Origin of the sequence: Mycobacterium sp. 1245852.3, from assembly GCF_001669335.1 — a bacterium.
Classification (GTDB): Bacteria; Actinomycetota; Actinomycetes; order Mycobacteriales; family Mycobacteriaceae; genus Mycobacterium; species Mycobacterium europaeum_A.
Genome location: NZ_LZLL01000319.1, coordinates 1 through 56,764, shown reverse-complemented (window position 1 = coordinate 56,764; position 56,764 = coordinate 1). Strand labels below are relative to the sequence as shown.

56 protein-coding genes (1 of these 56 cut by a window edge) are annotated in these 56,764 nt (G+C 66.5%); 25 read left to right on the top strand and 31 right to left on the bottom strand.

Going from position 1 to position 56,764, the window contains the following annotated elements; translation table 11 throughout:
• The 7 genes from A9W96_RS14650 to A9W96_RS14620 form a co-directional block, all read left to right on the top strand.
• Positions 1 to 289, top strand: the 3' portion of a protein-coding gene (locus A9W96_RS14650) for a hypothetical protein (protein WP_067140698.1). The gene continues 29 nt to the left of window position 1, outside the view; the window shows 289 of its 318 coding nt (coding positions 30–318); the start codon falls outside the window, past its left edge; the stop codon is at positions 287 to 289.
• A 122-nt stretch (positions 290 to 411) separates the two neighbouring features.
• The gene (locus A9W96_RS14645) at positions 412 to 2,091 is read left to right on the top strand and encodes an OB-fold domain-containing protein (protein ID WP_067140741.1); all 1,680 of its coding nucleotides are present in this window, start codon (positions 412 to 414) and stop codon (positions 2,089 to 2,091) included.
• A 7-nt stretch (positions 2,092 to 2,098) separates the two neighbouring features.
• Complete coding sequence (locus A9W96_RS14640; RefSeq protein WP_067140696.1) at positions 2,099 to 2,992, top strand: alpha/beta hydrolase; 894 nt, start codon at positions 2,099 to 2,101, stop codon at positions 2,990 to 2,992.
• Entirely contained in the window at positions 2,992 to 3,807 is an 816-nt protein-coding gene (locus A9W96_RS14635; RefSeq protein WP_067140694.1) for an NAD(P)-dependent oxidoreductase, read from the top strand. Before A9W96_RS14640 ends, A9W96_RS14635 begins: the two co-directional genes overlap by 1 nt.
• Positions 3,804 to 4,604 carry an NAD(P)-dependent oxidoreductase gene (locus tag A9W96_RS14630; RefSeq protein ID WP_082972253.1) on the top strand — a complete coding sequence of 267 codons (801 nt, stop codon included), beginning with the start codon at positions 3,804 to 3,806 and terminating at the stop codon, positions 4,602 to 4,604. Before A9W96_RS14635 ends, A9W96_RS14630 begins: the two co-directional genes overlap by 4 nt.
• A gap of 112 nt (positions 4,605 to 4,716) precedes the next feature.
• Positions 4,717 to 5,922 carry a cytochrome P450 gene (locus A9W96_RS14625; protein WP_066880929.1) on the top strand — a complete coding sequence of 402 codons (1,206 nt, stop codon included), beginning with the start codon at positions 4,717 to 4,719 and terminating at the stop codon, positions 5,920 to 5,922.
• A gap of 10 nt (positions 5,923 to 5,932) precedes the next feature.
• Complete coding sequence (locus tag A9W96_RS14620) at positions 5,933 to 6,133, top strand: ferredoxin (protein WP_007777398.1); 201 nt, start codon at positions 5,933 to 5,935, stop codon at positions 6,131 to 6,133.
• Here the strand turns inward: A9W96_RS14620 and A9W96_RS14615 are convergent, their stop codons facing one another.
• From A9W96_RS14615 to A9W96_RS14575, 9 genes are all read right to left on the bottom strand, one after another.
• A complete protein-coding gene (locus A9W96_RS14615; protein WP_066865814.1) occupies positions 6,134 to 6,418 on the bottom strand; it encodes a DUF1330 domain-containing protein in 285 nt (94 codons plus the stop codon).
• A gap of 30 nt (positions 6,419 to 6,448) precedes the next feature.
• Positions 6,449 to 6,637, bottom strand: a complete 189-nt coding sequence (locus tag A9W96_RS14610; RefSeq protein ID WP_066865812.1) for a ferredoxin — start codon at positions 6,635 to 6,637, stop codon at positions 6,449 to 6,451.
• Positions 6,634 to 7,908: a cytochrome P450 gene (locus tag A9W96_RS14605; protein WP_067025426.1), complete on the bottom strand. Its 1,275-nt coding sequence runs from the start codon at positions 7,906 to 7,908 to the stop codon at positions 6,634 to 6,636. The genes A9W96_RS14610 and A9W96_RS14605 overlap by 4 nt, the downstream gene beginning before the upstream one ends.
• 162 nt (positions 7,909 to 8,070) lie before the next feature.
• A complete protein-coding gene (locus tag A9W96_RS14600) occupies positions 8,071 to 8,586 on the bottom strand; it encodes a hypothetical protein (RefSeq protein ID WP_066865807.1) in 516 nt (171 codons plus the stop codon).
• A complete protein-coding gene (locus A9W96_RS14595) occupies positions 8,583 to 9,197 on the bottom strand; it encodes a TetR/AcrR family transcriptional regulator (protein WP_066865804.1) in 615 nt (204 codons plus the stop codon). The genes A9W96_RS14600 and A9W96_RS14595 overlap by 4 nt, the downstream gene beginning before the upstream one ends.
• A gap of 123 nt (positions 9,198 to 9,320) precedes the next feature.
• Positions 9,321 to 10,475 (bottom strand): thiolase family protein, encoded by a 1,155-nt coding sequence (locus A9W96_RS14590; protein WP_066865801.1) that lies wholly within the window; start codon positions 10,473 to 10,475, stop codon positions 9,321 to 9,323.
• Positions 10,476 to 10,479: 4 nt separating this feature from the next.
• A complete protein-coding gene (locus tag A9W96_RS14585; RefSeq protein ID WP_067140689.1) occupies positions 10,480 to 11,313 on the bottom strand; it encodes an enoyl-CoA hydratase/isomerase family protein in 834 nt (277 codons plus the stop codon).
• Positions 11,310 to 12,476 carry an acyl-CoA dehydrogenase family protein gene (locus A9W96_RS14580; protein ID WP_067140686.1) on the bottom strand — a complete coding sequence of 389 codons (1,167 nt, stop codon included), beginning with the start codon at positions 12,474 to 12,476 and terminating at the stop codon, positions 11,310 to 11,312. The genes A9W96_RS14585 and A9W96_RS14580 overlap by 4 nt, the downstream gene beginning before the upstream one ends.
• A 104-nt stretch (positions 12,477 to 12,580) precedes the next feature.
• Positions 12,581 to 13,879, bottom strand: coding sequence for an amidohydrolase family protein (locus tag A9W96_RS14575; protein WP_066865793.1), 1,299 nt, complete (start codon positions 13,877 to 13,879; stop codon positions 12,581 to 12,583).
• Between the two features lie 399 nt (positions 13,880 to 14,278).
• Here A9W96_RS14575 and A9W96_RS14570 point away from each other — a divergent pair, with 399 nt between their 5' ends.
• From A9W96_RS14570 to A9W96_RS14535, 8 genes are all read left to right on the top strand, one after another.
• Positions 14,279 to 14,812: a carboxymuconolactone decarboxylase family protein gene (locus A9W96_RS14570; RefSeq protein WP_066865790.1), complete on the top strand. Its 534-nt coding sequence runs from the start codon at positions 14,279 to 14,281 to the stop codon at positions 14,810 to 14,812.
• A 14-nt stretch (positions 14,813 to 14,826) separates the two neighbouring features.
• Positions 14,827 to 16,104, top strand: a complete 1,278-nt coding sequence (locus A9W96_RS14565; protein WP_067140683.1) for an aromatic ring-hydroxylating dioxygenase subunit alpha — start codon at positions 14,827 to 14,829, stop codon at positions 16,102 to 16,104.
• Positions 16,088 to 16,411 carry a hypothetical protein gene (locus tag A9W96_RS14560; RefSeq protein WP_066865785.1) on the top strand — a complete coding sequence of 108 codons (324 nt, stop codon included), beginning with the start codon at positions 16,088 to 16,090 and terminating at the stop codon, positions 16,409 to 16,411. Before A9W96_RS14565 ends, A9W96_RS14560 begins: the two co-directional genes overlap by 17 nt.
• Positions 16,412 to 16,414: 3 nt before the next feature.
• Complete coding sequence (locus tag A9W96_RS14555; protein ID WP_066865782.1) at positions 16,415 to 17,635, top strand: amidohydrolase family protein; 1,221 nt, start codon at positions 16,415 to 16,417, stop codon at positions 17,633 to 17,635.
• Complete coding sequence (locus A9W96_RS14550; protein WP_066865779.1) at positions 17,613 to 18,083, top strand: nuclear transport factor 2 family protein; 471 nt, start codon at positions 17,613 to 17,615, stop codon at positions 18,081 to 18,083. The genes A9W96_RS14555 and A9W96_RS14550 overlap by 23 nt, the downstream gene beginning before the upstream one ends.
• A 17-nt stretch (positions 18,084 to 18,100) precedes the next feature.
• Positions 18,101 to 19,198 carry an acyl-CoA dehydrogenase family protein gene (locus A9W96_RS14545; RefSeq protein ID WP_067140682.1) on the top strand — a complete coding sequence of 366 codons (1,098 nt, stop codon included), beginning with the start codon at positions 18,101 to 18,103 and terminating at the stop codon, positions 19,196 to 19,198.
• A 74-nt stretch (positions 19,199 to 19,272) separates the two neighbouring features.
• Positions 19,273 to 20,031, top strand: coding sequence for an acyl-CoA dehydrogenase family protein (locus A9W96_RS14540; RefSeq protein WP_231999686.1), 759 nt, complete (start codon positions 19,273 to 19,275; stop codon positions 20,029 to 20,031).
• Between the two features lie 121 nt (positions 20,032 to 20,152).
• Entirely contained in the window at positions 20,153 to 20,422 is a 270-nt protein-coding gene (locus tag A9W96_RS14535; RefSeq protein ID WP_066865763.1) for a DUF4190 domain-containing protein, read from the top strand.
• 8 nt (positions 20,423 to 20,430) lie between these two features.
• Here the strand turns inward: A9W96_RS14535 and A9W96_RS14530 are convergent, their stop codons facing one another.
• Positions 20,431 to 21,618, bottom strand: coding sequence for an acyl-CoA dehydrogenase family protein (locus tag A9W96_RS14530; protein ID WP_067140735.1), 1,188 nt, complete (start codon positions 21,616 to 21,618; stop codon positions 20,431 to 20,433).
• A gap of 242 nt (positions 21,619 to 21,860) precedes the next feature.
• On the opposite strand from A9W96_RS14530, the gene A9W96_RS14525 reads away from it, so the two are divergent.
• Positions 21,861 to 22,511, top strand: coding sequence for a TetR/AcrR family transcriptional regulator (locus tag A9W96_RS14525; protein WP_066865760.1), 651 nt, complete (start codon positions 21,861 to 21,863; stop codon positions 22,509 to 22,511).
• Positions 22,512 to 22,742: 231 nt separating this feature from the next.
• On the top strand, positions 22,743 to 23,591 hold the full coding sequence (locus A9W96_RS14520; RefSeq protein WP_067140680.1) for a mycofactocin-coupled SDR family oxidoreductase: 849 nt from the start codon (positions 22,743 to 22,745) through the stop codon (positions 23,589 to 23,591).
• 3 nt (positions 23,592 to 23,594) lie between these two features.
• On the opposite strand, the gene A9W96_RS14515 is transcribed toward A9W96_RS14520, so the two are convergent.
• A complete protein-coding gene (locus A9W96_RS14515) occupies positions 23,595 to 24,011 on the bottom strand; it encodes a DUF5313 domain-containing protein (protein ID WP_067140679.1) in 417 nt (138 codons plus the stop codon).
• A gap of 20 nt (positions 24,012 to 24,031) precedes the next feature.
• The gene (locus A9W96_RS14510) at positions 24,032 to 24,523 is read right to left on the bottom strand and encodes a MarR family winged helix-turn-helix transcriptional regulator (RefSeq protein WP_067140678.1); all 492 of its coding nucleotides are present in this window, start codon (positions 24,521 to 24,523) and stop codon (positions 24,032 to 24,034) included.
• An 85-nt stretch (positions 24,524 to 24,608) separates the two neighbouring features.
• On the opposite strand from A9W96_RS14510, the gene A9W96_RS14505 reads away from it, so the two are divergent.
• The gene (locus A9W96_RS14505; RefSeq protein WP_067140677.1) at positions 24,609 to 25,439 is read left to right on the top strand and encodes an SDR family NAD(P)-dependent oxidoreductase; all 831 of its coding nucleotides are present in this window, start codon (positions 24,609 to 24,611) and stop codon (positions 25,437 to 25,439) included.
• A 216-nt stretch (positions 25,440 to 25,655) separates the two neighbouring features.
• On the opposite strand, the gene A9W96_RS14500 is transcribed toward A9W96_RS14505, so the two are convergent.
• From A9W96_RS14500 to A9W96_RS14455, 10 genes are all read right to left on the bottom strand, one after another.
• A complete protein-coding gene (locus A9W96_RS14500) occupies positions 25,656 to 26,471 on the bottom strand; it encodes an SDR family NAD(P)-dependent oxidoreductase (protein WP_067140676.1) in 816 nt (271 codons plus the stop codon).
• A 6-nt stretch (positions 26,472 to 26,477) separates the two neighbouring features.
• A complete protein-coding gene (locus tag A9W96_RS14495) occupies positions 26,478 to 28,907 on the bottom strand; it encodes a CaiB/BaiF CoA-transferase family protein (protein WP_067140675.1) in 2,430 nt (809 codons plus the stop codon).
• Complete coding sequence (locus A9W96_RS14490; protein WP_067140673.1) at positions 28,904 to 29,902, bottom strand: enoyl-CoA hydratase/isomerase family protein; 999 nt, start codon at positions 29,900 to 29,902, stop codon at positions 28,904 to 28,906. Before A9W96_RS14490 ends, A9W96_RS14495 begins: the two co-directional genes overlap by 4 nt.
• A gap of 2 nt (positions 29,903 to 29,904) precedes the next feature.
• Positions 29,905 to 31,044: a Xaa-Pro peptidase family protein gene (locus tag A9W96_RS14485; RefSeq protein ID WP_067140671.1), complete on the bottom strand. Its 1,140-nt coding sequence runs from the start codon at positions 31,042 to 31,044 to the stop codon at positions 29,905 to 29,907.
• Complete coding sequence (locus A9W96_RS14480; protein ID WP_067140669.1) at positions 31,034 to 32,278, bottom strand: Xaa-Pro peptidase family protein; 1,245 nt, start codon at positions 32,276 to 32,278, stop codon at positions 31,034 to 31,036. Before A9W96_RS14480 ends, A9W96_RS14485 begins: the two co-directional genes overlap by 11 nt.
• A complete protein-coding gene (locus A9W96_RS14475) occupies positions 32,278 to 33,444 on the bottom strand; it encodes an amidohydrolase family protein (RefSeq protein WP_067021571.1) in 1,167 nt (388 codons plus the stop codon). Before A9W96_RS14475 ends, A9W96_RS14480 begins: the two co-directional genes overlap by 1 nt.
• Before the next feature lie 47 nt (positions 33,445 to 33,491).
• Complete coding sequence (locus tag A9W96_RS14470; protein WP_067140732.1) at positions 33,492 to 34,736, bottom strand: cytochrome P450; 1,245 nt, start codon at positions 34,734 to 34,736, stop codon at positions 33,492 to 33,494.
• A 5-nt stretch (positions 34,737 to 34,741) separates the two neighbouring features.
• The gene (locus tag A9W96_RS14465) at positions 34,742 to 34,936 is read right to left on the bottom strand and encodes a ferredoxin (RefSeq protein WP_066865873.1); all 195 of its coding nucleotides are present in this window, start codon (positions 34,934 to 34,936) and stop codon (positions 34,742 to 34,744) included.
• A gap of 11 nt (positions 34,937 to 34,947) precedes the next feature.
• Complete coding sequence (locus A9W96_RS14460) at positions 34,948 to 35,613, bottom strand: TetR family transcriptional regulator (protein ID WP_066865727.1); 666 nt, start codon at positions 35,611 to 35,613, stop codon at positions 34,948 to 34,950.
• Between the two features lie 92 nt (positions 35,614 to 35,705).
• Positions 35,706 to 36,512, bottom strand: a complete 807-nt coding sequence (locus tag A9W96_RS14455) for an SDR family NAD(P)-dependent oxidoreductase (RefSeq protein WP_067140666.1) — start codon at positions 36,510 to 36,512, stop codon at positions 35,706 to 35,708.
• A gap of 135 nt (positions 36,513 to 36,647) precedes the next feature.
• On the opposite strand from A9W96_RS14455, the gene A9W96_RS14450 reads away from it, so the two are divergent.
• The 4 genes from A9W96_RS14450 to A9W96_RS14435 all read left to right on the top strand — a co-directional run bounded on the left by A9W96_RS14450 (position 36,648) and on the right by A9W96_RS14435 (position 42,860).
• Entirely contained in the window at positions 36,648 to 39,461 is a 2,814-nt protein-coding gene (locus A9W96_RS14450) for an AAA family ATPase (protein ID WP_369830833.1), read from the top strand.
• Positions 39,462 to 39,557: 96 nt separating this feature from the next.
• The gene (locus tag A9W96_RS14445; RefSeq protein WP_067140729.1) at positions 39,558 to 40,325 is read left to right on the top strand and encodes an SDR family oxidoreductase; all 768 of its coding nucleotides are present in this window, start codon (positions 39,558 to 39,560) and stop codon (positions 40,323 to 40,325) included.
• Positions 40,326 to 40,347: 22 nt separating this feature from the next.
• Positions 40,348 to 41,070 (top strand): SDR family NAD(P)-dependent oxidoreductase, encoded by a 723-nt coding sequence (locus A9W96_RS14440; protein WP_066877994.1) that lies wholly within the window; start codon positions 40,348 to 40,350, stop codon positions 41,068 to 41,070.
• A gap of 182 nt (positions 41,071 to 41,252) precedes the next feature.
• The gene (locus A9W96_RS14435; protein ID WP_067019502.1) at positions 41,253 to 42,860 is read left to right on the top strand and encodes a multicopper oxidase family protein; all 1,608 of its coding nucleotides are present in this window, start codon (positions 41,253 to 41,255) and stop codon (positions 42,858 to 42,860) included.
• A 3-nt stretch (positions 42,861 to 42,863) separates the two neighbouring features.
• On the opposite strand, the gene A9W96_RS14430 is transcribed toward A9W96_RS14435, so the two are convergent.
• Genes A9W96_RS14430 through A9W96_RS14395 form a run of 8 tightly spaced genes read right to left on the bottom strand, consistent with a single transcriptional unit; the run spans position 42,864 to position 51,999 of the window.
• The gene (locus A9W96_RS14430; protein WP_067019504.1) at positions 42,864 to 43,679 is read right to left on the bottom strand and encodes an alpha/beta fold hydrolase; all 816 of its coding nucleotides are present in this window, start codon (positions 43,677 to 43,679) and stop codon (positions 42,864 to 42,866) included.
• Positions 43,679 to 44,668, bottom strand: a complete 990-nt coding sequence (locus A9W96_RS14425; protein ID WP_066865712.1) for a cyclase family protein — start codon at positions 44,666 to 44,668, stop codon at positions 43,679 to 43,681. Before A9W96_RS14425 ends, A9W96_RS14430 begins: the two co-directional genes overlap by 1 nt.
• Entirely contained in the window at positions 44,656 to 45,483 is an 828-nt protein-coding gene (locus tag A9W96_RS14420) for a coniferyl-alcohol dehydrogenase (RefSeq protein ID WP_067140660.1), read from the bottom strand. Before A9W96_RS14420 ends, A9W96_RS14425 begins: the two co-directional genes overlap by 13 nt.
• A gap of 23 nt (positions 45,484 to 45,506) precedes the next feature.
• On the bottom strand, positions 45,507 to 46,808 hold the full coding sequence (locus A9W96_RS14415) for an LLM class flavin-dependent oxidoreductase (RefSeq protein ID WP_066878004.1): 1,302 nt from the start codon (positions 46,806 to 46,808) through the stop codon (positions 45,507 to 45,509).
• A 2-nt stretch (positions 46,809 to 46,810) separates the two neighbouring features.
• Positions 46,811 to 48,550 (bottom strand): FAD-binding protein, encoded by a 1,740-nt coding sequence (locus A9W96_RS14410; RefSeq protein ID WP_067140657.1) that lies wholly within the window; start codon positions 48,548 to 48,550, stop codon positions 46,811 to 46,813.
• Positions 48,547 to 49,464, bottom strand: a complete 918-nt coding sequence (locus tag A9W96_RS14405; RefSeq protein ID WP_066878012.1) for a 3-carboxyethylcatechol 2,3-dioxygenase — start codon at positions 49,462 to 49,464, stop codon at positions 48,547 to 48,549. Before A9W96_RS14405 ends, A9W96_RS14410 begins: the two co-directional genes overlap by 4 nt.
• On the bottom strand, positions 49,412 to 51,136 hold the full coding sequence (locus A9W96_RS14400) for a bifunctional 3-(3-hydroxy-phenyl)propionate/3-hydroxycinnamic acid hydroxylase (protein WP_067140655.1): 1,725 nt from the start codon (positions 51,134 to 51,136) through the stop codon (positions 49,412 to 49,414). Before A9W96_RS14400 ends, A9W96_RS14405 begins: the two co-directional genes overlap by 53 nt.
• Positions 51,136 to 51,999 (bottom strand): alpha/beta fold hydrolase, encoded by an 864-nt coding sequence (locus A9W96_RS14395; protein WP_066865693.1) that lies wholly within the window; start codon positions 51,997 to 51,999, stop codon positions 51,136 to 51,138. Before A9W96_RS14395 ends, A9W96_RS14400 begins: the two co-directional genes overlap by 1 nt.
• 126 nt (positions 52,000 to 52,125) lie before the next feature.
• Between A9W96_RS14395 and A9W96_RS14390 the strand changes: the two genes are divergently transcribed.
• The gene (locus A9W96_RS14390; protein WP_066865690.1) at positions 52,126 to 52,803 is read left to right on the top strand and encodes an IclR family transcriptional regulator; all 678 of its coding nucleotides are present in this window, start codon (positions 52,126 to 52,128) and stop codon (positions 52,801 to 52,803) included.
• Positions 52,804 to 52,829: 26 nt separating this feature from the next.
• Positions 52,830 to 54,446: an FAD-dependent oxidoreductase gene (locus A9W96_RS14385; protein WP_067140652.1), complete on the top strand. Its 1,617-nt coding sequence runs from the start codon at positions 52,830 to 52,832 to the stop codon at positions 54,444 to 54,446.
• Between the two features lie 179 nt (positions 54,447 to 54,625).
• Here A9W96_RS14385 and A9W96_RS14380 read toward each other — a convergent pair whose 3' ends face one another.
• On the bottom strand, positions 54,626 to 55,846 hold the full coding sequence (locus tag A9W96_RS14380) for a sensor histidine kinase (protein WP_156765246.1): 1,221 nt from the start codon (positions 55,844 to 55,846) through the stop codon (positions 54,626 to 54,628).
• 113 nt (positions 55,847 to 55,959) lie between these two features.
• On the opposite strand from A9W96_RS14380, the gene A9W96_RS14375 reads away from it, so the two are divergent.
• Positions 55,960 to 56,613 (top strand): response regulator transcription factor, encoded by a 654-nt coding sequence (locus tag A9W96_RS14375; RefSeq protein WP_066865675.1) that lies wholly within the window; start codon positions 55,960 to 55,962, stop codon positions 56,611 to 56,613.
• Positions 56,614 to 56,764: the final 151 nt, after the last annotated feature.

Genomic DNA, 56,764 nt, shown 5'->3' with positions numbered 1-56,764 from the left:
CGTTGTCGCGGTCGCCTTGATGACGATGGTCGTTGCGGTGATCGCGACGCCGGCGATCAGCTCGGCGCAGTGCGATCGCAACCTGTCGTTCAACGTGTCGACGTTCGAATGCAAACCGCGACCGGCTCCGCCGCCGTGGTACGCCGTGCCGCCGGCGTATTCGCCGGAATTCGCATCGGACGTGCCGCCCCCGCCGCCACGGCCGGCGTGGTCGCCGAACGAACCGATGTGGAGCGTCGGCTTTCACCAATGGGGCGCCTATTTCGACGGCGTCTGGGTGCCGTACTGACCGGGGCCCCACCTCACCTGACCCGCAACGCGTCTGGATCGCGTGTGCGCAGAGTGATAACGTAATTCTCCGATTTGCATAATGGCCCTACCAGGCCGGCCGTGCGGACCCCCGGAGGTGACGTGTCAGCAGCACCCGGACGGCCGCTGCCCCTGATCACGCAGGACAACGAATTCTTCTGGACGTCGGGTGCCGACGGGAAGCTGCGCCTGCAGGAATGCCAGAGCTGTGAATCGCTGATCCATCCACCCGCGCCGGTCTGCCGGTACTGCCGGTCCCGCGACATCGGTGTGCGGGCGGTCTCGGGCCGGGCGACGCTCGCCGGATTCACCATCAACGAGCGGTTCAGCCTGCCCGGGCTGGCGGCGCCCTACGTGATCGCGCAGGTGGCTATCGCGGAGGACCCGCGGGTCCGGTTGACCACCAACATCGTCGAAAGCGATGTCGACCGGCTGGAACTCGGACAGCAGGTCGAGGTTGTCTTCGAGCAGGTCGAGGACGTGTGGTTTCCGCTGTTTCGGATCGTGCGGGCGGGAGGGGCCGATGCCGACGAACCCGGTGAGCTGCCGGTCGACGAGATCGCGCCGGAACGTTTCGGCGAGCACGTCCGCCCGATGCTCACGGTGGACAAGTTCGAAGACAAGGTCGCGCTCACCGGGATCGGCGCGTCCCCGATCGGCCGCCGGCTGATGCAGCCGCCGCTGGCGTTGACCGTGCAGGCATGCGAGGCGGCCATCGCCGACGCCGGCCTGACCTACGCCGACATCGACGGCCTGTCCACCTACCCCGGCGCGATCAATGTCGGCGGCTTCGGGGAGGGCGGCACCACCGCCCTCGAGGGCGCGCTCGGCATCCGGCCGACGTGGCACAACGGCGCCATGGAGACGTTCGGGCCGGGCGGCTCGGTGATCGCCGCGATGCTCGCGGTCGCCTGCGGGCTGGCGCGCCACGTGCTGTGCTTCCGCACCCTGTGGGAAGCCACCAACGGCGAGCTGATGAAGCAGGGCAAGATCACCCCGGCCCACGGTTCAGCGGGCCGAATGTCGGGCTGGCAGATGCCATTTGGTGCCACGTCAGCGGCACACACACTGGCGATGAACGCGCAGCGGCACTTTCACCGGTACGGCACCACCAAGGAAACGCTGGGCTGGATCGCGTTGAACCAGCGCGCCAATGCCGAACTCAACCCGACCGCCATCTACCGGTCGCCCATGACGATGGACGACTACCTGGGCGCGCGGCCCATCACCACACCGTTCGGCCTATACGACTGCGACGTGCCGTGCGACGGCGCCATCGCCGTCATCGTCTCGGCCGTCGACGCCGCCCGCGACCTGGCCAAGCCGCCGGTACTGGTGGAAGCGGTGGGAACGCAGATCGTCGAGCGACTCGACTGGGACCAAAGCACCCTCACCCACGAGCCGCAGGTGCTGGGCCAGGCGGCGCACGTATGGACGCGTACCTCGCTGCGACCCGCCGACGTCGACGTGGCAGAGCTGTACGACGGGTTTTCCTTCAACTGTCTGTCCTGGATCGAGGCGCTGGGCTTCTGCGCAATCGGTGAGGCCAAAGACTTTCTGGACGGCGGCAAGAACATCGCGCGCGACGGGCAGTTGCCGCTCAATACGCACGGCGGCCAACTCTCGCACGGCCGCACCCACGGCATGGGTCTGCTGCACGAAGCCATCACTCAGCTGCGCGGCGAGGCCGGTGACCGCCAGGTCGCCGGTGCCCGCGTCGGTGTGGTCAGCAGCGGCGGCCTGACCCCTAGCGGCGTGCTCCTGCTGCGGGCGCCGGAATGAGACGAGCATGAACCCCGCGGCGCCGCGGCCAAGGCTGGTAATCGTCGACGGGGTGCCGATGTCGGCGCTGGTCACCGAAGTCGAAGACCCGCAGGCCGTGATCGTGGCCATCCACGGCGGTGGCACCACCGCGATGTATTTCGACTGCCCAGGCCACCCCTCGTATTCGCTGTTGCGGACCGGCGCGGCGGCCGGGTTCACCGTGGTGGCCCTTGATCGGCCCGGCTATGGCAGCTCGGCGCCCTATCCCGAAGCGATGGTCTCCGGCGAGCAGCGCGTCAACCTGGCTTACGGTGCCGTCGACCGCATTCTCGGCGAACGACCGCGGGGCGCAGGCATATTCGTGTGGGGCCACTCGGGCGGCTGCGAGCTGACGCTGCGGTTGGCCGTCGACGCGCGAGGTGCCGACCTCCTCGGTATCGAGCTGGCCGGCACCGGCCGGCACTACCACCCCGCCGCAAAGGAAATACTGAAAACGGCCACCCGCGAACGCCGCCCGTCGGGCATGCGCGAACTGCTGTGGAGCCCAGAGCAGTCTTACCCACCCGAGGTCCTCAACGGCGCCACGGTGTCGCCGTCCGCCCCGGCCTACGAGGACCAGATGGTGTCGGACTGGGCGCGACAGACTTTCCCGGAGCTCGCGCCCGCCGTGCGCGTCCCGGTGCACTTCAGCATCGCCGAGCACGAAAAGGTCTGGCAGACCGACGATGCGGCGGTGACCGAGGTCGGCGCCCTGTTCACCGGGGCGCCGCGATTCGTCGTGCATCGACAACCGGACGCCGGGCACAACATCAGCCTCAGTCACGCCGCCCCCATCTACCACTCGAAAGTCCTTGAATTCGTGCGGGATTGCGTGGCCGAGCGTTCGGCGAAGACGGAATCCGATCTGGAGGCCGGCTGATGCGCGTCGGATTCATCGGGTTGGGCAGCCAGGGCGGTCCCATGGCGCGCCGGATCGTCGAGGGCGGCTACCCCACCACGTTGTGGGCGCGCAGGCCGGAGGCCCTCGAGGCATTCTCCGACACCTCGGCCGGCATCGCCGGGTCACCCGCCGAACTCGCCGCGGCCAGTGACCTGGTCTGCCTCTGCGTGGTCGCAGACGCCGACATCGACGAACTAGCCTGCGGGACAAACGGATTGCTGTCGGCGATGAAGCCCGGCAGCGTGATCGCCGTGCACAGCACGGTGCATCCGGACACCTGCCGAGACCTCGCGACCAAGGCTGCCGCCCAAAGTGTTTCCGTCATCGATGCGCCGGTGAGCGGCGGGGGCGGCGCGGCGGCCGAGGGCCGGCTGCTGGTGATGGTGGGCGGCGACACCGACGTCGTCGAGCGTTGCCGCCCCGTCTTCCAGACCTATGCCGATCCCGTCGTTCACCTCGGCGAGCTGGGTTCCGGACAGACCACGAAGCTCCTCAACAACCTGTTGTTCACCGCCAACCTGGCCACGGCGGCCAGCGCGCTGTCACTGGCCAGCGCGCTTGGCGTCGAACCGGACCGCCTCACCGAAGTGATCTCCCGCAGCTCTGGCAACAGCTTTGCGCTCAACGCTCTCGGCGGCATCGGCGGACTCGATCGGCTGGCCCGGGTGGCGGGCGGGCTGCTGCAGAAGGATGTTCGGCTGGTCGTCGACCTTGCCGAGAACGCCGGGGCCAACGGCGGCGCGGTGCTCGATGCGGCCGACGCGGCGCTGGCCCTGATGGACCATCCACGGTGAGAGTCGGATTCGTCGGCGCGGGACGGATGGGACGCCCGATGGTCGGTCGTCTGGTGGCAGCCGGTCACGACGTCCAGGCCATGGGCCGAACGGCCGAAAGACGCCGGGACCTCGAGCAACTGGGCGCGCGGACCGTCGGCGAGGCGGCCGAAGCCGGTGCCCGAGCCGACATCGTGGTGCTCTGTGTGTTCAACGACGATCAGGTTCGAGAGGTCTGCCTGGCCGGCGAATTGCTATCCGCAATGCGGCCCGGTTCGGTGCTGGTGGTGCACACCACCGTCAGCCCGGACACCATCGCGGCCATCGGCGAGCGCGCCAATGGTGTTGACGTCGTCGATGCCGCGGTCAGCGGGGGCCCACATGACGTCGCCGCCGGGCGCCTCACGCTGTTCGTCGGCGGTGCCGACCAAGCGGTTGACCGAGTGCGAGCGCTGCTTTGTTGCTACGGCGACCCGGTCCTGCACGTCGGGCCGGCCGGCGCCGGCCAGAAGGTGAAACTCGTCAACAACGCGCTGTTCGCTGCGCAGCTCGGGCTGCTGGCCGAGTCGGTCCGGCTGGGAGAAGGGCTCGGCGTGCCGGAGTCGACGTTGCTGACCGCCCTGGGACACGGCAGCGCGGCTAGCCACGCGCTGAACCTCATCGCGGCCGGCGGTTCCATCGCGTCGTTCATCGAAATGACCGGTGAGTTCGTGGCGAAGGATGTGGCCGCCGCCCGGGCTAGCGCCGAGGCGCTGGGCAGCGGTCTGGGCGCGCTGGATGACGTCATCGCGGCCATCGGCGTCGCGAAGAGGGCATGAAATGCCAGCGTTTTGGTCTTTCCGGTTCGTCACGAAGGTATTACCGTTAGCGTTACAGTCAGTGACTCCGCTGTAAAGGTTTCAGCCCGACCTCGCCGCTGAGGAGGATGCAGTGACAAAACCGAAGGTCGTCTTCGATCCGTACTCCGAGGACTACTTCAACAACCCGTTTGACATCTATCGACGGATGCGCGAGGAAACGCCACTGTATTACGACGAGCAAGAGGACTTCTACGCCCTGACCCGCCATGAAGACGTCGCGGCCGCGTTCAAGGACTTCGAGACGTACTCGTCAGCGCGCGGCTGCGACCTGGGGATGGTGCGCAAGGGGTTGCCGCCCGAGCAGAAGTCGATCATCTTCATGGATCCACCGGAGCACCGCCACATGCGCAGCCTGCTCAACAAGGCGTTCACACCGCGGGCGATCCAGTCGCAGCGGGAGACGATCATCGAGGTGATCGACAAATACCTGGGAGTGGTCGATCCGGATAACTTCGACGTCGTGCAGGACTTCTCCGGACCGTTCCCGGTCGAGGTCATCACCCGGATGGCCGGGGTCCCTGAGGAATACCGCCAGCAGGTCCGCCACTGGATCGACACCAGCCTGCACCGTGAACCGGGACAGATCGAGGTCAGCGAAGCGGGCATGCAGGCCAACATCGACACGGCGATGTATTACTTCAGCCTGGTCCAAGAGCGGCGCCAGGATCCGCAGGACGACATGATCAGCCGGCTGATCGCCGCCGAAATTCCGGGTGAAGACGGCCAGCTGCGCAAGCTCGACGACATCGAGATCTGCGGGTTCGCAACCCTTCTGGGCGGCGCGGGCGCGGAGACCGTCACCAAGCTGATGGGCAACGCCGCGGTCATCTTCGCCAATCACCCCGACCAGTGGCAGAAGCTGCAGGAGGACCGGGACAAGATCCCCGGGGCGGTCGAGGAGTTACTGCGCTACGAGGGGCCGGTGCAATACAACGTCCGCTACACCCTCAAGGAGGCCCACGTCAGCGGTGGCGTGATCCCGCCGGGCAAACCGGTATTCCTCTGCGGCGCCGCGGCCAACCGCGACCCGGAGGCCTTCACCGACGCCGACACGTTCGATATCGAGCGCGATCACACCGAGGCGCAGCATCTCGGACTCGGGTACGGGATCCACAGCTGCTTGGGCGCCGCGCTGGCCCGCCTGGAAAGCCGGATCGCGCTGGAGCGGTTGCTCGACTTCATGCCGCGCTACGAGGTCGACTTGGCGGGATGCAAACGGGTGACCATGCAAAACGTGGCGGGCTGGAAGAACGTGCCCGTCAAGGTGCTTCGTTAAGGGGGCCACGATGACGAAGAAGATCGAAGTCGATTGGGGACTCTGCGAGAGCAACGGTGTCTGCATGGGCATCAACCCAGACATCTTCGAACTCGGCGACGACGACATGTTGACCGTCCACCAAGAGGAAGTCACCCCGGAGAACGAGGCGGACGTGCGCGAGGCCGTCCGTCAGTGTCCTCGGCAGGCGATCTCGATCGTCGGAGAGTAATCAGATTCCGGAGAGGATGACGGCGTTGCAGTCGGCAGCCTGCTGGCGCAGTTTCGCCGCCTTCTGGTAGCCCTCGGATTCGTACCACGCCCGAGCCGCATCCACCGACTCGAATTCGAGCACCACGGTCTGGTCGCCGTGCCAGTCGCCCTCGATGACTTTGGGCGCGGTGTCCACCGCGAGGATGGTGGCACCGCTCATCGCGGATCCGGCGGCTTGAGCGTATGCCTTCATGCCTTCCGGGTCTTTGATGGCCTCGGTGAGGATGACATACCCTTTGGCCACTCGAATCTCCTTACTCGCCCGTAATTTTGGTTATTTCTCGCTGATCGCCTGCTCGGGACAGCATTGGATCGCCTCCTGAGCGGCGGACTCCAATTCCGCCGGGACATCGGAATCTGTCGCTACGGCGTAACCGTCGTCGGTCAGGCTGAACACGTCGGGGCACAGCGTGAGACACATGCCGTGACCGCGACACCGCTGGTCGTCTACCCAAACCTTCATGCCAGTGTGAACTCCAGGTGCAATTCGGTCAGGCCACGCAGAATGTAGGTCGGAACGTATTGGTAGCGACGGTTATCCGCGGGCCCGTGGACGTCCTCGTTGATCCTGATATCCGTCGTGCGGTCGAGCAGCCGTTCGATCGCCACCCGGGTTTCGGCCCGCGCCAGCGGGGCGCCGGGGCAGCTGTGGATACCACGCCCGAACGAGATGTGCTGGCGCGCGTTCTTGCGCGTCGGATCGAAGGTGGCGGGTTCTTCGAACCGGCGCGGATCACGGTTGGCCGCGGCCTGCACGATCATCACCGTAGTGCCGGCCGGCAGGTCGACGCCACCGACATTGACCGGCCGCCGGTTCATCCGGAAGTCGCCCTTGACCGGGCTCTCGTGGCGCAGCGATTCTTCGATGAAATTCGGGATCAGGCTGCGATCCTTGCGCAGCTGCGCCTGGATATCGGGGCGCTCGCCCAGCGTCTGCAGGGCCGCGCCGAGCAGCCGCACGGTGGTCTCCTGTCCCGCCGAGAACACGTTGCTGGCGACACGAGCCACGTCCTCGACGTCCGGGATCGAACCGTCGGGAAAGGTGGCGGTGGCCAGGCCGGTCAGCACGTCGTCACGCGGCTCGCTCCGGCGGTCGCGGACGTAATCGGAGAACAGGCCGTAGAGGAATTCCAGCGGGCTGTGGGCCAACGATTCCTTGCCGGTGCCCCCGACGCCGCCGCCCGAGTGCTCGCGGATGCCCTTGATGAACTTGTCGCGGTCCTCCATCGGCACGCCCAGCAGGTCGGCGATCACCAGCAGGGTGAACGGGCCCGCGAAGCCCTTGATCCATTCGCCGTGGCCGGGGGCCAGGAAGTCGTCGAGCGCCTGGTCGGCGAGCGCCCACATGGCGTCCTCGTTCTCTTTGAGGCGCTTCGGGGTGATCAGCCGCATCAGCAACGAGCGGTGGTTGGTGTGGGTCGGCGGGTCGAGCGTGGGCAGCTGGTCGCTGAAGGGCAGTTCGTCACGGTGCTGCTCGATCAGCTCGGTGATGTCGTCGCCTTCGATCGGGACCGGGAAGCCGGGGAACGGACCCGTCACCGAGATGCAGGAAGACCACGTCTCGGCGTCGTTGAGGACCGCACACGCCTCGTCCCACCCGGTGATCATCGTGACGTCGTGGTGGCTTTCCCGGGTGACGGGGCAACGCTGACGCAGCGCCTCGTAGTAGGGGTACGGGTTCTCGATGAGCTCGCTGCCGCGAAAGAAGTCCAACTCGGAGAATTCGTTCGCCATCTCCTGCTCCTTGAATCTCGGCTAGTGAGAATGTGCCTCTCGCGGATGAGTATTACATTTTCACACGGGGTGGTGGTCGTCAACGACGGGTCCCCGCCGGGCGTCTCGAGACGCGCGATTCGCAGGCCGCCGACCGTGGCGCGCCGGTCTGATCGCGCCCGACTAGCTGGCGGGAACCAGGTCGGCGGCCACCGAGGGCCACGCCAGCAGCCCGCTGCGGAACGTCTCGACGTGGCCGACGGGGGCGTGCGGTACGGCCGCCGCCGCGAGGGCCTGGGCCTTGAACGTCTGCGCCGCCATGCTCAGCTGGTGTTGCACCAGTCCGACGCTGTCATCGAGTTCCGACGGCCAGTCCTCCCCCCACAGCGTGACCTCCATGGCGCCCTGATCGAGGGCCCGCAGCACGCCTTGGCGAACCCGCGCGTCGCAGCCGAATAGATCCGCCGCGGCCGCCAGGGCCTGGGGGCGGGGCCGCGAATGCACCGATGCCAGCGCCTCTTCGAGGTCGAGCACCTGGGCACCGATGATTTGCAGCGGCCGGTCATCGGGGTGGTCGGCCAGATCCATCAAGAGCACGGTGACGTCCCAACCCGCCATCGACCGGTCAAAGATCCAGCCACCGGCGAACCGCACCACATCGACCGCGGTGGTGGCGACGACGTCGAGCCGGTACCTCATGTCGTCTCGAGCTTCTTCGGGGGCGCGAAGTCCCGCGCCAGTGTCTCGGCGTACTGCTTGAACACCTCGGGCAGCGGTATCGAGGGATCGAGTAACCATGTGGTTTCCATTCCGTGGACGAAGGCGAGGATTTCTACTGCCTTGACGGCGGGGTCTATGTCTTCGCGATACCGGCCATCGGCCTGACCGCGACGGATGAGCTCGGCGACGATGTCGGTGGCGGCCCGGTGCCTGGCCAGCATGCGGTCGTGCAGCGGAGCCTCGGGCAGGATGTTCTCGACGAGCAGCACCGTGAACGTCCCCACCAATTCGGGGGCCCGGTGGAACCGGTCCGCGACCGCGGCGATCTGGTCGAACAGGTCCCCGGTCCGGTCGGCGTGGGTGTCGTCGTCGAGGTCGCGGGCATCGAGCACCGCGTGCAGCAGCTGCTCCTTCGATTCGAAGTGATGCAGCAGGCCTGCCGGTGTCACCCCGGCCTCACCGGCGATCTGGGCGAGCGTGGTGCTGCGCCAGCCGTTGCGGGTGAGCAGGCGTTGGGCGACGTCGAGGATCCGCTGCTTGCGGTCCTCCCCCTTAGCGAGAAGCGTGTCGTATCGCCGCGCGACGGGCACCAGGGTCCTCTCCACCGACGTAGCAAAACCAACCTAGTGAACACACAGTAGGTTAGTTTGGCCGCTGTGACAAGGGTCACGTGGTGCGGTTTTTCAGCGCGCCGGGTCCCGCCTCGGGGGCTGTCAGCTCACCAGCTCGACCAGCGTGGCGTTGGCGGTGCCGCCGCCTTCGCACATGGTCTGCAGCCCGTAGCGAATCCCGTTGTCGCGCATGTGGTGGGCCATGCGCGCCATCAACACCGCCCCCGACGCGCCCAGCGGGTGCCCCAGCGCGATCGCCCCGCCCAGCGGGTTCATCCGGGCCGGGTCCGCCCCGGTTTCCGCCAGCCATGCCAGCGGAACCGGCGCGAAGGCCTCGTTGACCTCGAAGACACCCACGTCGGCCAGCGCGACGCCGGCCTTGCCCAGCACCTTCTCGGTCGCGGGGATGGGGCCGGTGAGCATCAGCACCGGATCGGCGCCGGTCACAGCGCCCGCCAGGTAGCGCACCATCGGCGTCAAACCGAGCTCGACGGCCAGCTCCGCGGTGGTCACCAGCAGCGCGGCGGCGCCGTCGGAGATCTGCGACGAATTGCCGGCGTGAATCACCCCGTCCTCGGCGAAGGCGGGCTTGAGCGCGCCGAGCTTCTCCACGGTGCTGCCGCGCCGCACGCCCTCGTCGGCGGTGACGACGTTGTTGTCGGCTCCCTCGACGAACACCGGCACCAGCTGCTCGGTGAACGCGCCGCTGTCCTGGGCCGCGGCCGCGCGCTCGTGGGACTCGACGGAGAATTCGTCGAGGCGGGTGCGGGAGAATCCCCATTTCTTGGCGATCAGTTCCGCCGACAGGCCCTGGTTGAAGGAGAAATCGTCATAGCGGGCAAGGACTTTCGGGCCGTAGGGCATACCGGTTGCGCGGGCCGAACCGAGCGGTACGCGGCTCATGACCTCGACCCCGCCGGCCACGACGACATCCTGCTGCCCGGACATCACCGCCTGCACGGCGAAGTCCAGCGCCTGCTGGCTGGACCCACAGGCTCGGTTGACGGTGGTGCCGGGGATGGTCTCGGGCCAGCCGGCGGCCAGAACCGCGTAGCGGCCGATGTTGCTGGACTGATCGCCCACCTGGGACACGCAACCCCAGACGACGTCGTCGATGATCTCGGGACCGATGCCGGTGCGCTCGATGAGTTCGGTCAGGACGACCGCGGACAGGTCGGCGGCATGCATGCCGGACAGGGCGCCGTTGCGCTTCCCCACCGGCGTCCGCACCGCCTCGACGATGACTGTTTCACGCATATCCCTACTCCGATTGCTTGTCGCCCGAATGTGGTTCCACGCCAGATTTTGCTAGGGCCCACCGACCAGTAAACGATGGCTCCCGCCGTTGCGCGAAAGCGGCGTAGGCCGCCGCCGTGTCCGCGGTCGCGAAGTTGACGCCCTGGGCGCGGGCCTCGCTGGCCAGCGCGTCCCGCAGGGTGCGGTCGGCGCCCTCGTTCAGTAGCGCCTTGGTGTGGGCCAGCGCGATCGGCGGGCCGGCCGCCAGCCGGTTGGCGAGATCGTCGACGAACGCGTCGATCTCCGCGGCCGACACCACCCAGGTCACCAGGTTGAGGGCGCATGCTTCCTCGGCATCGATCGTGTCCGCCAGCAACGCAAGCCGCTTGGCCTGTTGCAGCCCAACGATTTTGGGCAACAGCCAGGAGCCGCCGAGGTCGATCGACAGGCCCCGTTTCGAAAAGATCTGGCAGAACGTCGATTCCGGTGTGGCCACCACCAGATCACAGCCCAGCGCGAGGTTCCAGCCGGCGCCGACGGCCACCCCGGTCACCTTGGCGATCGTCGGAATCGACAGCTCGTGCAGCGCCAGCGCCACGTCGGTCAACCGCTGCAACTTGTACTTCGGATGGATGTCCTCGGGAGCCGAGATGTCCGCGCCGGAACAGAAACTGCCGCCGGAGCCGGTGATCACCAGTGCGCGCACGCGGGGATCGTGGCCGGCGGCATCCAGCGCGTCCCGCAGGGCGACCCATAGTTCCGGGTTGATCGCATTCTTGCGACGCGGGCGGTTGAGCGTGAGGGTGCGCACCCCGCCGCGGTCCTCCGACAGCAACACGGGGTCATCGGTCGTGGTCAATAGCTCCTCGGCAACTTCAGGACGTTGGCTCCCAGGAAGTTCAGAATCATCTCCTGGCTGACCGGCGCGATCTTCATCAACCGGGCCTCCCGGAAGTAACGGGTGATGTGGTATTCCTCGGCGTAACCCATGCCGCCGTGGGTTTGCAGCGCCCGGTCCGCGGCGGTGAAGCCGGCGTCGGCGCACAGATACTTTGCCGTATTGGCCTCGCGCCCACAGGGTTTGCCATTGTCGTAGAGCCAGGTGGCCTTACGCAGCATGAGCTCGGCGGCGTCGAGCCGGGCGAGTGAATCGGCGAGTGGGAACTGCAATCCCTGGTTCATGCCGATGGGTCGGCCGAACACCTCGCGCTCGTTGCCGTATTTCACCGCCTTCTCCAGCGCCACCCGGCCGATGCCGAGCGCCTCGGCCGCGATCAGCATCCGCTCCGGGTTGAGACCGTCGAGGATGTACTGAAAGCCCTTGCCTTCCTCGCCCACTCGGTCCTCGACCGGCACCTCGAGATTGTCGATGAACAGTTCATTGGAGCTGACGGCGTTGCGGCCCATCTTGCGGATGGGGCGGATGTCGACGCGGCTGCGATCGAGATCGGTGAGGAACAGGGTCATCCCGTCGGTCTTCTTGGTGACCTCGTCGTAGCTCTGCGTCCGGGTGAGCAGCAGGATCTTGTCGGACTCCATCGCTTTGGAGATCCAGACCTTGCGACCGTTGACGATGTAGCGATCGCCGTCCCGCTTGGCGAACGTGGTGATTCGCGAAGTGTCAAGCCCGGCACCGGGTTCGGTGACACCGAAGCAGACGTGCACCTCGCCGGTCGCGACGGCGGGCAACGTGCGGGCCTTGAGCTCGTCGGAGCCGTGCACCACGACCGGCTGCATGCCGAAGATGGACAGGTGAATCGAACTGGCCGCGTTCATGGCGCCGCCGGACTTGGCGACCTCCTCGAGCAGGATCGTCGCTTCGGTGATTCCCAGGCCATGACCGCCGTACTCGGTCGGGATCGTCATGCCCAGCCAGCCGCCCTCGGCGATGGCCTGGTAGAACTCGGTCGGAAATTCGTGCGCCTGGTCCTTCTCCATCCAGTATTGGTCGTCGAATTTCCGTGCCAGCTCCGCCACCGACCGACGGATCAGTTCCTGATCTTCGGTCAGCTCAAAGTTCATTCCACCCACTGGTGGTCTCCTCTTCTCAGCGCGAACAGACACAAAAGCACCCGACACGCCGACGATTTAGGTGCTTTTGCGTCTGCTCGGCGACAGTACTGTGCTCAGTCCTTGTTGCCGGTAAGGGCTTTCGCGTTGGCCGCGAAGTCCGCGAACGACGAGCCGCCCCGACCGTCCTTGTCGTGACCCTTGGCCTTGATGGACACATCGTGCCCCTCGGCGGCCTTGCGCAGCGCACCGACGGTCGCCTGTTCGCGCGAAATGTGCGTGAATGGGTCGAACGAGTACCAGCGCATGGCGTTCTCGTGGGTCATCCTGTTGATCTCGTCATCGGGAACGTTGTTGAGGGACAACACATCCCACAGCTCTTCGGGCGCACCCGGCCACATCGAGTCGCTGTGCGGGTAGTCGGCTTCCCAGCAGATGTTGTCGATGCCGATCATGTTGCGCAGCGCCACGCCGACCTTGTCGCTGATGAAGCAGGTCAGGAAGTGGTCGCGGAACACCTCGCTGGGCAGCTTGCCCTTGAAGTCCTGGTGCGTCCAGGCGGAGTGCATCTCGAAGGTGCGGTCCGCGCGCTCGAGGAAGTAGGGGATCCAGCCGGTGCCGCCCTCCGACAGCGCAATCTTGAGGTCGGGGTATTCCTTTATAGGCTTGGACCACAACAGATCGGCGGCGGCCTGCACGATGTTCATCGGCTGCAGCGTGATCATCACGTCCATGGGGGCGTCGGGCGCGGTGATGGCCAACCGCCCCGAGGAACCGATGTGCACGTTCATCACGGTGCCGGTGTCGCACAGCGCCTTCCACAGCGGGGCCCAGTAGTCGTCGTGGAAGCTGGGGTACCCCATCGCGGCCGGGTTCTCGGTGAAGGTCAAGGCGTGCACGCCCTTTTTGGCGACCCGCCGCACTTCGGCCGCGCACGCCTCGGCATCCCAGATCACCGGGATCGCCATCGGGATGAATCGCGCCGGGTAGGCACCGCACCACTCTTCGATGTGCCAGTCGTTGTAGGCCTGCACCAGTGCGATCGAGAAGTCGTTGTCGTCGGTGGCGAACAGCCTTCCGGCGAAACCGGGGAAGGACGGGAAGCAGATCGACGCCAGGATGCCGCCGGCGTTCATGTCCTTGACGCGCTCGTCGACGTTGTAACAACCGGGCCGGATCTCGTCGAGCCCCGTCGGCTCGATGCCGTACTCCTCCTTGGGCCGCCCGGCCACCGCGTTGAGCGCGACGTTGGGGATGACGGTGTCGCGGAACTTCCACATGTCCGATCCGTCGGCGTTGTGCACGAGCCGGGGCGCATCGTCCTGATACTTCTTCGGCAGGTGGTTCTTGAACATGTCCGGCGGCTCGACGGTGTGGTCGTCGACGCTGATCAGAATCATGTCTTCTTTGTTCATGGCCGTCCCTTTCATCGGATCCACCGGATCGATTAGAGCCTCGGCGAATCGCTGCCCGTGCCAAGATCACTAAACTGAAAACTATCTTCTCGCCAGGCGAGAATCAACATCCAGCGGTTGCTCGGCGCCGCCGCAACCTTCTGACCAGCAGCCGAACGTGCAGGCCCAGCGCCCTTCCACGGCGCAGCCATGCCGTGAGGTAGGACCGGGTTGGCGTGGCGGAACGGGGGCCGGTGGCCGCCCTGTCGACGCGGGCGGCCGCCCGGTCGCGACGTGCGCCAGGGCGATGGGTGGACCTGTCCTCGAGCGGCACGCCGGCATTGACCGGACGCGCGTTTCGTGCCAGTCTGTTAGTTGCAAATGAGAATATGATTCTCTTTCACCGAGAGGACACTGCCAATGCGCTTGCAGCCGCTGCCCGCCGACCAGTGGGACGAGGCGACCCGGCAGGCCCTCTCGGCGATGCGTGAGGCGGACAGCAACAACGCGCTGTCCACGCTTGCCCATCATCCGGCGCTAGCCAAGGCGTTTCTGCGGTTCAACGTCCACCTCCTGGTGTCGTCCACACTGCCGGCCCGCATCCGCGAACTGGCCATCCTGCGGGTGGCCCATCGCCGGCGGTGCGCCTACGAGTGGTCACACCACGAGCGAATGGCCAAAGAAGAAGGAATCACCGACGACCAGATCGCGGCCTTGAAGCGCGGCGAGGCCGCCGACGCGTTCGACCAGGTCGTGATCACTGGCGTCGACGAGCTCGATGAGAAGTCGGAGCTGTCGGACCAGACCTGGGCGGCACTGGGCGAGCGCCTCGACGACCAGCAACGGATGGACTTCGTCTTCACAGTCGGCTGCTACGCCCTGCTGGCCATGGCCTTCAACAGTTTTGGCATCCAACCCGAACACGCCACCACAGCCGCTAACAACGTCGAATAAGAGGAGTAAGAACGTTGCCGCACTTCCCGAAGCCAGCCGCCGGCAGCTGGACAGAAAACTACCCCGAGTTGGGGACCGCGCCGGTCGACTACACCGACTCGATCGACCCCGCGTTCTTCGAGGCCGAACGTGACGCCGTGTTCAGGAAGACCTGGCTCAACGTCGGCCGCGTCGAGCGCCTGCCCCGCACCGGCAGCTACTTCACCAGGGAACTACCCTCCGCCGGCAAGGGCACGTCGGTGATCATCACCAAGACCAAGGACGGGTCCGTCAAGGCGTACCACAATGTCTGCCGCCACCGCGGAAACAAGTTGGTGTGGAACGACTTTCCCAACGAGGAGACCTCCGGCACCTGCCGGCAGTTCACCTGCAAGTACCACGCCTGGCGCTACAGCCTCGACGGCGATCTGACCTTCGTTCAACAGGAAGAAGAGTTCTTCGACCTCGACAAGAGCAACTTCGGCCTGGCGCCGGTTCGCTGCGAGGTGTGGGAAGGCTTCATCTTCATCAACTTCGACGACAACGCGGCGCCGCTCACCGACTACCTCGGACCGCTGGCCAAGAGCATCGAGGGCTACCCGTTCGGCGAGATGACCGAGACCTACTCCTACCGGGCGGAGGTCGGCAGCAACTGGAAGCTGTTCATCGACGCGTTCGTCGAGTTCTACCACGCGCCGATCCTGCACCAGGGTCAGTACACCAAGGAAGAAGCCGCCAAGATCCAGAAGTTCGGCTACGAGGCGTTGCACTACGAGCTGGCCGGCCCGCACAACCTGCAGTCGACCTGGGGCGGTCAGGCACCTCCCCCGGACATGTCGATGGTCAAGCCGATGGACCAGGTGTTGCGCAGCAGGTTGTTCGGTCCGTGGGACAAGCCGGAGATCATCCAGAACATGGAGCTGCCACCGGGCGTCAACGTGAAGCGGGTGCCGCAGTGGGGCATCGACTCGTGGCTGTTCTACCCGAACTTCATGCTGCTGATCTGGGAGCCGGGCTGGTATTTGACCTACCACTACTGGCCGACCGCGGTGGACAAGCACATCTTCGAGTCGTCGCTGTATTTCGTGCCGCCGCGCAATGCGCGGGAACGCCTGGCCCAGGAGTTGGCCGCCGTGACGTTCAAGGAGTACGCGCTGCAGGACGCCAACACCCTGGAAGCGACCCAGACCATGATCGGCACCCGGGCCGTCAAGGAGTTCCTGCTCTGCGACCAGGAAGTCTTGATCCGACACCTGCACCACACGACCGCCAACTACGTCAAGGAGTACCAGCGCAATGGCGCTACCGTCTGAATTCGCCGCCCTCGAGCCCTTTTTGGAGTGGGACCTGGCCACCGAGCCCGAGCGCTACGCCAAGCGGTTGGCCTCGACGATGGCCCAGATGCAGGAGTTCTACGACGTCGCTTTCCCGATGCTGAACGACGTCATCGCCTACTGCGACAAGTTCCCCTTGGACGACCTGCCGGAGGACGCAAAGACGTTGATGCACATGATGCAGTCGCTCGTCATGGTGTCCTTCCCCATCGAGGCGTGGAAGCAGCCGCGCGTGCCGGACAGCGGCGCGGCGTGGGTTGAAGTGATCCGGGAACCGGTGATCTAGCAGGTGCTGACGCTCAAGGCCGCGGGGCTGCTCGACGTTGACGGCGGCGAGATCATCCGGCCCGGCATCCTGAAGATCCAGGACGACCGGATCGTCGGCGTGGGGGGCGACCCCGAAGGCGAAATCATCGAGCTGGGCGACCAAGTTCTGTTGCCGGGCCTGATGGACATGGAGGTCAACCTCCTGATGGGCGGGCGCGGGGAGACGCCCGGGCTGTCCCAGGTGCAAGACGACCCGCCGACGCGGGTGCTGCGCGCTGTCGGCAACGCCCGGCGCACGCTGCGCGCCGGTTTCACCACCGTGCGCAACCTGGGATTGTTCGTCAAGACCGGCGGCTACCTGCTCGACGTCGCCCTGGCCAAGGCCATCGACGCGGGCTGGATCGAGGGGCCCCGAATCGTCCCCGCCGGCCACGCGATCACGCCCACCGGCGGGCACCTTGACCCGACGATGTTCGCCGCATTCATGCCGGGCGCACTCGAGCTCACGATCGAAGAGGGCATCGCCAACGGGGTCGACGAGATCCGCAAGGCGGTGCGCTACCAGATCAAGCACGGCGCCGAATTGATCAAGGTGTGCGTTTCCGGCGGTGTCATGTCGTTGACCGGTGAGGCTGGGGCGCAACACTACTCGGACGAGGAACTGCGCGCGATCGTCGACGAGGCGCACCGCCGTGGACTGCGTGTCGCCGCCCACACGCACGGCGCGGAAGCCGTCAAGCACGCGGTCGCGTGCGGTATCGACTGCATCGAGCACGGGTTCCTGATGGACGACGAGGCCATCCAGATGCTGGTCGACAACGACAGGTTCCTGGTGACCACCCGCAGGCTCGCCCAGGCGATGGACGTGTCACGCGCCCCGAAAGCCCTGCAGGACAAGGCGGCCGAGATGTTCCCCAAGGCCGAGACCTCGATCAAGGCCGCCTACGAGGCCGGGGTGAAAATCGCGGTCGGCACCGACGCCCCGGCAATCCCGCACGGCAAGAACGCCGACGAGCTTGTCACGCTGGTGGAATGGGGCATGCCGCCGCTGGCGGTGTTGCGGGCCGCCACCATCACCGCGGCCGAGCTGATCAACTCGACCGACCGGGGGCGCCTCGCGGCGGGCCAGCTCGCGGATATCATCGCGGTACCGGGAAACCCGTTGGAAGACATCACGGTTACCCAGCGTGTCAGCTTCGTCATGAAAGGCGGCAAGGTCTATGTCGACGCCCGATCAGCCTAAAAGCGGCCCAACCCGAACTGATGACCTGGTCGAGATCCAGCAGCTGCTCGGCCGCTACGCGGTCACCATCACCCAGGAGGACATCGAAGGTCTGGTCGCCGTCTTCACTCCCGACGGCACCTACAGCGCCTTCGGCGAGACCTACAGCCTGAGCCGATTCCCGGAATTGGTGGCCGCGGCCCCAAAGGGCTTGTTCCTCACCGGAACCGCGGTGGTCGACCTTAATGGGGATGCGGCCACCGGCACCCAACCGCTGTGCTTCATCGACCATGCCACTCACGACATGCGGATCGGTTACTACCGCGACACCTATCTGCGGACCGCTGACGGGTGGCGACTGAAGACGCGCGCCATGACCTTCATCCGCCGCAGCGGGGTGCACGACTCCGGGCGCCCGCACGCCATCGGCCGTCCCGCCGGTGACTCCGCGGCCCAGGCAGCGACTTAAGGAGCCGACCAATCGAAGTGAATGTCGAGCAGTTCCGGGCCGACCTGCGCGCGTGGCTCGACGACAACGATCTGACCCCCGAGCCCGACCACTCGCTGCAGGGGCACATGCGGCAGTTCGCCCGGGTAAGCCGCGCGCTCTACGACGCCGATTGGATGCGGTTCGGCTGGCCGGTCGAGGTCGGTGGGCTGGGCGGCCCGGCAGTGCTGCGCGCGATCGTCGGCGAAGAGGTGGTGGGTCGGCGCCTGGCCGAACCCGGCCCCTATTCGATGCTCGAGGTCCTCGCCCCCACGATGATCGATTACGCGCCCGTGGAGCTCGCCAAGGAAATGGTGCCGCGGCTGCTCAGCGGGGAAGAGCAATGGTGCCAAGGCTTTTCCGAGCCGGGGTCGGGCAGTGACCTGGCGTCGCTGACCACCCGCGCGACGCAGCAAGGCGATAACTGGATCGTCAACGGACAAAAGGTCTGGACCAGCTTCGCGCAGTTCTCCACCCGGTGCGTCCTGCTCACCCGCACCGCGCCCGGCCACGACGGGATCACCGCGTTCTTCGTCGACCTCGACACCCCCGGCATCACCATCCGCCCGCTGCGCACGATGCACGGCGTCGACGAATTCTGCGAGGTGTACTACGACGACGTGGTGATTCCGGCCAACCGGATGCTGGGCAAGCCCGGGGACGGCTGGCGACTGGCCATGGACCTGCTGCCCTACGAACGCTCCGCCTGCTTCTGGCAGCGAATCGCCTACCTCTATTCACGTTTCGACGACTTGATCACCGCGGCGTCAGAAAACGGGGACCCCGACGAATCCGCGCTCGGCGGGGCCTATTTGGCTCTTCATACGTTGCGCTGCCGATCGCGTGCCACCCAGCATCGCATGCGCGACGGGGCCAGGCTGGGGCCGGACACCTCCATCGACAAGGTGCTGCTGGCCTCCGCGGAGCAGCGACTCTACGACACCGTTCGCGACGTGTTGCCGGGAACGCTGGAGCTCGAAGACACGCCGTGGCGTTCGGAATATCTGTATTCGCGCGCCGCGACGATCTACGGCGGCACCGCCGAGATCCAGCGCAATATCATCGCCCGCCGGCTACTCGACCTCGGGAAGGAGTGACCGTGACCCCTTCGACGGACATCGAGTCCGATCCCGAATCGCTTCGCCTGCTTGCGGAGTCGTTGCGGACGACGATGACGGCCGCCTCGGGAGCCAAGCTCGACGCGGCGCTGACCGAGCTCGGCTGGCGCGACATGCTCGACGAAATGCCCGACATCGCAATACCTCTGGTGTTCAAGCTGCTCGGTGAGACCGGTGCCCACGCACCCGTGCTCAACGACGTGGTGCTGCGCGCGGCGGGCGACGCGCCCGGGGGAACCCTGCCGCTGCCGTTCGCCGGTGGCTCCTGGGTGCTGTGGGAGCGCCGTGACCATGCCGACTCGGCGATCGACGAGCTGTTGCCGATACACCGTGTGCCTCACGATGATTCGTTGCCGCCCGCCGCGCGGTACGCGGGTTGGCGGGCTCTCGGGTGGTGGCTGGTCGGCACCAGCCGCGCCATGCTGTCACTGGCTCGTCAGCACGCCGTCGACCGGGTCCAGTTCGGTCGGCACATCAGTTCGTTCCAGGCGATCCGGCATCGACTGGCCGAGGCGCTGGTCGCGATCGAGGGTGCCGAGGCGACACTGCAGGCCGCCACGGATTGCGACGACCCGCAGGGGCTTGCTTCGCTGCTGGCCAAGGCCGCGGCCGGCCAGGCGGCGCTGATCACCGCGCGTCACTGTCAGCAGGTGCTCGGCGGCATCGGCTTCACCGCCGAACACCCGCTGCACCACCACATCAAGCGGTCGTTGATCCTCGACGGACTGCTGAGTAGTTCGAAAGAACTCACCCGTCAGGCCGGAAAGGCGGTCGTGGCTGCCGGCTCGGCGCCCCGGCTCGCGCAGCTGTAACGCGGCGCGGCCCACACCCAGGCACCGTGCGCGGAGCATGAGATGCTTCGCGGGGGCCGCCTGGTCGCTCGGCGTCGGCGCGGACGTCGGCCCCACCATGAGCCCTGGGAGGTGGGACGCAATGAGTCAGCCGCAAGGACCACAAAACCAGTTCGGGGTCGCCTCGGTGCTCCTGGGCCTGGTCGGACTCATCACCTGCTGGCTGCTGCTCGGGGTGCCCTTCGGCATCGCGGCCGTGGTGACCGGCGACATCGCCCGGCGAAGGGTGGTCCGCGGCCAGGCGAACAACCGCCGAACCGCTCTGGCCGGGATGGTTCTAGGGACGGTTGCGATAGTTGCGGGTCTTGTCGCCATCGGCTACTACGCCCACCTGGACGCCCGAAACCATTGACGCGCAGATCAATTGCGCGGTAACCCGAGCACGCGTTCGGCGATGATGTTGCGCTGAATCTCCGACGTACCACCGGCGATGGTCGCGGCGAAGGTGCGCGCGTACCGGTCGAACCAGCTGCCGTAGTGGCTGTCCAGATTGAGCGGGGCGAACGGGGCGGTGACTCCGCGCAAGGCCAGTCCCTCGCCGTCCTTGGCGGCCAGCGCGTCCTCGCAGGCGCGTTGCATCGCCTCCGAGCCGAGCAACTTGAGCACCGACTGGGCGGGCACATCCTCTTCGCCACGCGCGGCTTTGGCGAGCGTCGCCGACCCCAGTAGCCGCATCGCGTAGAAATCCATCACCAGCGTCGCGTAGCTGTCCCGCTGCACCGGCCCCGAGGGGCTCGACTCGACGGTCATCGCGTGCAGCATGTCCGCGTAGTCCAGCCACAGCATCGCGCGTTCGTGGCCGAGCGAACCGGTCGCGACGCGCCAGCCGCCGTTGAGCTCTCCCACCAGGTTCTCGGCCGGCACCCGGGCATCGGTGAAGAAGACCTCGTTGAAGTCGACGTCTTCGATGTCACCCATCGAGGCGAACGGGCGCCGAACCACACCGGGGGTGTCGGTGGGGATCAGTAAAGCGCTGATCCCCTTGTGCTTTGGCGCGTCCGGATCGGTGCGCACGAATGTCAGCAACACATCGGCGTGATGGGCGCCCGATGTCCACACCTTCTGCCCGTTGACGATGAAGCAGTCGCCTTGCGAATCGGAGTGGCGCACCGCGCGCGTCTTCAGCGAAGCGAGATCCGATCCCGCGCCGGGCTCGCTCATTCCCAGCGACGCGGTGATCTCCGCGCGCAGGATCGGCACCGCCCACCGTTGCTTCTGTTCGGGCGTGCCGAACGACAACAACGACGCCGCGATGATCCCGACGCCCTGGGGATTGAAACTTTGATAGATCCGCCGGCGCGACAACTCTTCGGAGTACACGTACTGCTGCAGCAGCGTCGCGTTGCGTCCGCCGAACTCCGGCGGGTTGCCGGGTTGTAGCCAGCCGTTGTCGAACAGCAGGCGTTGCCACCGGCGGGCCCACTCCGGAACGTCAGAGCTCGACTGCGGCCGCACCAACGCCTCGGCCTCGGAAGGCAGGTGTGCGTCGAGGAAAGCCACGAACTCGGCTCGGAACGCCTCCACGTCGGCGTCAAACGTCAGCTGCACGGCACTTCCCGGGTTGCTCCTGAGCGTTCCCATACGTCGGTAGATCAAGGTTTCCGCCGACGACGCGGTTCACTCTTGCGATTACGCTTCCATACACACGTCTAAGAGAATAGTATTCTCGTGGTAAGAAAGTTACAATCTCCGACACGTGATCCGTGAGGGGGTCGAGCGCAGCGATGTCACGGCGTTCTCCGGTAGAGTCCAACCATGTTCTCCCCGCGCGGCAATCACCTGAGTCGGCCGTGACCAATCCAAGCGAAGAGCCGGCCTGGAAGCAGCGTGCGGTCGAGCGGTCGATCAAGACGGCGAAATTGCGTGCGGCGCAGCGCGTTCAGCGCTTCCTCGACGCCGCCCAGGCCATCATCATCGAAAAGGGCAGCACGGACTTTACCGTGCAGGAGGTCGTGGACCGCTCCCGCCAGTCGTTGCGCAGCTTCTACCTGCAATTCGACGGCAAGCACGAGTTGCTGCTGGCGCTGTTCGAGGACGCACTGAGCCGGTCGGCCGACCAGATCCGCGCGGCCACCGAGAACCAGGCCGATCCGCTGGAGCGGCTGCAGGTCGCCGTGCAGCTCCTGTACGAAGCGTCCCGCCCGGACCCGACGGCCAAGCGCCCGCTGTTCACGGACTTTGCTCCTCGACTGCTTGTCACCCACCCGGCCGAGGTCAAGATCGCCCATGCACCGCTGCTCGCGTTGCTGACCGAACTGATGGACGCGGCGCATGATGCCGGCAAGCTGCGCACCACCATCAACCCCAAGCGGGTGGCCGCCATGACCATGCAGACGGTGATGTTCATCGCACAATCCAGCGGCGGGCCCGACGACGCGACGACGCATCCGATCACCGCCGAAGAGGTATGGGATTTCTGCTCACGCGGATTCGTCGCGTAGCGCCCGAACGCCCCGCGTTCCCGCATCTCGCCATGAGCAAATAGCGCACGCCGTTTGCCGGTGAGAATGAGATTCTCTAATATCTAGAACCACAAATAGCCGAAACGGATTCGTCATTGACACCCGCGACGGCCGAATGACAGAGTTCAAGGGCGGCAAGACTCGCGGTCCCGGACGCATCGTTCTCCGGCGCAGGCGTGCCGATCGATCAAGTCAGGAGTTGAGGTAGCCATGACCGGACGTGTTGAGGGCAAAGTCGCTTTCCTCACCGGAGCGGCGCGCGGTCAGGGCCGCAGCCACGCGGTGCGGTTGGCCCAGGAGGGTGCCGACATCATCGCCATCGACATCTGCAAGCCCATCCGCGAAGGCGTGCTGGACACCGCGATCCCAGCATCGACACCCGAAGACCTCGCCGAGACCGCCGACCTGGTCAAGGGGCACAACCGCAGGATCTTCACGGCCGAAGTCGACGTGCGCGACTATGCCGCACTCAAGGCGGCGGTGGACACCGGCGTCGAGCAACTCGGCCGGCTCGACATCATCGTGGCCAACGCCGGAATCGGCAACGGCGGCGAAACGTTGGACAAGACCAGCGAAGAAGACTGGACCGAGATGATCGACATCAACCTGGCCGGCGTGTGGAAAACCGTGAAAGCCGGTGTGCCGCATCTGATCGCGGGCGGCAACGGCGGTTCGATCATCCTGACCAGCTCGGTCGGCGGGCTCAAGGCCTACCCCCACACCGGCCACTATGTCGCGGCCAAGCACGGCGTCGTCGGGCTGATGCGCGCCTTCGGAGTTGAGCTGGGACAGCACATGATTCGCGTCAACTCCGTGCACCCGACCCATGTCAAGACGCCCATGCTGCACAACGACGGCACCTTCAAGATGTTCCGTCCCGACCTGGAAAACCCGGGTCCCGACGACATGGCGCCGATCTGTCAACTGTTCCACACGCTGCCGATCCCCTGGGTCGAGCCGATCGACATCAGCAACGCGGTGCTGTTCTTCGCCTCGGACGAGGCCCGCTACATCACCGGCGTGACCCTGCCCATCGATGCGGGTAGCTGCCTCAAGTAGCCGCTAGAAGGGGCTGCTGTTGGACTGCCATTCGGCCGATTCGGGTCGCGGCCCGTAGCGGCGGATGTAGTCCTCGTGCATCCGCGCCTGTTTTTGTCGGTTGATCACGTCGACCAGGTTCGGATCCAGTCCATGAACGGCCAACCGGTGGCGGCGCCAGACCTTGTTCAGGGCAAGGGTTATCAGCAACGCCCAGATGTGGAGCGGCGCCGTCATCTCCGTGTGCACGTAGAGCGAGGCGGGCAGCAACCAAAACGGGGCAAGGACCAACAGGGGCGGTATGGCCCACCTGATCATGTGCCGGCGGATGGCTCCCTCCCCGGCCAGATCGCCCGCCACCCAGTCACGCATCGAGTCGGGCAGTCGCCGCCCGTAGGCATAGCCGATGCGCTGCCAGAGATTGGGTTTCGCGGCGGTCATGATGGCTCCTCGGGGTGATGTCAGGATTGCAGTGCGCCGGCTGCCACGGCGGCGGCGTTGATTCGGGTAAGGACCTGGTGCAGGTTCTCGAGCTCGGCAAGTTCCACGCCCAGGCGCGCCACCACGGCGGGCGGGATCTCGAGTGCCTTCTCCCGCAACGCGATTCCTCGCTGTGTGAGCGTCACATCGGTGGTGCGTTCGTCGGCCGGATTCTTGGCACGAGTGATCAGCCCCTGCCCCTCCAAGCGCTTGAGCATCGGCGACAGCGTCGCGGAATCCATCTGCAACGCCGCGGCGATCTGCTTGACCGACAACGGAAACCGGTCGGCCCCGGGCGTCTTGCGGTGATCCCACAGCGCCAGCATCACCAGATATTGCGGGTGGGTCAGCCCGAGGGGCTCCAGCAGGGGCCGATACACCGCCAACACCGCCCGGTTGGTCGTCGCGAGCGCGAAGCACACCTGGTGTTCCAGGGCGAGCGGATCGATTTCGCGAGTGGTCGCAGCGGCCATAATTATATGGTGCCCTAATAGTTAGCGGGCTATCTACATGACGCCTCTCACACCGCCCACCGCGCGGGTAATACGCTCGGAATCTATGGACGATTTCGAGGGACGCGGGGCGGTAATCACCGGCGGTGCGAGCGGCATCGGGTTGGCCACCGCCACCGAATTCGCCCGGCGGGGCGCCCGCGTGGTGCTGTCCGATGTCGATCAGCCCGCGCTGGAACAGGCGGTGAACCGGCTGCGCGGCGAGGGGTTCGATGCAAACGGCGTGGTCTGCGACGTCCGGCACCTCGAGGAGATGGTGCACCTCGCGGAGGAGTCCTTCCGGTTGCTCGGCCAGGTCGATGTCCTGTTCAGCAACGCCGGCATCGTCGTCGCGGGGCCGATGGCCCAGACGAGCCACGACGACTGGCGCTGGGTGATCGACATCGACCTGTGGGGTTCGATCCATGCCGTCGAGGCGTTCGTGCCGAGGCTGCTCGATCAAGGCAAGGGTGGGCACATCGCATTCACCGCGTCCTTCGCCGGGCTGGTGCCCAACAACGGCCTGGGGACCTACGGCGTTGCCAAGTACGGCGTCGTCGGACTCGCCGAAACGCTCGCCCGCGAGCTCAAGCCCAACGGCATCGGGGTGTCGGTGCTGTGCCCGATGGTGGTGGAGACCAAGCTGGTCTCCAACTCCGAACGGATTCGCGGCGCGGACTATGGGCTGTCGGCATCACCCGAGGGGGCCTTCGGGACACTGCCGACGCAGGACGAGGCGGTCAGCGCGGAGGACGTCGCGCGGTTGACGGCCAATGCGATCCTGGCCAACCGCCTCTACGTGCTGCCGCACGGGGCCGCCCGGGATTCGATCCGCCGCCGGTTCGAGCGCATCGACCGGACCTTCGACGAACAGGCCGCCGAGGGCTGGACGCACTAGCTCGATGGTGGCGGCCCGCCGCACCCGGCTTCGCCGCACTTACGACCGCCACTAGCTCGATGGTGGCGGCCCGCCGCGCCCGGCTTCGCCGCACTTACGACCGCCACTAGCTCGATGGTGGCGGCCCGCCGCACCCGGCTTCGCCGCACTTGCGACCGCCACTAGCTCGATGGTGGCGGCCCGCCGCGCCCGGCTTCGCCGCACTTGCGACCGCCACTAGCTCGATGGCGGCGGCCCCAATCGGTAGTCACCGGTCTGGGGGTCGTGGTACCAGCCGCTGGCAGCGTGGGTGCCGCCGTCGACGTGCAGCGTCTGCCCGGTGAGATAGACCGACATGTCGGAAGCCAGAAACACAGCGGTGCCGGCGATTTCGTCGACATGACCGGGGCGGCCCAGCGGCACGATGTCCGCCATGGCCGCCGCCGCACCGTCGCTGTTGAGCGCCGCCAGGCCCTCGGTGAGCGTGATGTCGGGCGCTATCGCGTTGACCCGGATGCCGTGCGGCGCCAACTCCAGGGCCGCGGTCTTGGTGTAGTTGATCACCCCCGCTTTGGCCGCGGCGTAGGCGGCATAGCCCGGTGCGGCTCGGACGCCTTCGATCGACGTCACCGAGATGACGCTGCCGCCAACGCCCTCGGCAACCAGCTGCCGGGCAACTCGCTGGGTGCAGAGCAGCACGTGGCGCAGGTTCGCCTTATACAGTGCGTCCCAGCCGTTTTCGCTGGTGTCCAGCAGGGGCGAGGAGAACACCCCGCCGGCATTGTTCACCAGGATCGTCGGCGTGCCCAGCTCGGCGCTGGTGCGTTCCAGGGCGGCGTCGACCTGGTTGCCGTCTCGGACGTCGGTGACGATTCCCAGGGCCCCGATGGCTTCGGACGCTTGCGCACAGGTCTGCGGGTCACGCTCCCAGATCGCCACCCGCGCACCGAATGCGGCCATGCCGGCGGCAATCCCGCGACCGATGCCCGCTCCCCCACCGGTCACCACGGCGACGCGCTCGGTGAGCAGGATGTTCGAGGGGTCGATCGTCATCGTCGATCAGCTCCGCGCGTGCATCGCCGGTGCACTGCCGATCACGCCGTCGGCTTCCAGCTCGGCGATCTGCGAATCGGACAGGCCCAATTGGGACAGCAGTTCGTGGTTGTGTTGCCCCAGCAACGGCGCATGCGCGGTGTGGAACTTGTGGGGACAGGTCGAGAACCTCATCGGCACGGTGCTGAGCCTAGCCGGGCCGTTGACGGGATGGTCGACAACTTCGAAGAAATCCCGAAAGGCCAACTGTGCCAGCTCGGGTTGCCGGTGCGGTTGCATGACCTTGGCCACCGGCACGCCCGCGTCCCACAGGGTTGTGACGATTTCGTCGCGGCTGCGGCGCTCGCACCAGGCGGCGAGCTGGCCGTCGATTCGGTCGTGGTGCAGGCGCCGGCCCGCCTGGGTCGAAAGCGCGGAATCGGTTGCCCAAGAAGGTGACCCGATCGCCCGGGCCAGACTGGCCCACTGCTCGTCGGTGGCCACGGCGATGGCGACCCAGCTGTCGAGGCGGCCGAATTCGTCGATGTCGGCGCTCAGATAGAGGTTCTGCGGCGCGGCGGTGGGTCCCCGGTTGCCGGCGCGCGCCAGCAGCGCGCCGTACGCCGAGTACTCGATGACCTGCTCGGCGGCGATGTTGAGCGCGGCATCGACCATCGCCGCTTCGACGAACACGCCCTCGCCCGTGCGGCGCCGGTGCTCGAGCGCCAGCAGTATCGCGTTGAGTGCATGCACGCCCGCGTTAGGATCTCCGATCGAATACGGGTCATACGGCGTGCGATCGGGATAGCCGGTGAGCCAACTCACCCCGGAGGCCGATTCGATGACGTAGGCGAATGCCGGGTTGTCACGCCAGGGTCCCTCCAGGCCGAAGCCCGGCATCCGCACCATCACGATGTCCGGTCGAATCGACTGTGCGGTCGGGAAATCCAGGCCGATCTGGTCCAGCACGCGCGGCGTAAAGTTCTCCACGAGCACGTCGGACGTTGCGATGAGCTCGCGCAGCAATTCCCGGCCTCGCGGACTCTGCAGGTCCAGGGTGAGGCCTTTCTTGTTGGTGTTGAGGGCCTCGAAGATCGGAGACTTCTCCCACCACCGGTCCTCGGTGATCGGTATGCCGGCGATCATCCGCGTGCCGTCGGGCCGGCGGGTCGACTCGACGTGAATGACCTCGGCGCCGAGCAGGGCCAGCGCATGCGTGCAGCAGGGACCGGCCCAGAACGTCGTCATGTCTAGCACCCGAATACCGCTGAGCGGCAGCGGTTTCGCGACCCCGCTCGGCGCGGGCCGCGCCGGGAGATGCGCGGTGCGGTAGCGCTCGGTGTGCTCGCCCAACCGCGGCGCCGGCTGCGGTTGGCGTAGCTGCGCGGGCCGCATGCGGTACGGGTGGCTGGGCTGCTGGAAGCCGTCGCGCGGATTGCGCACGAACGAATCGCGCGCCACGAACTGGTCGAACGACGTCACGTTGGCGCCGTTGGCGACGGGCGCGTTCGGGATGCGGAATGCCGAAGCCAGTTCCCGGATTTCGTCGACCGGGGTGTCGGCCAGCCAGGCGAAGATCTCCTCGGCGTGGATGTTCGCCTGCTCGGTGATCGACAGCGGCGATTCCTCATCGATCCACTCCGGGCGGCCCACCATCGCGCACAGGTCGAACCACTGCTGCGCGGTCCCACACCCGAGGTCGACCAGGCCATCCTTGGCCTGAGCCACTCCAGGAATGGTCGGCCGCCGCATGTCTCGCCACGGCCGGCCGAGCACTTCGAAGTAGGAGACCGGGTAATAGGTGAGGCACAGGATCTGCGTCTCGAGCATCGACAGGTCCAGCAGCTCTCCTGCCCCGCCGTCGATTCGGCGCCACCGGGACGCCAGGGTGGCCACGCTCGCGTAGACGCCGGCCAGGTATTCGCCGACCTGACCGCCGACGAAGACGGGCGGACGCTCCTGCTCGCCGCGGCCCAGCCCGACGATTCCTCCCGACCACGCCTGCAGCGTGAACTCGGTCGCCGCGCGGTCGCGCCACGGGCCCGCCAGGCCGAACGGCGTGATCGCGGTGACCGTCAGATGTGGGTGCCGGGCGTGGATGCCGCGCGGCGAAAAGTTCGGGTGTTCGGCCACTTCGGAGCCGGCGGACCACACCACCGCATCCGCGGCGGCCAGCAGCCGGTTCACCAGTTCGACGTCGTCGTCGGCGGCGGGATCGGCGACGACACTGTGTTTCGCCCCGGCCAGGAAGCTGAACAGCGCGCCGTCACCGCCGGCCGGGATGGTGGCGCCCGAGGCCGACCATGCGCGCAGCGAGTCACCCTGCGGAGGCTCCACTTTCACGACGTGGGCACCGCCGTCGGCAAGCAACTTGGTGCAGTAGGCGCCGGCTATACCGGTGGACAGGTCGATCACGGTATAGCCGTCAAGCGGCGGTTCGACGCGACGTTGCGTCACTGCTTCTTTCTCTTCGCGTTGCTGTTCTTGTCGGCTCGCGCCTTCTTGCGGGCCTTCTTGCTCAGCCGCCATTCGGCGGGGAACTTGACGTCGTTGTCCTTGACCGCGTCACCCAGGCCCCGCTTCATCGCGTCGCCGAGCATCAACTCATCGCCGGCGTCCGGGCGGACACTGCCTCCCATTGACTCGAACACGCCGCTGAGCATGCTGCCCAGATATTCGCCCTGGAACTGCTTCATGATTTCGAAGAAGACCTTCTGCATGAAGACCGTGTCCGTGGGGCGGTTACTGGCACACGCGAGCGCGTACTTGTCCACCTCGGCCTCGAGTTCAGCCCGCGGCACCACGCTGTTGAGGAAGTTGCAGTCATACATCTCCGCGGCGGTGAAAGCCCGTCCGGTGAACACCATCTCCTGAAACTTGCGGATGCCCATGGTCTGCGCCCACCACCACATGCGGGGCCCCCAACCGTAATACCGGAACGACGGGTGCCCGAACAGCGCGTCGTCGCTGGAGATCACCAGGTCGGCATCGGCGGCCTGGTAGAAATGCCAGCCGTAGCAGTAACCCTTGGCCTCGAGGATGCTGATCTTCTTGAAGTCCTGCAGGCCGCGAATGCCCGAGTTCGGGTTGGCATACCACTGGCCGAGCGTGGCACCGTTACGAAGCGACCCCTGCGGCGGGTATCGGACTTCGTCAGCGCCGATCCGGTATTCGGCGAGCCGCGGACCCTGGTCCGCCGCGTCGCGCATCCGCATGGCCTCGGTGAGATCCGCACCCGAGCCCAAGTCGTCGCCGGCACCGCGGACCACCAGAACCTTGACGTCGTCGTCGATGTTGGCCCGGTGCAACAAGTCTGCGTAACGCACCCGCGCGGCGATCGTCGGCGCGTTGAGATAGTCCGGGCGGTCGAACGTGATCGTGGCGATCCGCGTCGTGGCGTCCTTGTCATACCGGATGATCTCTTCGGCCGCGGGCTCGGAGGGCTCGTTCATGGCTAGGGTTGCCAGAACGGGCTACCGGTGAGCACCTCGGGGGCGTCGGCGGTGATCAGGACCGCCTCTCGCCCGAAGACAGCGCCGACTCCCTCTTCCCATACATAACCGGTGACGGCCAGCACCATCCCGGGCTCGAGGCGTTCGCCGGCCGCGGTCGCGGGCAGATGCTTGGAGACGACGGGCGGGTCGAACCCCATGCCCAGGCCGCGGGCCACCGGCATCGGCGGCTCGGGCTCGCCGGCGGCGTGGTAGGCGGCGAGCAGTTGGCCCGCGCCCGCCCCGGGCCGGCAGGCACCGATCAGATTGCCCCACAGGCTCTCCCAGCGCCGCTGCAGGGCGGCGGCCCCGTTGGGCGCGTGCCTGGTGTCGGCGGGCCAGGTCCGGCCGACCTCACCGACGTAGCCCCCGGCCAGGACGCCGGCGGAGAAGGCCACCAGATCGCCGTCCTGGATACGGCCGTCGTTCCGATCACCGTCGTCGGCCCGCCGCCATGGATGCTTGCGTGAAGTCACCCATGCGACATCCTGATTCGACGGGGTGCTGACCCCGCCGGCCGCGGATGCCTCCAGCAGGACGCCGGCCAGCGCCTGCTCGGTCACCCCCGGCCGCAACTCGGATACCGCGGCCGCCAGGGCCGACTCGGCCACCGCGACGGATTCCCGGATGGCCGCTATCTCCTCGTCCGTCTTGATGCGGCGTGCCGCCCGCATGGCCAGCTCGCCGTCGACCAGCTGGGCGTTGGGAAACGCGGTCGGTAGCAACTGGGCGAAAACTGGTGAGAGGGCGTCGGTTCCGACGCGCCGCGCGCTCGCCGCGCCGTCGATGCGCTGCAGCGCCGACATGGTGTTCATCGGATTCCACGAGATGCCGTAGAGGTTTTCGTGAGGGATGTCTTCCGGAACGCCCTCGTCCCAGGTGCTCAGGAGGTGGACGGCGCCGGTTTCGCGCACCAGCACGCAGGTCGGGCCGAAGGGCCGGGTACCGGCGACCCACAGTTGCGGCGCCCCGGTGACATACCGGACATTGGCTTGCCGGCCGAGGACCAGGACGTCGAGATCGTGTGCGGCCATCTGGGCCAGCGCCCGGCGGCGGCGGCCCAGGCGCAGCGTGCGCTCGTCAGGCAGGACTTCAGTTGCCATAAGGGTCATAGGGGTAGTCGGTCAAACGGATCCAACCTTCCTCGGTGATCACCAGAACCTCTTCGCTGCGATAGCCGCCGGTGCCGTCCTCCCAGACGACGGGCTCCAGCACCAGCACCATCCCGGATTGCAGGACGAAATTCTCGTCGAACTCCTGGCCGAGATCGGTTCCTATCATGGGCATTTCGGCGGCATTGACGCCGATTCCGTGGCCCAGGTAGAAGTGCGGCAGCCACGGCTTGGTGCCACCGTTGGCCTTGATGGCGGCGCGCCCCAGATCCGCGGCGGTGGCACCGGCCTTGGCGACACCCAGGACCGCGCTCATGATCTCGAACCACTTGTCGAACTGCGCCTGTTGACGGGGTGACGGATCGCGGCCGACGATCCAGGTGCGCCCGAAGTCCGAACAGTAGCCCTGATAGGTGATGCTGACGTCGGTCCACAGCACGTCGCCTTCGGCCAGCTCGCGTTCCGTGGTGAGCAGCGGCAGCGCCAAGTCGCCGTGTGTGGTCCACACACCCTCGGCCTTGCTGGGCGGCATCACCTGCCAGATCGGCTCAAGCATGCTGGCCGTGGCGCCCAGCTCGAAGGCGCGGCGCAAAAAGCTTGCCGACAAATCGATTTGACGGATCCCCGGGGCCAAACTCTTCTGCACTTCGACCATCGCCTCGTCGGTGATCTGGATCGCGGTACGCATGCACGACAATTCGTCCGGAGTCTTCACCGACTTGGCGGCGCTGACGATGGCCGCGGCGTCGACGGGTGCTCCGCCCGGGAACAGAACCTTGGCGGCACGCGACATGGCGCCGGTGAACTCGTCGACCGCGATTACCGCAGTGGCCGGGATGAGATCGGCCAACTGATGCGCGAAATGCTCGACGCCCTCGTCGAATTCGAGATATACGGGCCCGTGCAGGTGATCGGCGGGCAGGTCCGACTCCTGTGCGGCCCCCTCGCGGAACGGCAGGAACACGTGTGGCCAGTCGTCGTCGGCGAGCACCACGGCCACCGGCCGCTCGACGTAGGACAACCCGGCGTCGCCGAGCGGCCAGCTGGCCCCGGTGGCGTAGACCACCGCGTTGTTGCCCAGCAGGATCATCGCGTCGACACCGCGCTCCGCCATCGCCGAGCGCAGCCGGGCCCCCGTCGCACGGCGCAGGCGGGCCAGGTCGGCGGTTTCCGGGATCACCAGTCCGTTGCCGGTGTCGGTGTTCAGTTGCGCGAATGTCGTCACTACAGACCCAGGAACTTCGTGACGTTGTCGCTGACGATCTTCACCGCGTTCTCCGGACCCACCGCATCCACAACGGATTTCAGTGATTTCTCGGAATAGCCGTAGGTGCTCTCGTTGTGCGGGTAGTCGCTGGACCACATCACCTTGTCCACCCCGATCTGATCGATCAGCTGCAAGCCCAGCGGGTCGACCATGAACGAGGCGCTCATGTGGGTGTCCCAGTAGTAACGCGGTTCGTGCTCGAGAGTCCGGTTGAACATGTGCTGGTACGAGCCCATCAGGTGGTCGGCGTCTTGCAGCGCCCACGGCACCCAGGAGATGCCGCCCTCGAACCAGCCGATGCGCAGCCCGGGATGATCATCCAGAATTCCGGTGAAGAGGTACTTGGCGAATTGCTCACGGAATCCGTCGATGTTGATCATCATCCCTACCACCACGCTGTTGAACTGGCACGGCGTTTTCGGTGGGGTCTCCCCGATGTGGTGGGTCACCGGAAGACCGGCGGCCTCGATCTCGTCCCAGACCGGCTTCATCGCGGTGCTGCCGTAGTCGATGATGTTGCCGTCGTCGTCCTTGCCCGGGTTGAGCGGCAGCAGGAACGTCTTGAGCCCCAACGACTTCAGCTCTTCAAGCGTCGTCCTGGTGCCCTGCGGGTCCCACCAGTTGATCAGTCCGGCGCCGTAGAAGTGGCCGTTCGAGCGCTCCTGCAGCTCGGCGATGTATTCGTTGTAGATGCGGAAGGCGAGCTCACGAAGCTGCTTGTCCGGGTAGTGAAACAGCGCCAGCACCGCGTTGGGAAACGCCAATTCCTTCTCGACGCCGTCGTCGTGCAGCTCCTGGATGCGCGCCTCGATGTTGGTGCTCGCGGCGCCGGGCAGGTCGTCGTATTGCATCAGCACGGCGCTGAAGTCGCCCGGCAGGAACGACTGCCCCTTGCGGCCCACCTGGTAGGCGCCGTCCTCGTACCAGATCCGCGGGGCCTTATCCTTCAGGTCGTCCGGGAAGCGTTGGTAGAAAATGTCGTCCGCGAGCGAGATGTGGTTGTCCGCGGAGAAGACGACGGTCCCCTGTGGAAGGCCGACGTCGCTGCCCGCGGCGTGACCACGGCGGTCCTTCGGAGCGCCATAACCGCCGGGCGGGTAAAGCGTACTTGTTTGAGTCGTCATCGTTGACCCTCCATTCGGATCCGAATATTTGATGAGTAGCGGGCTGGCTACCAGGTCACCGGCAGTTCGTAGACGCCGTAGGCGAGTCGGTCGTCCTTGAACGGAACCTCCTCGATCGGAATGGCAAGTCGCAGTGTGGGAATGCGCCGCACCAGCGTGTGGAACACGATCTGCAGCTCGGCGCGGGCCAGCTGCTGCCCGACGCACTGATGCCGGCCATAGCCGAATGCGACGTTGCGATCTGCGCCGGAGCGATGCAGGTAGAGCCGGTCCGGCTCCGCGAACGCGTCCGGATCCCAGTTGGCCGGGGCGAGATCGATGATGATGCCCTCACCGGCGCGAATGGTTTCGCCGGCGATGTGGATGTCTTCGAGCGCGACGCGGCGCTGGCCGTTTTGAATGATGCTCAGGTAGCGCAGCAGTTCCTCGACCGCGCTGGCGATGACCTTCGGATCTTCAGCGTCGCGGATGACGGCCAACTGGTCGGGGTTTTCCAGCAGGGCGAGCACGCCGAGACCGATCATGTTGGAGGTGGTCTCGTGCCCGGCGATCAGCAGGCCGGTGCCCAACTGGGCGGCCTCCTTGACGCTGAGTTCGCCGGCCTTGACCCGCTCGGCGAGGTCGGAAACCGCGTCCTCGGCCGGGTTCTCCATCTTGGCCTCGACCAGCTGAGCGAGGTATTTGTTCAGGCTCATGGCGCCTTTGACGGTGTCTTCACCGGTGGCGTAACGCGCGAGGCCGACGTTGGCGTGATGCTGGAACATGTCGGCGTCTTCGTAGGGGACGCCCAGCAGCTGGCTGATCACCAGCGAGGGCACCGGGAGCGCCAATGCGGTGACGATGTCGGCGGGCTGCGGCCCGGCGAGTATCACATCGATGTGCTCGTCGGTGATGCGCTGGATGGTCGGGCGCAGACCTTCGACACGCTTGAAGGTGAACGGCTTGGACAGCATCCGCCGGAAACGGGTGTGCTCCTCGCCGTCGGCGGTGAAGACCGATCGCGGCCGCTTGTGCACCGTGGACAGCATGCCTTCGTTCCAGTGCGGGAAGCCGGGCTGCCGGTCGTCGACGCTGACCCGCGAATCCGAAAACAGCTCGCGCACTTGCTCGTAGCCGGTGATGAGCCACGGTGTGCTGCCGTCCCAGATCCGGACCCGGGACAGCGGTCGGGCTTCGGCCAGCGCCATGACATCCGGCGGTGGCGCGAAGGGGCAGCGCGGCTCCCTGGCCATCGGGTAGTCCGGAATTTCGGACGCGTGCTCCGCCGCGGTGCTCGTCAGGGTGTCGGACATCGTTTTCATTCCTCGATGTGGATGGCAAGCGCGGGGCAGGCCGCCGCCGCCCGGCGCGCGCCCTCGGCCTGCTCGGGCGTGGGATTGGGATTGAGCAGCAGCACGACGCCGTCGTCGTCGCGCTGGTCGAACACTTCGGGCGCGTTCATCACGCAGTTCCCTGATGAAGCGCAAAGGTCTTGGTCGACAGTCACTTTCATTCGCACGCCCTTCACTCGTACGCCGTCACGGGCGCCAGCCACAGGCCCACGATCGCGTCGATGAGTCCGGACGCCGCGGCACGCCATGAACGATGGGACGTCACCGCTCCTGCGGCGAGCGCACGTTCACGATCGGCGCAGGTGTGCATCAACAAGTTTCGGGCCATGATGTTGCGTTCGAAGTGCACCTCGGCCGGCAGTTCGGGCAGGCAGCGGTTGATTCCCTCGACGACCTGGACCAGCGACGGGGAGCTGAGCGCGCCCTTGACGATGATGTTGTAGTAGGCGGGGTCGGTCATCGCCTGGGCCGCAAAACGCGCATACCAGGTCGGATTTCCGAGCTCCTCCAGGTGATCGGTGAGCGGGCGCACCAAACAGGCCACCCAGTTGCGCATGTCGGTCGAACCGCCCGTGTCTAGCAGCTCGGTCACCATCTGTTCGCGCAGTTGCTCGACGGGCCCGCGGTGCTTGTGCTCGATGGCCCGCACCAGGTCGGCCTTGGTGCCGAAGTGATAGCCGACGGCGGCGTTGTTGCCCTGGCCGGCGGCCTCGCTGACCTGCCGGTTGGACACGGCGAACATGCCGTGCTCGGCGTACAGGCGCTCGGCCGCCACGAGAATCGCCTCTTGGGTGGAACTGGCCCGATCGGTGCGAACGGTCCGGCCGGCGGTGGTCATTGGATCAGTCAACCCCGTACGGTACTTTAAGTCAAGCGATTGATTTAAATTTTTGGACCGTCCATCATCGCGCTCGGGGCCTTCCGGCGGTGTCAGCTGTGTCGCTTGGACCGGATCGGCTTGCCCGCCACGGTCCCACCGTCGACCGGAAGCACCGTCCCGGTGACATAGCGCGAGCGGTCGGTGGCGAAATACAGCGCCGCCTCGGCCACGTCGTCGGGCGTGCCCTCGCGCTTCAGCGGCCGGTCCTCCCGCATCGTCTCGCGAATTCGCGCCTCGAACTGCCGCAGCTGTTCGGGGTCCATGCCGGCACCCGACTTGCCCAGGATCGGCGTGGGTATGTTGCCGGGCGCGATGGCGTTGACCCGAATCTCGTGAATTGCCAACTCGATTGCCGCGGCCTTGGTGAACTGAATGACGGCCGCCTTGGACGCGCGGTAGATCATCACACCGCCGCCGGCCTGGATGCCGCCGATCGAGGTGATGTTGATGATGGATCCGCCCTCGTGTTCGGCCATGTGCCGCGCGGCATCTCGGGTGCCCGCCATCACGCCGAGCACGTTGACCCCCATCACCCGGTGAAAATCGGCGAGGTCGTCGTCGAGCAATTTCCGCAGCGGGCTGGAGATCCCGGCGTTGTTCACCATGACGTGCAGACCGCCGAACTCCTCGACGGCATCGGATACCAGCGCCCCCACCTGTTCGGGATCGGAGACGTCGGTCGTCCGGAAGGCGGCCGCGCCGCCGAGCGATGCGGCCAACGCCTCGCCGCGGTCGGTCTCGACATCGGCGATGACGACTCGCGCGCCCTCGACCACGAACCGCTCCACGAGTCCGCGACCGATGCCCGAAGCGCCGCCGGTGACGATGGCGACCTTGCCGTCCAATTCGTTGACCACACGACGAGTTAATCGGCGCCTGCCGCGTTAAGTCAAGCAATTGATTTAAGACACGGGCCGCGGTCGGTGCTCGACGCCATAGGCAGGTGCGCTCGGTAAAGTCGAACGGCAAATCACTTTCCAGCGGCGGTGTGGGTGAAAGATCAACAGGCACAACCTTTGCGTGGTCGGCGCGCGGAATGTGCTGCCCTCGACCGGCTGGTGTCGGGCGCCCGCTCGGGCAAGAGTCAGGTTCTGGTGCTGCGGGGCGAGGCAGGCATTGGCAAGACGGCGCTGCTGGATTTCGTTTCCGAGCGTGCCCCGGGCTTCCGCGTGGCTAGGGTTTCCGGGGTGGAGTCCGAGATGGAACTCCCGTTTGCCGCTTTACAGCAACTGTGCGTGCCACTGCTGGATCGCATCGATCAACTGCCGCCTCCGCAGCGCGGTGCACTGGAGATCGCATTCGGCCGGAGCGCCGGACCTGCGCCGGATCGCTTCCTCGTCGGGCTGGCCGTGCTCAGTCTGATCGATGCAGCGACCCAGGCCCAGCCCTTGCTGTGCCTCATCGATGACGCGCAGTGGATCGACCGAATCTCGGCCCAGACGTTGACGTTTGTCGCCCGGCGACTGATCGCCGAGCCCGTGGCGATGGTGTTCGCGGTGCGAGACGCCTCGGCCGCCATCGATGCCGATGATTGGGACGGGTTGCCCGGGTTGGCGGTCCGCGGCCTCAATCCCGCCGACGCCCGCGCATTGCTGGATTCGGTGATCCCGGGCCGACTGGACGACGAGGTGCGCGAGCGCTTCGTGGCGGAGACCCGGGGAAATCCGTTGGCGCTGTTGGAGTTGCCCAGGGGTCTGACCGCCGCGCAGCTGGCCGGCGGCTTCCAGCGCCCGGACGTGCAACCACTGGCGGGACAGATCGAGCAGACATTCGTCCGGCGGATCCGGTCACTGCCGGACGAGACCCAGCAGCTATTGATCATTGCGGCCGCAGAGCCGGTGGGCGACGCGGCGCTATTGTCGCGCGCCACAGAGCATTTAGGGCTTCCACTTGACGCGGCGGCCAGAGCGGAAGCGGCCGGATTGATCGAGGTGGGCACCAGGGTGCGATTCCGTCATCCTCTGGTGAGGTCTGCGGCGTACCGCACGGCGGATCTGATGAATCGCCGACGCGTACATCGGGCGCTAGCTGAGGTGACCGACCCACGAAGCGATCCGGACCGGCGCGCGTGGCATTTGGCCATTGCGGCTCCGGGTCCGGACGAATCCATCGCCGCCGCACTCGAGAGCTCCGCCGACCGCGCCCAGGCCCGAGGCGGAGTGGCCGCGGCTGCCGCGTTCCTGGAACGGGCCACCCAACTGACCTCGGATTCGGCCCGCAGAGGGGCACGGGCACTCGCGGCCGCCCAGGCCAAGCGTGACGTGGCGGCCTTCGACGCCGCGGACGAGCTGCTCGCCATCGCCGAGGCCGCGCCACTGGACAAGCTGCAGCAGGCCCGCGTCACCCGACTGCGCGCGCAGATCGTTTTCTCCCGCAGCCGTAGCGGTGATGCCGATGCACCGATGGTCTCCGATGCGGCCGTATGCCTGCTCGACGCCGCACGCCGGCTGGAAACACTGGACGACGCGCAATCCCGCGAAACGTACCTAGACGCCGTGGGGGCGGCGATGTTCGGCGGCCGGCTGTGCCCGCATGGCGGTATTGCGTCGACCGCCGAGGCGGCCCGCGCGGCACCGCCCGGGCCGAAGCCGGCACGGCCGGTCGATCTCCTTCTTGATGGCGTCGCGCTGCGGGCGACGGCTGGACTTGTCCCGAGTCTGGCAGCGATGCGCGAAGCGCTGCGCCTCATCGAAGCTGCCGCCGAGCGCGCCGATGACGTCATGCATTGGTTCTGGCGAGCCTTTCCCATCGTCCAGGAATCTGCCGCCCACGAACTCTGGGACGACGACGTATGGCATCGGCTGGCCACCCACGCGGTACGCCTGGCGCGTGCGGCGGGCGCACTCGCCGTGTTACCGAACGCCCTGGTCTATCGCGCCGGTGTACACGTCCAGGCCGGCGAATTCGCAACGGCATCCCAACTTGTCGAGGAGGCCGACGCCATCTCGGCTGCTACGGGTTATGCCCCGGTCAAATATCACTCGGTGCTGCTGGCCGCTTGGCGGGGCAATGAGAACGTCGCGACCAATCTGATCGACCGAGCGGCAACAGACGGGATCGCCAGGGGCGAAGGCCGAATAGTGGCGTTGACCGGGTATTCCAGCGCTGTCCTCTACAACGGTCTGAGCCGCTACGACGATGCCTTCGCCGCCGCGCGCCAGGCATGCGAACACGAGGATTTAGGTCTGTTCGGCCAGTGCCTCGTGGAACTCATCGAAGCTGCCGCGAGAAGCGGCGCCAAAGACGCCGCCAATGACGCGCTGCGTCAACTCGAAGCCCGGGCGCTGGGGGCCCAAACAGATTGGGCAGCCGGAGTTTACGCGCGATCACGGGCGCTGCTGACTACCGACCGTGAAGCGGAGGTCTTCTACCGGAACGCAATCGAGCGGCTTGCGCGAACCCGCATCGTGGTTCAGCTGGCGCGGGCGCACCTGTCCTATGGGGAATGGCTCCGCCGCTGCAACCGCCGGATCGACGCGCGCGCCCAGTTGGGTACCGCCCACGAAATGTTCGCCCGGATGGGAGCCGAGGCGTTCGCCGAACGGACCCGTCGCGAGCTGCTGGCCACCGGCGAGAAGGTGAGCAAGCGGTCGGCCAAAGCAGGCGCAGCATCCGGCGGTGAGCTCACGGCACAGGAGGCGCAGATCGCCCGGCTGGCCGGAGAGGGGCTGACGAACCCCGAGATCGCCGCGCAGTTGTTCATCAGCTCGCACACCGTCGAATGGCACCTGCGGAAAGTGTTCGCCAAGCTTGGCCTCACCTCGCGCCGCCAACTGCGAGGTTTGGCCAAGGACTTGGCCCCCTGAGTTCGGCATAACTACGGACTTTCCAGGGTTCCGACTTGCCCTCGCCTGAATCATGCTGAAAGGGCCAGTGCATCGGGAGACTTGAAAGGCATGATCATGAAGATTTTGGTAATCGGTGGCAGCGGGCTGATCGGATCACAGGTCGTCGCCATGCTGACCGACCAGGGACACCAAGCAGTCCCGGCATCACCGAGCACCGGCGTCGACACCGTAACCGGGGAGGGTGTTGCCGATGCCGTCACCGGTGTCGACACGGTGGTGGACGTCTCCAACTCGCCGTCCTGGGCCGACGATGATGTCCTGAACTTCTTCACCACCTCCACCCGCAACCTGCTGGCGGCGGAGCGGGCCGCCGGGGTGCGCAATCACGTCGCCTTATCGATCGTGGGCGCCGACCGGGCCGCCGAAAGCGGCTACATGCGGGCCAAGATAGCCCAGGAAAAGGTGATCACGGAATCGGGATCTCCGTACTCAATCGTGCGGGCGACTCAGTTCTTTGAATTCGTTGACGGCATTGCGGATTCATTGGCCGACGGTGACACGGTCCGCGCGCCGCACGGGGCGTTTCAGCCCATTGCTTCGGCGGATGTCGCGACGGCCGTTACCCGTGCGGCGACCGCCGATCCAATCAACGGGGTGATCAACATCGCCGGCCCCGAAAAGCAAGGCATGGACGACTTCATCCGGGCAAGGTTTGCGGTAACGGGTGATGCGCGCCAGGTGGTTACCGATACCGGTGCCCGCTACTACGGTGCGGTGCTCGACGAACGCAGCATCGTTCCCATCGATGGTGAAGATGTGGTCGTCTACCCCACCACCTTCAGCGCCTGGATGGCTTCCCAGACACCCAGCGGCGCCAAGTAAGAGGTTTCTACAGGTGAGTCCGATGGAGCTGATGGACCACACCGCCGTCATCACCGGCGGGACGGCGGGCATCGGAATGGAATCCGCGCGACTGCTCGCAAGCGAGGGCGCCACCGTGATTGTCACGGGTCGCAATCCGGTCAGAGGTGCGCAAGCGGTGGAGCTGATTGGCCCGAACGCGCGGTTTATCCAGACCGACATGGCCGATCTCGAGTCGGTGAATTCGCTTGTGCAACAGTGCGGTGAGGTCGACATCATCGTCAACAACGCCGGCACTTTTCCGTCGGCGTTGACGGTCGAACAGAATGCGGCGTCTTTCGAGACATTGTTCGACACCAACGTTCGCGGTGCGTACTTCCTGGTAGCCGGCCTGATCCCGGGGATGCTGAAGCGCGGCCGTGGCAGCATCGTCAACATCACCACCATGGCCGCATTCAAGGGAATTCCCGGCGCCTCGGGCTACAGCGCTTCCAAAGCCGCGCTGGAATCGCTCACCCGCACCTGGGCCGCCGAATTCGGAGCGGCCGGGGTGCGGGTGAACAGCGTCGCGCCCGGGCCCACCCGCACGCCCGGCGTGGCCGCGGAATGGGGGGAAGTCAACGAGGACCTGGGGAGGGCGCTGCCGTTGGGCCGCACCGCCTTCCCGTCCGAGATCGCCGAGGCGGTGCTCTTCCTGAGTTCTCCGCGGTCCAGCTTTGTCACCGGTTCGACCCTGCATGTCGATGGGGGCGGTGTGGCTGTGTGAGGTCCTTTCGGCCCAGAAGCGTTCGCGCGGGGTCACTCTCACATGGGGGCAAGCCGCCACAGCGTTGTTCGAGCATGCCCGCGCACACGCCCGATAAGCGAAAGGTCTAGCGCTGGCTGTTGCGCTCCGCCTAGCATCCAAGCACGAGAACGTTGGGGCGAACCAAAGACGAGGAGCACCAATTGCCCGTGCAACCGACCAGCGGCGCGCCCTTCGACAGAACTCGGCTCACCAGGCGCGGTTTCATGGCCGCCGGCATCGCCGGCGGGTTGGCGCTGACGGCGTGCAGTCAAACCAAGCCCGAGCCGTCGGGCAGTGCCCGGATGTCGGCGGCCATCGCCGAAACCGAGGCCGCCCGACCGCATAGCGGCCGCACCGTCACCGCCAAGCTGACGGCCCAACAGGTCCAGGTCGACCTGGGTGGACCGATCGTCCGCACGCTGGCCTTCGGCAACGGCATCCCCGGCCCGGTGATCCGCGCCAGCATCGGCGACGAGGTCGAGGTGACGGTGTCCAACCGACTCGACCATCCGACGTCGGTGCATTGGCACGGCATCGCCCTACGCAACGACATGGACGGCGCCGAGCCGGCGACCCCCAACATCGCGGCCGGCCAGGATTTCACCTACCGGTTCTCGGTGCCGAATTCCGGGACCTACTGGGCACATCCGCATACCGGCCTCGACGAGGACACCGGTCTGTATCTGCCGGTCATCGTCGACGACCCGACCGAGGGCAACTACGACGCCGAGTGGATCGTCGTCCTCGACGATTGGACCGACGGCGCCGGAAAGAGTCCCCAGCAGCTCTACAGCGAACTGAGTAACCCAAACAAGCCTCCGCAGAACGCGCCCGAAACGACGACGCCGACGACCACGACGACGGAGACAAGTTCATCGGCGTCGGAGACGACGTCGACCAGCCCGACAGCCTCGACGAGCGCCGCGCCCCCGCCTCCGGCGGCGGGCGTCGGCACCAGCGACCTCCTTGGCGGCGACGCCGGAGACATCGCCTACCCGTACTATCTGGCCAACGGGCGAATTCCCGCCTCGCCCATGACCTTTAATGCCAAACCAGGCCAGCGCATCCGCATTCGCTTCATCAACACCGCCTCCGACACCACCTTCCGGGTGGCACTGGCCGGTCACGCGATGACGGTGACTCACACCGACGGCTACCCCGTGGTGCCCGCGCAGGTCGACGCCCTGCTGATCGGCATGGCCGAACGCTACGACGTCACCGTGACCGCCGCGGACGGTGTCTTCCCATTAGTCGCGGTCGCCGAAGGCAAGAACGGCCTGGCCCGCGCAGTGCTTTCCACCGGGGCCGGCAGCGCACCCGACCCGCAGTTTCAACCCGCCGAACTCACCAAGCGGGTGGGCACCGTCGAGATGTTCACCGCGACAACGCCGGTCAACCTTGGCCGCCCGGACCCCCGGCTCAACCTGCCCGTGGTCCTGGGCGGCAACATGACGCAATACAACTGGACGATCAACGGGCAGCCCTACGGCAAGACGAATCCGCTGCACGTGCACCAGGGGCAACGGCCGACCATCACGTTCGACAACACGACGATGATGTATCACCCGATCCACCTGCACGGGCACACATTCCAGGTGATCAAGGCGGACGGGAGCCCGGGCGCCCGCAAAGACACCGTCATGGTGCTGCCCAAGCAGAAGCTCGCCGCCGTGCTCGTCGCCGACAATCCCGGCACCTGGGTGATGCACTGCCACAACACCTATCACCAAGTGGCGGGAATGATGACCCGCCTGGACTACGTCTTCTGACGTTCAGACCGCGCCCAGGAAATCCAGCAGCATCTCGTCTACCACCGAGGCCTGCTCGATCTGGGGGCAGTGTCCGGCCTTCTCGACCACCACCGAGCGGGCGCCGTCGACCTGCTTGGCGATCTCGGCGGCCCAACCGGCCGGAAGGAGTTTGTCGCCTCCCCCTTCGACGACCAGCGTGGGCACGCCGATGCGTTCGTAGGCGCGAGCGCTCGATGGCGTCGCCGACGGCGTGGCTCCCGGGCGGCGAAACCTGGCCGCGGCGACGGCTTCCCACGCCCCCGGCGCGGTGCTCGATTCGTAACGACGCCGTACGTAGTCGTCGTCATCGGGATAGCCGGGGTCGAAGAACAACGCCTCGACGATGCGGCGCATCGCCGGCAGCGTGGCGTCATAGTTCTGTAGCGCCTCGAAATGCCGGTTCTGCTGGATTTCTCCGCCGCCGCAGATGATCACCAAGCTGCGAACCGGCAGCAGCGGGGTCTCCGACGTGGCATCGGTGAGCAGATTGATGGCGCCCATCGAATTGCCGACGAAGTGCGCCGAGTCGACCCCGAGCAACTCGCAAAACCGTGCCACATGCCGGATCCGCATGCCGCGGCCGTCGACGAAATCGATGACCTTCGCGGATTGCCCGAATCCCAGCTGGTCGGGCGCCAAGACCCGATATCGTGCCGACAGCGCGGCGAAGTTGCGTTCCCACCCCAGTTCGGCGCCGGCGCCGAACTCACCACCGTGCAGCAGTACCACCGGGTCGCCGTCGCCGGCTTCCAGATAGCTGGTGGTCAGCCCATCGACCGACAGCGTTTTGCGCTGCATCACTTGATCGCGATCGGGTTCACCGGCGAGCCCACTGCCCCAACGAATCTCAGGGGCGGTGCGATGAGTTGAAACTCGTACACACCGTCGGCGGCGCAGTCGGCGGCCAGTGCCGTGAAGTCCCAATACTCGCCGAGCATCAGGCCCATGTCGCGCAGCGTCAACAGGTGGAACGGCAAGAACACGCCGTCAACCCCGGACACCGGGTCTTCGACCTGGAGATTGTCGGACGCGACCGCGGCGATCTCGTGATCGTGCAGCCACTGGGCGCACTGCCAGTCCAGGCCGGAATACGGTTCGGTCTTGTTGCCCGTCTGCAGGAACCTCGTCCACCAGCCGGTGCGAATGAGCAGGATGTCACCGCGCCCGATCGTCACGCCCTGGGAGCGGACGACATCGTCCAATTCCGCTGGAGTGATGGGTTTTCCATGCTCCAGGAAGACCTCCGCGCCGCGATGGCGCACCACATCCAGCAGGACACCGCGCGAGGTGATGCCCTTGCCGTCAACCTTCTCGATGCCGAGGTGGCGGGCCCCGAGGCTGGTCACCGACCCCGCCGGAATCCCGTTGTAGAGCTTGTCGTCGTAGTAGACGTGCGACAACGCGTCCCACTGGGTGGCCGCCTGCAGCGGCATGATGATCATGTCGTCGTTGAACCTGAACAGGTTGTCGACGAAGTACGGACCCATCTGCGCCGCCGTGGGATTGCGATCCCAATTCGGGCCGTAGTGAGCGAGCGTGCTGGCGTCACCACCATCCACCGTCATCACGTGAATGGGATTGTGCCGAAAACCGAAGGCGCCCTGCGGCCCCGACGACCCGAAGTCCACCCCGAGCGGAAAAACCTTGCCGTGGCGGACCAAACCCGCTGCCTGGGCGATCTTTTCGGAGGTGATGAAGTTCAGCGTGCCGAGTTCGTCGTCATCGCCCCAGCGGCCCCAGTTACTGACATCGCGAGCGGCCCGGCGAAAGTCGGTCACACTGGCCACGGAGCACGTCCTTCCTCGAGTTCGCCAGCGATCGCGGCGCCCACGTTTCCGCCGTCAACCCACAACACCTGGCCCGAAATATAGCTGGCGGCATCGCTATTCAGGAAGAGCAGAACCGAGGCCTGCTCGGCGGGCTCGGAAACGCGACCCAGCGGCTTGGCGATGTCGTCGAGAAAGCCCTGCCCGTAGGCGGTGCGCAGCTGGTCCAGGATCGGCGTCTCGGTCACGCCGGGACCCGTGCAGTTGATGCGGATTCCCCGCGCGCCCAGTGGCGTGGCGCTGCGCATGGTGTACAGGATGATCGCTTCCTTGGACAACTGATAGCCGGTACCCAGCACGTCGGGATGCTCACGGCACCAGTCGATGCCCGCCTGCATCGTCGCCGTATGCAGCAGCGGCGCCACCTCCCGCAGGTGCTCCCGATAGGCGGCCGCCGCGAGCGATGACACGCTCACGATGGACGACCCCGCGGACATCTTCGGTATCAGCGCCTCGGTGAGATGGCGCATCCCCAGGAAGTTGACGGTCACCACCAGCAGCGGGTCGCCGATCCCGGACGACACGCCGGCGACGTTGAACAACGCATCGACCGGACCGGTCACGTCGGCTACCGCCGACTCGATCGATGTCCGATCAGCCAGGTCGACCTCGTGGAACCCGTCGATCGCGAAGTCCGGCCGTCGCTTGTCCAGGCCGATGACTTCGGCCCCGAGCTCGCTGAGCTGCCGCACCACGTGTTCGCCGATGCCGGAGGCACATCCGGTGACCACCGCACGGCGACCGTCGTAGCGCCACAGCTCGTCGATTGCTCCCAAGGCTCGCCTCGAAATTCTCCGGTTTACTTCTGCTGTTCCTTCGCGCGCTGCGCCGCCTGCACGCGGCCTTCGTTGATCTCCGCCATGGCTTCGGGGATCTCACTGGCGGTGAACTTACCGCCGCGGCCAGTCGGGAGCCCACCAAACGAGTAATCCTCGTCGAATTGCGGTGCGGTCGATTCCGGGCGACGCGACTCCACCTTCTCGATGACGGGCTCCAGCCGCTTCGCCTTTTCCGCCACGGCCTTCGCGTCGCGCTCGATGAACTCGGGAAGCACCTCGGAGCCCATCAGCTCGATGGATTCCATGGTGCCCTCGTGGCTGCGCGGGTTGAGCAGCAGGATGATCTCGTCGACGCCGCTTTCTTCGTAGCCGCGGAGGAACTCGCGCACCGTGGCCGGCGATCCGATCGCACCCCGGCCGGGGCCGTACGCCAGCGTCGGATCCTTTTCCACCTCTTCGAGATAGCGCTGCCACACCCCGGTGCGCCCCGGCGTGTGCACCCCCGTCATGTAGTAGTGCATGATTCCGAACGAGAAGAATCCGCCGCCCTGTCCGAGCCGCTGCAGGGCCTGCTCATCGGTCTTGGCGACCATCATCGACAGGTCGCCGCCGATGGCCAGGATGTTCGGGTTGATGCGGGGGGTGACCGGGACGCCGTTCTCCTCGAACTCCTTGTAGTAGCCGTTCACCCGCTCGGTCAGCGGACCGGGACCCGTGTAGGCGAAACTCAAAGCGCCGATGGCCTTTTGCGCCGCCATCTGCACGCTGGCCGGCCGCGTGCAGGCGACCCACACCGGCGGGTGCGGCTTTTGCAGCGGCTTGGGGACGACGTTGCGTGCCGGCATCTGGACATGCTCGCCGTTGAACCCGGTGAACGGTTCTTCGATCATGCAGCGGATCGAGACCTCGAGGGCCTCTTCCCACTGCGCCCGCTTGTCGGCGGGGTCGATGTTGAATCCGCCGAGCTCACCGACCGACGACGATTCCCCGGTGCCGAATTCGACGCGGCCGTTGGACAGCAGGTCGAGCGTGGCGATGCGCTCGGCCACCCGCGCCGGGTGATTGACCACCGGCGGCAGGTGCATGATGCCGAACCCCAGCCGGATGTTCTTGGTCCGCTGGCTGGCCGCGGCCAGGAAGATCTCCGGGGCCGTCGAGTGGCAGTACTCCTCGAGGAAGTGATGCTCGGTCAGCCACACGGTGGAAAAGCCCGCCTTGTCGGCGGCCTCGACCTCGTTGAGACAGTCCTGCAGCAGGACGTGTTCGTCGTCGGGCGCCCAGGGCCGCGGCAGGGCGAATTCGTAAAACAGCGAAATTTTCATCGTTACCTCCTATGAGTATTAGCGGCTCGGTTGGCTGCTTGTGCCGCAACGTGTTTCGCTGCGACGTAGCCGAAGGTCATGGCTGGGCCGATGGTCGCCCCGGCACCGGCGTAACTGCGGCCCATCACCGGTGCGGAGGTGTTACCCACTGCGTAGAGGCCGGGCACCACCGTGCCATCGGTCCGCAGCACGCGGGCGTGCTCGTCGGTCAGGAGACCGCCCGAGGTGCCCAGGTCGCCGAGCACGATCCGGAAGGCGTAGTACGGCGGATCGCCGAGGGGGTGCAGGTTCGGGTTGGGCAGGGTGTGGTCGCCGTAGTAGTTGTCGTACACGCTGTCGCCGCGGTTGAAATCGTCGTCGTGTCCCTTGCGGGCGAGTTCGTTAAAGCGGCGGGCAGTTTCGGTCAGCTGGCTTGCGGGCACGCCGATCTTGGCCGCCATCTCGTCCCATGACATGGCCGCCTTGACCACACCGGATTCCAGCCAGGCCGATGGGATTTTGCGGCCGGTGGGCACCGGCGCCCCCGGAATTTTCGGTATGGGCAGGTGTCCACCGACGACGTAGCGATTGAACGATCTGTGGTCGGTGATCAGCCAGCAGGGGATGTGGGTGATGCCGGACCTCTGGCCCTCGATCATGGCGTGGCCGAAGTCCATGTAGGGAGCCGCCTCGTTGATGAAGCGCTTGCCCGCACCGTTGACGATGAACTGGGCCGGCATCATCCGCTCGTTGAGCATGAACTGCATCCGGCCGTCCGGCCACTGGATCGCCGGGAACCACCAGGCTTCGTCCAGCAAATCCGTTGCGGCGCCGATCTGTTGGCCGGCGCGGATACCGTCGCCCATCGCCGCGGGATTGCCGAAGCTCCAGTCCTGGTCCACCTCGGGCAGAAGTTCTTTGCGCCAGGCCAGATCGTGGTCGAATCCCCCCGACGCCAGGATGACGCCCATACGTGCGCCGACGCGCTGTGTGTCGCCCTCGCGTTCCACCACCGCTCCGGTGACCGCCCCCTCGGAATCGGTGAGCAGTCGCACCATCGGCGACTCCAGCCACAGCGGGATGCCGCGTTCCCGCAGCGCCAGCCGGAGCCGGGCCGCGAGCGACTGACCGATGGCGGCCATCCGCTCGCCGAACACCCGGGCCCGGACCATCCGCGAAATCAATTTGAGCAGCACACCCTTGCCTGCCCATGACTGCCTGATGCGGTAGAACGTGCGCAATTCCTTGGGGCCCAGCCAGATTCCCTTCGGTGCCAGCGCCAGCGGCTGCAGCAGCTTCTGCTCGTCGGCACCCAACTTCCGCAGGTCGATTGGCGGCACGTTGATGGTGCTGCCCAGTTCGGAGCCCCCGGGCAACTCGGGATAGTAGTCGGCATAGCCGGGCTTCCAGACGAATTCGAACCATCCGGACAGTTGCTCCAAGAACTGCAGCATCTGTGGTGCCGTCTCGACGTACTGCCGTAACCGTGCCTCGCTGACCAGGCCGTCGGTGATCCGTTTGAGGTATTCCACGACGCCCTCGGGCGAGGGCACATAGCCCTCCCGCCGCTGCGCGGGGGCACCGGGGACCCAGATGCCGCCGCCGGACAGAGCGGTGGAACCGCCGAAGTGCGAGGACTTTTCGATCACCAACGCGTCGAGGCCGGCCGCCTGGGCCGTCAGTGCGGCCGTCATACCGCCACCGCCGGATCCGACGATGAGTACATCGACGACGTGATCGAAATCGTCCGAGGCCGCCGTCATTTCGGAAGTGCCGTTCTGATGGCGAACCCGGCGATCAGTTCGGGCGCTGGTTTGTAGTAGCGCCCGGTGATTTCGTAGGGGCCCACCGCTTCCAGCGCCGCGAATGCCGCTACCCACGTGCGGATCTCCTGTGCGGAGCTGCCGCCCTCGTGAGCGACGAACGAATTCGACCATCCATCCAGTTCGCTCAGCCATCCCCCGTCGATGATCTCCAGGAAGCGGTGGTCCCACGCCGGGTTGAGTGCCTGCAGCTCACTGTCACCGGCGGCGAAGCTCTTGGCCGCGTCGATGACGGCGGCTTGCCGGGCCTGGCGCTGCTCGGACGTCATCGGCTGGCCGTGCACGATCCGCTCCAGCACCGGTGCGGGCGCGGTCGCCAAGCTCGGCACCGGCGGGCTGTGCGACAGCCCGCCGGATCCCAGAATCAGGACGCGCTTGTCCAGGGTGGCAAGGTAATTGCCGACGGAGGTACCCAGGGCGCGGCAACGGTGCATCGGGCCCAGCGGTACCCCGATCGCATTGACGAAGATCGGTATCACCGGACGCGAGGTGGCGTCCCCGAACAGCTTCTCCAGCGGCTGGACCGTCCCGTGGTCGACGTCCATGCTGGCCGATACCGCGACGTCGACGCCAGCGTCGAGGACCGCCTTCGCGCAGTCGGCCGCGAGGGTTTCCGGCACGTTGAGCGGGCCGGCGTGGGTGCCGTAGTCCCCCACTCCGCGGGCGCTGGTGCCGATGCAGAAGGGCGGCATCACCTTGTAGAAGAAGCCGTTGTAGTGATCCGGGGAAAAACTGACGACCAGTTCGGGGTCGTAGTCTTCGACGAATCGCCGGGCTTGCGCGATTGCGCCCTCGATGTCATCAAGCAGGTCCCGCGACGGCCCCGGAAGATTCAGGAGAGGGCTGTGCGACATACAGCACAGAGCCAGTGCCATTTTGCAAATCACCCCCTCGCGGCGTGAGTGTGAGCGCGTCGATAAGCGCGGCGCTCAGGTCCGGCGCGCGCTGAGCGATGCAGGCGCCCGCGACGCACCGGTCGGGGCGCAGGAACAGCACCGACTCCGAGTGCGTGTCGAACCAGGACTTTAGGCCGCCATGCCGATCACCCACCACGACGACATCGGGGTCGTCGTGCCCCGCCCAGTGCAGCTGGGTCGCCGGTCGGAGCGCGAAGAAGCGCGCGCCCAACGCTTTCCAGTTCGCGAACGCGACGTCGCCGAGGATTTTGCGGGGGTTGTTGTTCCAGCACAACACCGCGAACCAAGAACCAAGCACATCGTCGAGCAACACGTCCTGCCGATCCCGGGTGTCGACGCGCGGCTGGATGAACAGCGTTCCCACCGGCGAATCGGCGCGTCCCGGCGCAACGTGCACGACGGCTCCGTGCTCATAACGCGGCATCGGCTTGAACCGCATCTCCAGCACATATCGCTTGAGCGACGGGACGATTGACGCCGACCGGATCAGGAGATCTCGCGCGTTCGCCACCCGGCGGTTGGTGGGCGAGATCACCCGCCCCACCATGGTCGACAGGTCGATCATGGCGCGGGCGTGCTTGCGGCGTTCCACGTCGTAGGTGTCCAACAGCTTGTCGTCGGCCCGCCCGCTCACCACCGCGGCGAGCTTCCAACCGAGGTTCGCCGCGTCCCGGATCCCGCTGTTGTAACCCTGCCCCTGCCACACCGGCATCAGGTGGGCGGCGTCGCCGGCCAGCAGCAGCCGGCCCTGCCGGAACGCGCCGGCGATCCGCGAGTGGTGGGTATACACGCGGCGCCGGATGACGTCGACCCGGTCGGGGTGAGGCACCATCCGGGCCAGCATCCGGGTCAGGAACGCCGGATCTTCGGCCTGTTCGTCGGTCTCGTCGGCGTGAATCATGAACTCGAAGCGGCGAATTCCGTGGGCGATCGAGATCGAGGCGTACGGGCGTTCGGGGTCGGCGCCGACCTCGCTGTTCGGGTGGCCAAGCGGGTCGTTGGCGATGTCGACCACCAGCCAGCGCGTCGATGACGTCGTCCCGTCGAACGACACCCCCATCACCCGGCGGGTCATGCTGCGGCCGCCGTCGCACCCGACCACGTAACGGGCCCGCAGGCGTGCGGTGTCGCCGTCGTTGTCACCACCGCCGCCGAGTTCGACGGTCACCCCGTCGGCGCTTTCCTGGCATGCGGTCATCGGGCGTCCCCAGCGCACCTGGACGTGCTCGAATCGGTCCAAGCCGGCCAACAATTCGGCGTCGACGAGGGGTTGCACGAAGCCATTTCGTTTCGGCCAGCCGAAACGTGCGTCCGGCGGGGCCATTTCGGCGAGCACGCGGCGCTTGGCGTCGACGAAGCGCAAGATCTGATTGGGCACCGTGTGCGGCAGCACCCGGTCGGCGAGTCCGATCGACTGGAAGGTCCGCAACGCCTCGTCGTCCAGTCCGACGCCACGCGGATAGTCGATGAGGGTGTCCCGCTCGTCGACCACCATGGTTCGGATACCTTGCAGGCCAAGGATGTTGGCGAGGGTCAACCCGACCGGGCCCGCGCCGACGACCAGGACATCGGTTTCGATGTCACCCACCTCCCGCTTTGGTGCGACCATCACCGGCCCAGCAGGAAATCGAGATGCAGGCGATTGAAAGTCTTGGCGTCCTCGTACTGCGGCCAGTGGCCACAACCGGGCATCACCTCGAAGCGGGCGCCCGGGATCATCGACGCCATGCGACGCCCCTCCGTGACGTCGGCGGTCGGATCGTCACTGGTCCACAGCACCAGCGTCGGGGCGACGATCGAGCCGTATTCGTCCGGGCCGAGGATGTTGCGCGCCCGGATCTCGGGATCCTGCAGCGCCATGATGTCGCTCATCGCCGAGACGAACCCCGGTTGGCGATACACGCGCTGGCGGCTGGCGACCAGGTCGTCGTAGCCCTTGGACTTGTCGGCCATCAGCCATTTGATGCGCGCCTGCACCGTTTCCCAGGTCGGGTCCTCGGCGGCCGCCATGGACAGCGTGATGATCCGTTGCATCACCACGGGATCGGCCTGGGAGCCACCGGCGGTGTTAAGCACAAGCCGCTCAACCACATCCGGGTGGTCGATGGCCGCGCGTGCGGCTACCCAGCCGCCGAGCGATTCGCCGCTGAGGTAGGCACGGTCGACACCGATGGTGCGCAGCACGGCCATCAGGTGCTCGACGTAGTGGGCGACTTCCAGTGGGTGGCCCGGCTTGTCGGTGTACCCGTGGCCGAGCATGTCGATCGACCAGGTCCAGAAATGCTCGGCGTGTGCAGCCAGGTTGCGCACATAGGCCTCGGCATGTCCGCCGGATCCGTGCAACAAGACCAACACCGGCTTCCCGGGATCACCGGCTCGCAGGTAGCGCGTCCGCACTCCTCCGGCGTCGAGGTAGCCCTGCTCAAACGCGACGCCCTGCAGATCGCTCCAGATGCTCTCGAACTCCGCCACGGTGCTGTCCGGCCTCCAGATCGGGGAAATCTCGTTCTCGTGTTCGGCTTACCTAGTGTGCTAATATCGCACACTAATGTGCGTTATATATAGAGCTTCGCTCTCACGGGAAGGTCTGTCAAGGCTGTGACGGGCTCCGGTACCGGCTCGCAGACCCTGGCCAGGGGCCTGACCGCGCTGCAGATGGTGGCGGACTCGCCCAGCGGGTTGACGGTGCAGCAGCTCGCCGACCAGGTCGGGGTGCACCGCACCATCGCCTACCGACTGCTCACGACGTTGGCCGAGTTCCGGCTGGTGGCCAAGGGAGAGGACGGGCGCTACCGTCCGGCGGCGGGCCTGGCCGTGCTCGGCGCTTCCTTCGACCGCAATGTGCGCCAGGTGAGTCTGCCGACGCTGCGCGCGCTGGCCGACGAGCTCGGCACGACCGTGTCGCTGCTCATCGCCGAAGGCGACCAGCAGGTGGCGATCGCGGTGATCGTGCCCAGCCACGTCGCCTACCAGCTCTCGTTTCACGAAGGCAGCCGATATCCGCTGGACCGCGGCGCGGCCGGGATCGCCTTGCTCGCGTGCATGCCTCCGCGTCCGGGCGAGCGGGAGCTGGTTTCCCGTGCGCGCGAACGTGGTTGGGTGACGACCTATGGCGAGATCGAACCGAACACCTACGGCCTGGCCGTCGGGGTGCGCCGCCCGGTGCCCTCGCCACCGACGTGCATCAACCTCATCTCGCACCGAGAAGACGTGGTGATGCGCGGGAAGGACGCGGTCGTGAAAGCCGCCAAGCAGTTGTCGGAGCTCCTGAGCTAGCCACTGAGCTGAAGGGATAGCAGTCCATGTCATGGGACCACGAAGCCGATGTCGTCGTGCTCGGCAGTGGTGGTGCCGGCCTTACGGCCGCGCTGACCGCAGCCGTGGCGGGTGCCTCGGTGGAGGTTTACGAAAAGGCCTCGACGGTCGGCGGGACCACGGCCGTGTCGGGTGGCATAGTGTGGATCCCCGCCCACAACCGTTCTCCGGACGGCGAATTGACCCCGGCTGACGCGTTGCGATATCTGCGCGCGCAGTCGCTCGGTTCGATGGACGACGAGCTGGTGGAAACGTTCGTTCGCACCGGGCCGGCGATGCTCGACTTCATCGAGGCGCACAGCGGTCTTCAGTTCGAGATCGCCACCGGCTTTCCCGACTATCGTCCCGAGTTACCGGGCGGCCAACCGGCCGGTGGCAGGTCGCTGAGCGCCGCCCCCTTCGACCTGGCTCAGTTGGGCGAATGGGCAACTCGCATCACGTCTTTCCCGGCCGACTGGTCCAACGTCGGTTTCGATGCCGAGACCAGGGCGCGCCTGCACGCGGCGATCGACGAACGAACCAGCCATCTGTGCGTGGCCGGCACCGCGCTGATCGCGGGACTGCTCAAGGGCCTGCTGGATGCGGGGGTGACCCCACACACCAATGCCCGAGCCGAAGGTCTCATCGCCGACGACGGAGAAGTCACCGGAGTGCGCGTGGCCCTGCCGGACGGGACGATCAGTGTTCGCGCCCGGCATGGCGTCATCCTGGGCACCGGCGGCTTCGAGTGGGATCCCGCTCTGACACAAGCCTTTCTGCGCGGCCCCATGCACGGGGCGGTCTCGCCGCCCAACAACACCGGTGACGGCTTGCGCATGGCGATGGAGCAGGGGGCCGACCTGGCCAACATGGGCGAAGCGTGGTGGGTACCGATCGTGCAAATCCCGGGCGACACCATCGAGGGCAAGCCCCGCAGCCGCAGCGTGCGACTGGAAAGGACGCGGCCGCGCAGCATCATCGTCAACTCGGCCGGCCGCCGCTTCGTCAACGAGGCCTGCGATTACAACTCGATGGCCGGCGCCTTTCATTACCTGGACCCTCGCGGCGGCTACGTCAACGACCGCGGATGGATGGTGTTCGATTCGATTCACCTGCAGCGCTACGGATTTCTCGGTATCGAGCCGGGGCAGCCCGTCCCCGACTGGTTCTGCGAGTCGGCAGACCTCGCCGAGTTGGCCGCCAAGACCGGTATCGACGCCGACGGTCTGGCCCACACCGTCGAGAGCTGGAACCGTCACGTAGCCGCCGGCGCGGACCCCGACTTCGGTCGCGGCTCGAGCGCGTACGACGGCTACTGGGGTGACGACAGCGCGACCACCCCGGCCGGTAAGACCTTGGGCCCCATCGACACCGCGCCCTTCTACGCGGTGCCGGTGAGCATCGGCGCAATGGGCACCAAGGGCGGCCCCCGCACCGATCACGACGCCCGCGTCCTGCATGTCGGCGGCGAGCCGATACCGGGTCTTTTCGCCGCGGGCAACGCGATGGGCGGCGTGACCGGACGGGCCTACGGCGGCGCCGGCGGAACACTGGGCCCGGCAATGGTTTTCGGCTACCGTGCCGGCCATGCGGCCGCCACCGGGAAGTCGGTCGACCTGAAATAGGGGTTATCTCGATGGGCGCCGCCGAGCGCGGTGGCGCAAACCGTTCACCATGGGGCACGGTGATGGCGCTCCGTGGTGAACCTCCGCCGAACCAGTAGGTGACTTTCGTTCGTGATAGCGCCGGTGCTAGCGCGGATGGAATTCACCTAATGCGTGCCGATCACGGGTGCGCGGAGCGGTCAATTCCTCAACGGCACTTCGACGCAGACATGGGTTCCCACCGGGGCGTCGAGAAACATCAAGGCTCCCCCGGCGGCTTCCACCCGAGCCCGATGCGATGCCAGCCCGATGTGCCCCTCGCCCAGCCGCCGCGCCACCGTCTCCTGGCGCAACCCCACACCGTCGTCGACCACATGCAAGACACAGGTCCGGTCGGTGACCCCGAGCATGACCGTCGCCTGCCGGGCCCGAGCGTGCTGGACCACGTTGGACAGCAACTCGCGCGCCACCCCGAACACGACGGCGTCGATGTCGCGGCGCCCCGAGTATTCGATCTCTGTGCTGATGTCGATGCCGCAACGCTGCGCGGTGAACTCGGCGAGCTGCTGCACGGCGGCCCCCAGCCCGACCTGCTCGAGCACCGCCGGATGCAGCTCGAAAGTGGCCTGCCGCAGCCGTTCCGAGGCCAGCTGCAAGCCGCCCAGCGCCCGGCCGACCCGCTCGTCGCCCTCGAACGCCCCGTCCAGTTCGACGAGCTCCTGGCGCACCGCCAGGATGTCTTGCAGCGGTCCGTCGTGAATGAATTCCGAGATCCGGCGCGCCGCCTCGTCCGAGGCGTTCATCGTCTGGGCCAGCAACTCCTCCCGCAGCGCGCTCAATCCGGCCACCGAGCGGGTGTGGCGCTCCTCGATGCGCACCACCAGAAAGGCCGCGCAACAAAGGAATGCATAGAGCAGGAACCGAAACCCCGCCTCGGCCAACCTGTCCCCGCTCGACATCACCGGATCCTGTAGTACGGCAATGGCGAACCCGAGCATGGAGAAGATCAGCACCACCGCCGCCCGGCGCGAGGAGACGTCCAGCCCCAACAGGACGGGCAGCATGGCCATGATCAGCAGCGGGTAGATCCCGTTGGTGGACAACAGCTGAAACACCGTCAGCGCGACGATGTCGATGACGGTGAACGCAAACGGCTCCAGCCGGCCGATCGCGACCAGTCGGCCCATCCCGATCCAGCGTCGGAAAGGGGCGAAGGCCAGCCCGAATGCACAGAGCGCGACGAGTGTGTACAGGACGATCAGGACGCTTTCCTGCGGCCACTCCGATCGGCTGGTGCCGATGATCATGGCCGCGACCATGAGGCCGACCACTCCGATGCGCAGCACCGAGCCGATGCGGTACGAGCGCAACTGGTGAACCGTGCGCACCCGCTCCAGCTCTGCGTCACCGGCTACCGCCACCCGATCACCGTACTCATCCGCGTCCGTCACCCCGAAGCAAACGGGAAATTGACTCATCGGGCCGTCCGGAGATCGCGAACGTCGCTGCTCCGCAAACCGCTACACTCGTCGCCATGGTCGGCGCGGCTAGCCCGGAAAAGGTGCGCGTGGTCGTCGGCGATGATCACCCACTTTTTCGCGAGGGCGTGGTGCGGGCCCTGTCGTCGAGTGGTTCGGTGAACGTCGTCGGTGAGGCGGAAGACGGTTCTGCCGCATTGGAATTGATCAAGTCGCACGTGCCCGACGTCGCGTTGCTCGACTACCGGATGCCCGGCTTGGACGGCGCCCAGGTGGCGGCGGCGGTGCGGACGCAGGGGTTGCCCACCCGGGTGCTGCTGATCTCCGCGCACGACGAGTCGGCGATCGTGTACCAGGCGTTGCAACAGGGCGCCGCCGGGTTCGTGCTCAAGGACTCGACGCGCAGCGAGATCGTCAAGGCCGTGCTCGACTGCGCGCAGGGCCGCGACGTGGTGGCACCGGCGCTCGTCGGTGGTCTTGCCGCGGAGATCCGGCAGCGTGCGGAGCCGTCGGCACCCGTGCTCAGTGCGCGCGAGCGTGAGGTGCTCAACCGGATCGCCCGCGGTCAAAGCATCCCCGCGATCGCCGGTGAGCTCTTCGTGGCCCCGTCGACGGTCAAAACGCACGTGCAACGCCTCTACGAGAAGCTCGGCGTCGGCGATCGCGCGGCCGCCGTCGCCGAGGCAATGCGGCAAGGTCTGCTCAGCTAGCGGCCGACCAGGGATTCGGCTTGGGCGTGGACGCGATCTGCCGCGCCCGCACCACTGCTTTGGCCGACGCTATGGCCTCGGCGATCAGGTGGCGTGCCCCGCGTTCCACCTCGCAGAGGTGATCGCCGCTGCCGCCGGCCGCGATCAGCTG

What these genes read in the sequence shown, in the direction of transcription:
- A9W96_RS14605 (WP_067025426.1), bottom strand. Translation starts at nt 7,908, where the DNA reads ATGGCGAACGAATTCTCCGAGTTGGACTTCTTTCGCGGCAGCGAGCTC.
- A9W96_RS14575 (WP_066865793.1), bottom strand. Translation starts at nt 13,879, where the DNA reads ATGAACAAAGAAGACATGATTCTGATCAGCGTCGACGACCACACCGTC.
- A9W96_RS14385 (WP_067140652.1), top strand. Translation starts at nt 52,830, where the DNA reads ATGTCATGGGACCACGAAGCCGATGTCGTCGTGCTCGGCAGTGGTGGT.
- A9W96_RS14470 (WP_067140732.1), bottom strand. Translation starts at nt 34,736, where the DNA reads ATGTCCGACACCCTGACGAGCACCGCGGCGGAGCACGCGTCCGAAATT.
- A9W96_RS14375 (WP_066865675.1), top strand. Translation starts at nt 55,960, where the DNA reads ATGGTCGGCGCGGCTAGCCCGGAAAAGGTGCGCGTGGTCGTCGGCGAT.
- A9W96_RS14465 (WP_066865873.1), bottom strand. Translation starts at nt 34,936, where the DNA reads ATGAAAGTGACTGTCGACCAAGACCTTTGCGCTTCATCAGGGAACTGC.
- A9W96_RS14460 (WP_066865727.1), bottom strand. Translation starts at nt 35,613, where the DNA reads ATGACCACCGCCGGCCGGACCGTTCGCACCGATCGGGCCAGTTCCACC.
- A9W96_RS14415 (WP_066878004.1), bottom strand. Translation starts at nt 46,808, where the DNA reads ATGAAAATTTCGCTGTTTTACGAATTCGCCCTGCCGCGGCCCTGGGCG.
- A9W96_RS14610 (WP_066865812.1), bottom strand. Translation starts at nt 6,637, where the DNA reads ATGAAGGTTTGGGTAGACGACCAGCGGTGTCGCGGTCACGGCATGTGT.
- A9W96_RS14540 (WP_231999686.1), top strand. Translation starts at nt 19,273, where the DNA reads ATGACGGCCGCCTCGGGAGCCAAGCTCGACGCGGCGCTGACCGAGCTC.
- A9W96_RS14485 (WP_067140671.1), bottom strand. Translation starts at nt 31,044, where the DNA reads ATGGCAACTGAAGTCCTGCCTGACGAGCGCACGCTGCGCCTGGGCCGC.
- A9W96_RS14620 (WP_007777398.1), top strand. Translation starts at nt 5,933, where the DNA reads ATGACGAAGAAGATCGAAGTCGATTGGGGACTCTGCGAGAGCAACGGT.
- A9W96_RS14410 (WP_067140657.1), bottom strand. Translation starts at nt 48,550, where the DNA reads ATGACGGCGGCCTCGGACGATTTCGATCACGTCGTCGATGTACTCATC.
- A9W96_RS14430 (WP_067019504.1), bottom strand. Translation starts at nt 43,679, where the DNA reads ATGCAGCGCAAAACGCTGTCGGTCGATGGGCTGACCACCAGCTATCTG.
- A9W96_RS14550 (WP_066865779.1), top strand. Translation starts at nt 17,613, where the DNA reads ATGTCGACGCCCGATCAGCCTAAAAGCGGCCCAACCCGAACTGATGAC.
- A9W96_RS14515 (WP_067140679.1), bottom strand. Translation starts at nt 24,011, where the DNA reads ATGACCGCCGCGAAACCCAATCTCTGGCAGCGCATCGGCTATGCCTAC.
- A9W96_RS14505 (WP_067140677.1), top strand. Translation starts at nt 24,609, where the DNA reads ATGGACGATTTCGAGGGACGCGGGGCGGTAATCACCGGCGGTGCGAGC.
- A9W96_RS14475 (WP_067021571.1), bottom strand. Translation starts at nt 33,444, where the DNA reads ATGACGACTCAAACAAGTACGCTTTACCCGCCCGGCGGTTATGGCGCT.
- A9W96_RS14580 (WP_067140686.1), bottom strand. Translation starts at nt 12,476, where the DNA reads ATGAACTTTGAGCTGACCGAAGATCAGGAACTGATCCGTCGGTCGGTG.
- A9W96_RS14520 (WP_067140680.1), top strand. Translation starts at nt 22,743, where the DNA reads ATGACCGGACGTGTTGAGGGCAAAGTCGCTTTCCTCACCGGAGCGGCG.
- A9W96_RS14535 (WP_066865763.1), top strand. Translation starts at nt 20,153, where the DNA reads ATGAGTCAGCCGCAAGGACCACAAAACCAGTTCGGGGTCGCCTCGGTG.
- A9W96_RS14635 (WP_067140694.1), top strand. Translation starts at nt 2,992, where the DNA reads ATGCGCGTCGGATTCATCGGGTTGGGCAGCCAGGGCGGTCCCATGGCG.
- A9W96_RS14590 (WP_066865801.1), bottom strand. Translation starts at nt 10,475, where the DNA reads ATGCGTGAAACAGTCATCGTCGAGGCGGTGCGGACGCCGGTGGGGAAG.
- A9W96_RS14640 (WP_067140696.1), top strand. Translation starts at nt 2,099, where the DNA reads ATGAACCCCGCGGCGCCGCGGCCAAGGCTGGTAATCGTCGACGGGGTG.
- A9W96_RS14440 (WP_066877994.1), top strand. Translation starts at nt 40,348, where the DNA reads ATGGAGCTGATGGACCACACCGCCGTCATCACCGGCGGGACGGCGGGC.
- A9W96_RS14405 (WP_066878012.1), bottom strand. Translation starts at nt 49,464, where the DNA reads ATGTCGCACAGCCCTCTCCTGAATCTTCCGGGGCCGTCGCGGGACCTG.
- A9W96_RS14600 (WP_066865807.1), bottom strand. Translation starts at nt 8,586, where the DNA reads ATGAGGTACCGGCTCGACGTCGTCGCCACCACCGCGGTCGATGTGGTG.
- A9W96_RS14560 (WP_066865785.1), top strand. Translation starts at nt 16,088, where the DNA reads ATGGCGCTACCGTCTGAATTCGCCGCCCTCGAGCCCTTTTTGGAGTGG.
- A9W96_RS14445 (WP_067140729.1), top strand. Translation starts at nt 39,558, where the DNA reads ATGAAGATTTTGGTAATCGGTGGCAGCGGGCTGATCGGATCACAGGTC.
- A9W96_RS14500 (WP_067140676.1), bottom strand. Translation starts at nt 26,471, where the DNA reads ATGACGATCGACCCCTCGAACATCCTGCTCACCGAGCGCGTCGCCGTG.
- A9W96_RS14510 (WP_067140678.1), bottom strand. Translation starts at nt 24,523, where the DNA reads ATGGCCGCTGCGACCACTCGCGAAATCGATCCGCTCGCCCTGGAACAC.
- A9W96_RS14490 (WP_067140673.1), bottom strand. Translation starts at nt 29,902, where the DNA reads ATGAACGAGCCCTCCGAGCCCGCGGCCGAAGAGATCATCCGGTATGAC.
- A9W96_RS14570 (WP_066865790.1), top strand. Translation starts at nt 14,279, where the DNA reads ATGCGCTTGCAGCCGCTGCCCGCCGACCAGTGGGACGAGGCGACCCGG.
- A9W96_RS14400 (WP_067140655.1), bottom strand. Translation starts at nt 51,136, where the DNA reads ATGGTCGCACCAAAGCGGGAGGTGGGTGACATCGAAACCGATGTCCTG.